This window comes from Pseudomonas fluorescens (assembly GCF_005938625.1).
Taxonomy (GTDB): Bacteria; Pseudomonadota; Gammaproteobacteria; order Pseudomonadales; family Pseudomonadaceae; genus Aquipseudomonas; species Aquipseudomonas fluorescens_BD.
The window spans coordinates 111606-163849 of the sequence record NZ_VCNJ01000005.1 but is presented as its reverse complement, the minus strand read 5'-3'; the positions used below and the strand labels follow the sequence as shown (position 1 = coordinate 163849).

Below are 52244 nucleotides of genomic sequence, written 5' to 3'. Positions count from 1 at the left end.
AGGCGCGGCATCATGTGGCGAATGAGACGGGGGAGATAAGGGAAGAGGCATTCGCCGCGGTGAGCAAGCGGGTGAGGGGCCGGAATGTCTAGCGCTTGTGAGGGCCCCTTCGCGAGCAAGCTCGCTCCCACAGGGGAGTCGGGGTGTTCACAAATGTTGTTTCCACTGAAGATCCAGTGTGGGAGCGAGCTTGCTCGCGAAGGCGGCTTATCGGGCGACGAAGATCACTGCCCGACCGCCAACCCCGCCCGAATCGCCGCCAGCGCCGCTTGGTAATACGCCTTGCCCTCAGCCGATTCGGCAAACGTTGCAAACTCTTCCAGCTCTTCGTCCGACAGGTCGCGATAGACGTAAAGCAACGTGTTGTTGATGTCCGCGCCAATCTGATCCATCAAACGCTGGCGCTGACCGTTGAGCATGCCTTGCGCCTGACCGCCACCGAGCAGCCCCGGAATCATCGAGCTCAAACTGTCCGCCGCGACGCCGGCAATCGCCAAGCTCACTTCGGCGCCGGCTTCACGCGCCGGCAAGGCTTGAGCGAGGTGGCCAATGATCAGCAGACGACTGTCGCTGACCTGCATCTTCGGCAGACCCTTGGCATTTTTTGCCAATTGATCGCGGCGGGTGGCGAGCAATTCAGCCGCGACGATTTTCTTGCCCAGCGGCGATTGAAAGAAGGTCAGCGCCGGTTTCGGGTCGGCAAGCTTCTGCCGCAGTTGCGCTTCGGCGCGTTGATCGACAGCTTGCGGGGCGAAGCGCTGATTGCTGTTGTTCACCAATGCTTGAAACACCGCCGGCGGCAGGCTGTTCTGATAGCGCTGCTGTGCGGCCGTCAGGGCATCGTTGAAATGCGCACGTTGATCTGGCCAGCCGGCGACCTTGTACAACTGATCGTGGCCGTCCGCCCAGGCGGGCAAAACGCAGAACATCAACAGTGAAAAAAGCAAACGGCGCATAGGGACTCCTGTCAGCAGCGGACTATTCTCCGTGCGGTGCCGGTACTTGTCGAGAATTCGTAGCAAGCCGCCGCGTGGCTCTGTCGGATTTCTTGCCGCCGACATACTATGCGCGCCATGCAAATATCCTCTGAACACCCACTGCTGTTACGCATTGTCGATGACCTGGCCGAACACGGCTGGTCGCAGCAGAACATTTTCCTGCCCGCCGGTTTGACCCGCGAGCTGGCGGCCGAGTGCCGCAAACGTGAGGCCGAGGGCGAGTTGGCCCCGGCCGCGGTGGGGCGTGGGCCTTTTTCGGAGATCCGCGAGGGGATTCGTGGCGACCACATCCAGTGGATCGATCCCGGTCAGGCCGAGGCCAGCGACCGCTATCTGAACCTGATGGAGAGCCTGCGCGAGGCACTCAACCGTGGCTTGTTCCTCGGCCTTGAAGACTTCGAATGCCATTTCGCCCTGTACCCGCCGGGCGCGTTCTATCGCAAGCATGTCGACCGTTTTCGCGACGATGACAAGCGCATGGTCTCGGTGGTGGTCTATCTCAACGACGCGTGGTTGCCGGAGGATGGTGGTCAGCTGCGCATGTACCTGAACGATGAGCGTGTGCATGACGTGCAGCCTACTGGCGGTTGTCTGGTGGTGTTTCTCTCCGGCGAAGTGCCGCATGAAGTGCTACCGGCGAACCGCGAGCGCCTGTCGCTGACCGGTTGGTTCCGCCGTCGTGGCAACGAGCCGTTCTGACATGGACAGGATTCTGGTCAGCCGTTGCCTGTTGGGGCATCGCGTGCGCTATGACGGCGGTGCGAGCGGGCCGTTTGATCTGCTTGAGCAGTGGATTGCCGAAGGGCGGGTGGTGCCGTTGTGTCCCGAAGTCGCAGGGGGATTGCCGACGCCACGGGCGGCGGCGGAGATTCCGGGCGGGCAGGGTGGTGAAGTGCTTGATGGTGTCGCGGCGGTGATCACCACCGAGGGCGAGGATGTCAGTGCGCAGTTTCTGGATGGTGCGCGGCAGGCACTGGAGCTGGTGCAAAAGCACGGGATTCGTGTGGCGGTGTTGAAGGCCAACAGTCCTTCTTGCGGGAATTTGCTGACGTATGACGGCACGTTCAGCGGAGTGAAAGTCTCTGGCGAAGGCGTGACGGCCGCGTTGCTCAAGCGCCATGGTGTGCAGGTTTTCAGCGAGCTTGAATTGGCTGAGGCGGCGATGGCCCTGGCGGCTTTGGACTGATCTGGAATCGTTGCCCTCACCCCAGCCCTCCCGAAACGTCGGACCGCCCGTAGGGAGAGGGGGCCGACCGAGGTGTCTGGCGCTGTCCATCGACCTGAAAGACCTTGGCGATTATGGATTCAACACAGTCATGACTGATCGATTATGGATTCGACACAGCCATGACCGATTTCGGATTCGGCACATCCATTTCAGGTCGGCGTACCTCTCAAGCATCCCCCAATCAGTCCCCTCTCCCTCGGGGAGAGGGCTAGGGTGAGGGGCTTTTAAGGCTTCAACCACTTCTCGGTCAGCGCCGCCAGGCGCCCGTCGTCCTTGATCCTCTGCATCGCGCTCGCAAGGCTGGCCTGAAACGCCGGATTACCCTTCTGAAACGGAATCGCCAAATCCACTGGCTCCGCCGCTTTCGGCTTCTCTTCAGTCAATGCCTGCACTAGCACCATCGGCCGTGGCTGCTCATCCTTCTTTGCCAGCAATTGCGAATCGACCTTGCCGTAAGACTCGCTGAAGTCGAAACGATCCTCGAGTTCGGGTGTCAGTGCTATGTGGTTGAGGGCTACGTCGTACTTGCCGCTTTCGACGCCCTGGAGCAGATCGGCCTCATCGGTGACGATGAAGTCGGCGCGCACATCCAGCTCGTTGGCGAGCAGTTGCCCAAGCTCGACCTCGAACCCCGTGAGTGTGTCGCCATCCTTGAAATTGAAGGGCGGTGTATTAGCCTCAAGGGCAATGCGCAGCTCGCCACGGTCGTTGACGTCATCAATCAGTTCGGCGTGAGCCAAAGGGCTCAAAAGGGGTAGCAGGCAGATCAGGCCAGGCAGAAAGCGCATGGTCACTCCTTTGAAATCATTATCGCGACCCTCTGATTCAGGCTCGCTTTGCTATGGTTGTCGAGTGCCTTCGACAACGAATGGTCATGAAGTTGTCATGACCGTGCGGATTTTACGGAAAAACTGGAGAAGAAAATGAAAAGCTTTATGTCACGTGCAGCGTTCGCGGGTGTGCTGATGGGCGTTTCGGTGCTGGCCAGTGCGGCGACACCGGCACCCAAAGGTGCCGAAGTGTTCATCGTTTCTCCCGAAGACGGGGCCACGGTTTCGCAGACCTTCACCGTCAAATTCGGTACCAGGGACGTCGCGCTGGCACCGGCCGGTGACGTCACCAAGAACACCGGTCACCACCATTTGCTGATCGACGTCGACAAAATGCCAGCCGCTGGCGCGCCGATTCCGAATGACGCCAATCACATGCACTTCGGCAAGGCGCAGACCCAGGCCGATATCAAACTCGCTCCGGGCAAGCACACCTTGCAGCTGGAGCTGGGCGACAGCGGCCACATGCCGTTTGACCCGCCGATCGTCTCGAAGAAAATCACCGTCAACGTGGAATAAAAAAAGGAGCCCTTTCGGGGCTCCCTTTTTTTATCAGCGGCGAGTTGCGAGCTACGAGCTTCAAGCAAAAGCTAAGCGAACATCACTTGCCGCTTGTAGCTCGCGGCTTGTAGCTGTTCTTAGAAAAGAACCCGGCTACGGATAGTACCGTTGATGTGCTGCAGCTTCTCTTGCGCCAGATCCGAGTACTCGGCGTCGACGTCGATCACCACGTAGCCAACCTTCTCGTTGGTCTGCAGGAACTGACCGGAGATGTTGATGCCGTTTTCGGCGAAGACCTTGTTGATCTCGCTCATCACACCCGGGATGTTCTCGTGGATGTGCAGCAGGCGGTGCTTGCCAGGGTGAGCCGGCAGGGCTACTTCCGGGAAGTTTACCGACGAAACCGAAGTACCGTTGTCGCTGTACTTGACCAGTTTCTCTGCCACTTCCAGACCGATGTTGGCTTGCGCTTCGGCGGTCGAACCACCGATGTGCGGGGTCAGGATCACGTTGTCGAGGCCACGCAGCGGGCTTTCGAACTCTTCGTCGTTGGAGCGTGGCTCCACCGGGAACACGTCGATGGCCGCGCCGATCAGGTGCTTGTCCTTGATCGCGTCCGCCAGGGCGTCCAGCTCGACCACGGTACCGCGAGCAGCGTTGATCAGGATGCCGCCCTTTTTGATGGCGCGGATTTCCTTCTCGCCGATCATCCACTGGGTCGCAGCGGTTTCCGGAACGTGCAGGGTGACGATGTCGGACATGCCCAGCAGTTCGGTCAGGCTGCCGATCTGAGTAGCGTTGCCCAGTGGCAGCTTGGTCACGGTGTCGTAGAAGAACACCTGCATGCCCAGACCTTCAGCCAGCACCGACAGCTGCGTACCGATCGAGCCGTAGCCGACGATGCCCAGTTTCTTGCCACGGATCTCGAAGGAGTTGGCTGCGGATTTGATCCAGCCGCCACGGTGGCAGGAAGCGTTTTTCTCCGGGATGCCGCGCAACAGCAGGATCGCTTCGGCCAGCACCAGCTCGGCAACGGAGCGGGTGTTGGAGTACGGCGCGTTGAACACGGCAATACCGCGCTCACGGGCAGCACTCAGGTCAACCTGGTTGGTGCCGATGCAGAAACAGCCGACCGCAACCAGCTTCTTCGCGTGATCGAAGATCTCTTCGGTCAGTTGGGTGCGCGAACGAATGCCGATGAAGTGAGCGTCAGCGATCTTTTCCTTGAGCTGGGCTTCCGGCAAGGAACCTGTCAGGTATTCGATGCTGGTGTAGCCCGCCGCCTTGAGGACGTCGACAGCCGATTGGTGGACGCCTTCGAGAAGAAGGAACTTGATCTTGCTCTTATCGAGAGAAGTCTTGCTCATCTGCGTAAACCTGTATCCCGGAGAAAAATGGCAGGAAATGGTCAACAGACGCTGACCCGGACGACAAGAAAGTCGTCTCCGCGGATCTGGCCTTGGGCACTGTCCTGCGGGGTCGATATGCTAGCATAGCCTCCCCGCTAAACACTCATTCCTGCGACGTGAAGCGTTCTCAGGATGACCATGAATTGTTCGAGAGTTCTGTCGATGACCAATCCTGCCCTGATTGATGAACTGAAGACCCTGGTCGAGCCTGGCAAGGTCCTGACCGACGCCGATTCCCTGAATGCGTACGGCAAGGATTGGACCAAGCACTTCGCCCCGGCGCCAAGCGCCATCGTGTTTCCCAAGACCATCGAGCAGGTGCAGGCCGTGGTCCGTTGGGCCAACACGCACAAGGTTGCGCTGGTGCCATCGGGCGGGCGCACCGGGCTTTCCGCCGCCGCCGTGGCCGCCAACGGCGAAGTGGTGGTCTCGTTCGACTACATGAATCAGATTCTCGACGTGAACCTCACCGACCGTACCGCCGTTTGTCAGCCGGGCGTGGTCACTGAGCATTTGCAGAACGTTGCCGAAGAAAAGGGCCTGTACTACCCGGTCGACTTCGCCTCGGCAGGTTCCAGCCAGATTGGCGGCAACATCGGCACCAATGCCGGCGGGATCAAGGTGATTCGCTACGGCATGACCCGCAACTGGGTGGCAGGCATGAAAGTCGTCACTGGCAAGGGCGATATGCTCGAACTGAACAAAGACCTGATCAAGAACGCCACCGGTTACGACCTGCGTCAGCTGTTCATCGGCGCTGAAGGCACACTGGGTTTCGTTGTCGAGGCGACCATGCGTCTCGATCGCGCGCCGAAAAACCTCACCGCGATGGTCCTCGGCACTGCCGATTTCGACTCGATCATGCCGGTGCTGCACGCCTTCCAGGGCAAGCTCGACCTGACCGCCTTCGAATTCTTCTCCGACAAGGCTCTGGCCAAAGTCATGGGGCGTGGCGACGTACCGGCGCCGTTCGAAACCGATTGCCCGTTCTACGCGTTGCTGGAATTCGAAGCGACCACCGAAGAAGTGGCCAACAGCGCGCTGGAAACCTTCGAGCATTGCGTCGAGCAGGGCTGGGTGCTGGACGGCGTGATGAGCCAGAGCGAAACCCAGCTGCAGAACCTGTGGAAACTGCGCGAATACATCTCCGAGACCATCTCGCACTGGACGCCGTACAAGAACGACATCTCGGTCACCGTATCGAAAGTGCCAGCGTTTCTGAAAGAAATCGATGCGATCGTCGGCGAACACTATCCGGATTTTGAAATCGTCTGGTTCGGCCACATCGGCGACGGCAACCTGCACCTGAACATCCTCAAGCCGGATAACCTGAGCAAGGACGAGTTCTTCGCCAAGTGCGCGACCGTCAACAAGTGGGTGTTCGAAACCGTCGAGAAGTACAACGGTTCGATTTCCGCCGAGCACGGTGTGGGCATGACCAAACGCGATTACTTGACCTACAGCCGTTCCCCGGTTGAGATCGAGTATATGAAAGCGGTGAAAGCGGTGTTCGACCCGAACGGCATCATGAACCCGGGCAAGATCTTCGCGGTTTGATCTGTAATCTTTGATGAATCAATGAAGGCAGGAGTCGGTAAATGAGCTATCAGCACCAGTACGTCGACGGCACGCGCATCCACTTCCCGATCGGGAAAGTCGTGTGCATTGGCCGTAATTACGCCGAACACGCCAAAGAACTGGACAACCCGGTACCTACCGAGCCGTTGCTATTCATCAAACCGGGCAGTTGCGTGGTTGAGCTGGAGGGCGGTTTCGCCATTCCGACCGAGCGCGGTTCGGTGCACTACGAAGCGGAAATCGCCGTGTTGATCGGCAAGCCGTTGTCGACCAAACCGAGCCGTGAAGAAGTGCTCGACGCCATTTCCGGTTTCGCCCCAGCGCTTGATCTGACGCTGCGTGACAAGCAGGCCGAGCTGAAAGCCAAGGGCCTGCCGTGGGAAATCGCCAAGTCGTTCGACGGCGCGGCGGTGCTTGCTCCGTTCGTGGTCGGCAGCACCTTTGCTGACCTGACCGACATCGGCATTCGCCTGACCATCAATGGCGAAGTGCGTCAGGACGGTAATAGCAGCGCGATGCTCAACCCGATCGTGCCGATGATCCAGCACATGGCCGGCTGCTTCTCGCTGCAGGCCGGTGACGTGATCCTCACTGGCACGCCAGTCGGCGTTGGCCCTCTGAACGTGGGCGATGACATCGTCCTCGAACTGGTCGGTGCGAGCAGCTTTACCAGCAGCGTGCGCTAACCGCAACACTGCAAATCCCCTGTGGGAGCGAGCTTGCTCGCGAAAGCATTTTGTCAGTCAACAAAGATGTCGACTGACACTGCGCCTTCGCGAGCAAGCTCGCTCCCACATTGTTTTGTGGTGCCCTGGAGATCGCTGACAACACACGACAATCCCGCCATTTGCCGTTTTTTTCACATCCTGTACGGATAATTCCTCTCATTCTGGCGTCTGAGCCGGCCTCTTTGTGCTATTACCCATAGCCTGAATTTTCGGAACGCGTCCCTCGATGTCATCTCAAACTCAGTTCAAACCCACCCGCCGTTCACGTTTCGCCCTGCGTTGGTATGTCTGGCTCTTGCTGGTGATTGCCGCTGCTTATGCCTTGGCATTTGCCATGCATTGGGATGATCGCGGTGTGCTTTGGCTGCAGGAACGCTTTGAAAGCCAGGCCGAGCAGAAAGAAAGCATCTGGCTGCCGGATTATCGAGTGGTGATAGATGCCAAGCCGCTCAAGGGGATGGAGAAGGACGAAGCTTCGGATCTGACGTACAACCCGCAGACCAAAACGCTATTCTCGGTGATGGGCAAGAACCCGTTTCTCGCTGAACTGACTTTGCAGGGTGATGTACTGCGCAAGATGCCGCTGGTGGGCTGGAGCAATCCGGAAGGCCTGACGATGATGGAAAACGGCCTGATGGCCATCGTCGATGAGCGCCAGCACATGCTGTCGATCGTCAAGGTCGACGCCGACACCCGCGAATTGAACATCGCCGATTTTCCGAAATACGATCTCGGTCCGTCGAAAGACCAGAACAAAGCATTCGAGGCGATCACCTGGGATGCGCACAATCAGCAGTTGCTGTTGGGTGAGGAGCGGCCACCGGCGCTGTTCACCTGGAAAAGCGATGGCAGCCAGACCCTCAAGGGCGACAAGCAAAAACTCGCCAGTGATGAACTGGATATTCGCAACCTCTCTGCCTTGGCGATTGACCCGCGCACCCAACACACACTGGTGCTGTCCGCCGACTCACATCTGCTGCTGGAACTGGACGAGAAGGGCGAGCAGGTCAGCTTCATGACCCTGCTTGGCGGCTTCAACGGTCTGAAAAACACCATCCCCCGCGCCGAAGGCGTGACCATGGACGAGGCGGGCACGCTGTACATGGTCAGCGAGCCGAACCTGTTCTACCGCTTCGAAAAACAGAGGTAGTGCGTCTGAGTAGGAGCTGCCGAAGGTTCGGGCCGCGTTCGGACGATCTTTTGACTGTGGGACGCAGAGCGTCCCCGGCTGCATTCCCACGCAGAGCGTGGGAACGATCAGATCGCAGCCTGCGGCAGCTCCTACAGGGGTTGGCTTGTGGTTTGAGGCAAGTGGCCATTAAGCTTCAGTTCAGACGGGCGTGATATTTCATCCGCCTGTTTTGATCCCGAGCTCATCCGAATGCGTCGACTTGCCCGTCCCAAACCTCTGATTATCATCCTGTCGGTAATTGCCCTGATCGCGTTGATCGCGATCGGCCAATACATGCGCCTGTTCGAGCGCGCCTGGTTTAACTTGCACACCCTGTGGCAACCGCAGAGTAGCGAGTCGATCGGGCTGGATCAGTATCGCGTGGAGATTGAAGCGCGGGTGATTGACGGGCTCGACGACGATGTTTCGGCGCTGACCTTCGATCCGGTGCGCAAGAGCCTGTTCACCGTGACCAACAAGAATTCCGAGCTGGTTGAACTGTCGCTCGAAGGCAAGATCCTGCGGCGCATTGCCCTGATTGGTTTTGGCGATCCCGAAGCGGTCGAGTACATCAGCGCCGACACCTACGTGATCACTGATGAGCGTCAGCAGCGGCTGATCAAGATTCACTTGGAGGCAGACACCACTTTCCTTGACGCGGCGGACGCCGAGCAGATGACCCTCGGCGTGCATATGGCCAGCAACAAAGGTTTTGAAGGCCTGGCGTATGACTCGGTAGGCAAGCGCTTGTTTGTTGCGAAGGAACGCAACCCGATGCTGATCTATGAAGTGCACGGCTTTCCGCACTTTAATCCGGAGAAGTCCTATGCAGTGCACGTGATCAATGATCCCAAGCGTGATGCCGGGATGTTCGTGCGCGATCTGTCGAGTTTGCAGTACGACGAGCGCAGCGGGCATTTGCTGGCGCTGTCGGATGAGTCGAGATTGATTCTGGAACTGGATGTCGACGGGCGCCCGTTGAGCACAATGTCCATCAGCGGTGGCCGACAAGGTTTGATAAAAACCGTACCACAGGCGGAAGGCATTGCGATGGATGATGACGGGACGTTGTATCTGGTCAGTGAACCGAATCTGTTCTACGTCTTCAAAAAACCAGCCCCGAACTAACCAACACCACAAAACCATTGTAGGAGTGAGCCTGCTCGCGATAGCGGTGTGTCAGTTGATATTAATGTCGACTGACACACCGCTATCGCGAGCAGGCTCACTCCTACAGGTTTATTCGTCTGCCCACAAATAAGTGGGTGACTGGGCTTACTCAGCCTTGAGGGTTTTCACGCCTTCGCTAGTACCCAGCAATAGCAAGTCCGCCGGACGCGCTGCGAACAAGCCATTGGTGACCACGCCGACAATCGCATTGATCTGCGCTTCCAGTTCCACCGGGTTGGTGATCTGCAGGTTGAACACATCCAGAATGATGTTGCCGTTGTCGGTCAGCACGCCTTCGCGGTACACCGGGTCGCCGCCCAGTTTCACCAGTTGCCGGGCGACATGGCTGCGCGCCATCGGGATCACTTCGACCGGCAGCGGGAACTCGCCCAGCACCGGCACCAGTTTGCTGGCGTCGGCGATGCAGATGAAGGTCTTGGCCACGGCCGCGACGATCTTCTCGCGGGTCAGTGCGGCGCCGCCGCCCTTGATCAGGTTCAGGTGCGCGTCGCTTTCGTCGGCGCCGTCGACGTAGAACTCCAGGTCGCTGACGGTGTTGAGCTCATACACCGGAATCCCGTGGTCCTTCAGGCGCGCGGCGGTCGCTTCGGAACTGGCTACCGCGCCATCGAACGCGCCCTTGTGCTGGGCCAGGGCGTCGATGAAGCAGTTGGCGGTGGAGCCGGTGCCGACCCCGACGATGCTCTTGTCGTCGAGTTTCGGAAGGATGAAGTCGACGGCGGCCTGAGCCACTGCCTGTTTGAGTTGATCCTGGGTCATGCGGGCTCCGGAAGCGGGCAAGGTGAGAACGGAAAGGCCGGCATTATAGCCGCAAGCGCGGCTAAAACCTCTGGATTCGTGTGGTCGTGCGGGCAAAAGCCGGGTTAGACTCCTCGGTCCCGCTCAACCGCTCAGTGATGCTTTCCGATGCTCGAACAGTACGTCAAAAAGATCCTCACCTCGCGCGTTTATGACGTTGCCGTAGAAACCCCGCTGCAGAACGCCCGCCAGCTCTCCGAGCGGCTGGGCAACGACATTTGGCTCAAGCGTGAAGACTTGCAGCCAGTGTTCTCGTTCAAGATTCGCGGCGCCTACAACAAGCTGACGCAACTGAGCGACGAAGAGCGCGCCCGTGGCGTGGTCACCGCCTCGGCGGGCAACCATGCGCAAGGTCTGGCCCTGGCGGCGAAAGTGCTGGGCGTCAAAGCCACCATCGTCATGCCCAAGACCACTCCGGAAATCAAAGTCGAAGGCGTGCGTTCGCGCGGCGGCAAAGTGGTGCTGCACGGTGATTCGTTCCCGGAAGCCCTGGCCTACTCGCTGAAACTGGTCGATGAAAAAGGCTACGTCTACATCCACCCGTACGACGATCCGCACACAATTGCCGGGCAGGGCACCGTGGCGATGGAAATTCTGCGCCAGCACCCGCAGCCACTGGACGCGATTTTCGTCCCTGTGGGTGGTGGCGGTCTGATCGCCGGTATCGCCGCGTACGTGAAATACCTGCGTCCGGACATCAAAGTCATCGGCGTCGAGCCGGACGATTCCAACTGTCTGCAAGCGGCGATGGCCGCCGGCGAACGCGTGGTGCTGCCGACCGTGGGCATCTTCGCCGACGGCGTGGCGGTGGCACAGATCGGTCAGCACACCTTCGACATCTGCAAAGATTACGTCGATGAAGTGATCACTGTCAGTACCGACGAGATCTGCGCCGCTATCAAGGATATCTACGACGATACCCGCTCGATCACCGAGCCTGCGGGCGCGTTGGGCGTGGCCGGGATCAAGAAGTACGTCGAGCAACGCGGCGTGAGCGGCCAGACTTTCGTCGCCATCGACTCCGGCGCCAACGTCAACTTCGACCGCCTGCGCCACGTCGCCGAGCGCGCCGAGTTGGGCGAAGGCCGCGAAGCGATCATCGCCGTGACCATCCCGGAGAAGGCCGGCAGCTTCAAGGTGTTCTGCGAGGCCGTCGGCAAGCGCCAGATCACCGAATTCAACTATCGCTACAACACCGGCAGCGAAGCACACATTTTCGTTGGCGTGCAGACGCACCCGGACAACGACCCGCGTAGCGCGCTGCTGGCGAGCCTGACCGAGCAGGGTTTCCCGGTCGTCGACCTCACTGACAACGAACTGGCCAAGCTGCACATCCGCCACATGGTTGGCGGGCACGCGGCGCACGTGATTGATGAAGTGGTGTTCCGCTTCGAATTTCCAGAGCGTCCGGGTGCGCTGTTCAACTTCCTTAATAAGCTCGGTGGGCGCTGGAATATCTCCATGTTCCATTACCGCAACCACGGCGCCGCCGATGGCCGCGTGGTCGCCGGCCTGCAAGTGCCGCACGACGAGCGCCATCTGGTGCCGGCGGCGCTTGAGGAAATCGGCTACCCGTACTGGGACGAAAGCGAGAACCCGGCCTATCAGCTGTTTCTTGGCTGAGCGGCTACGCTGATGGGCATGGCCCAAGGAAGAGAAATTCATGGAAACCCTGACCACCCTGAAAGTACTTCACGTCGCGGCGACCGTGGTGATCCTCGTCAGCGGGTTGGGGCTTGCCGCTCTGACCTGGCGTAATCGCAGCGAAGGGTCAGCGAGCACGATGCAGCGCCCTTGGCTGTTTATCTGGTGTTTGATGCTGATCGGTATGCTGAGCATGCCTTTCACCGGCTGGTGGTTGGTACACCTGATCGGCTGGCCACTGGGGCAGTTCTGGATTCTGGGTTCCAGCGTGATCTATGCCGTGGCCACGTTGAGTGCCGTGTGGCTGTTGGTGCGGCTTAATCGGCTGTGGACTAGCGGGGTAGGTAACTGGAAATTCAATCTGGCCCTGGCGATTGTCAGCGGCGTTGGGTTTCTCGCCATTGCGGGATTGATGGGGGCCAAGCCTGTTTAAGGCTTGAGACCGAGTCGACCCCATTCGCGAGCAAGCTCGCTCCCACATTGGATCTGTGTCATTCACAAATACCTTGTGGGAGCGAGCTTGCTCGCGAAGGCGTAATCAGCCGCGCAACGAAATCACCGGCCAGCCACGCTTCTCGGCTTCAGCGCGCAGATTCGGATCCGGATCGACCGCGACGGGATTCGCCACCTGCTCCAGCAACGGCAAATCATTCATCGAGTCGCTATAGAAATAGCTGTCGTCCAGCGAATACCCGGTCTCTTCCAGCCAACGATTCAGGCGCGTCACCTTGCCTTCGCGAAAGCACGGAATATCAGTGCTGCGCCCGCTGTAACGCCCATCAACCATTTCACATTCAGTGGCAATCAGGGTTTCAACACCCAGACGCACAGCAATCGGTGCGGTCACGAAGCGGTTGGTCGCGGTGATGATCACCAGTTTGTCGCCGGCGTCGCGGTGCTTTTTCAGCAGCTCCAGCGCCTTGGGCAGCACAATCGGTTCGATACAGTCGCGCATGTAATCGTTGTGCCATTGATCGAGCACGGACATGTCGGTGCGGCCGAGGATCTCCAGGCAGAAGTTCAGGTACGCGGCATTATCCAGTTTGCCGGCCAGGTAATCCTGATAAAACTCGTCGTTGCGTGCTTTGTACGCAATCGGGTCGAGGAAGCCGCGTTCACACAGATAGTCGCCCCAGGCGTGATCGCTGTCGCCGCCCAGAAGGGTGTTGTCCAAATCGAAGAGTGCCAGGCGCATTGCAGTTACCCGCTGATAAGTCTGTAAAAAGGCGACAAGAATACGGTCTTTTCACAAGAGTGCACATAAGGTAGGAAGCTTCGTTGCCGCCTTATCAACCTTTGTGGAACAATGCGGCGACATGCGTTTGCGAGGTTGTGCCCGTGATCGACCCCGATGGTTTCCGCCCCAATGTCGGGATCATTCTGACGAATGACGCCGGCCAGGTGCTATGGGCTCGCCGTATCAATCAAGATGCCTGGCAGTTTCCGCAAGGGGGAATCAACCCTGAAGAGACGCCGGAAGACGCCTTGTACCGCGAGCTGAACGAAGAAGTTGGCCTGGAACGTGAAGATGTTGAAATACTGGCCTGTACTCGGGGCTGGTTGCGCTATCGTTTGCCGCAACGTCTGGTGCGTACGCACAGCCAACCGCTGTGCATCGGCCAGAAACAGAAATGGTTTCTCCTGCGCCTGATCTCCAACGAGCAGCGGGTGCGGATGGATTTGACCGGTAAACCGGAGTTCGATGGCTGGCGCTGGGTCAGCTATTGGTATCCGTTGGGCCAGGTGGTGACATTCAAGCGCGAGGTGTATCGCCGCGCCCTCAAAGAGCTTGCCCCGCGCCTTTTAGCGCGCGACTGACGACGGAGTTCGACCCCGAGCCATGCTCAATACGCTGCGCAAGATCGTCCAGGAAGTTAACTCCGCCAAGGATCTCAAGGCGGCGTTGGGGATTATTGTGTTGCGCGTCAAAGAGGCCATGGGCAGCCAGGTCTGCTCGGTCTACCTGCTTGATCCCGAGACCAACCGTTTCGTCCTGATGGCCACCGAGGGCTTGAACAAGCGCTCGATCGGCAAGGTCAGCATGGCACCCAACGAAGGTCTGGTCGGTCTGGTCGGCACGCGTGAAGAACCCCTGAACCTCGAAAACGCTGCGGATCACCCGCGCTACCGCTACTTCGCCGAAACCGGTGAAGAGCGCTACGCCTCGTTCCTCGGCGCACCGATCATTCACCACCGCCGCGTCGTCGGCGTGTTGGTCATCCAGCAAAAAGAACGCCGCCAGTTTGATGAAGGTGAAGAAGCCTTCCTCGTGACCATGAGCGCGCAGCTCGCCGGGGTTATCGCCCATGCCGAGGCCACCGGTTCGATCCGTGGTCTGGGCCGTCAGGGCAAGGGCATTCAGGAAGCCAAGTTCGTCGGCGTACCGGGTTCGCCGGGTGCGGCGGTTGGTACTGCGGTGGTCATGCTGCCGCCGGCCGATCTCGACGTGGTGCCGGACAAGACCATCACCGACATCAACGCCGAGCTGGCGCTGTTCAAGACCGCCATCGAAGGCGTGCGCGCCGACATGCGCGCGTTGTCCGCCAAGCTTGCGACGCAGCTGCGCCCGGAAGAGCGTGCGTTGTTCGACGTCTACCTGATGATGCTCGACGATGCCTCGCTGGGCAGTGAAATCACCACCGTGATCAAGACCGGCCAGTGGGCCCAGGGCGCGCTGCGTCAGGTGGTCACGGAACACGTCAATCGTTTCGAACTGATGGACGACGCCTACCTGCGTGAGCGTGCCTCGGACGTCAAAGACCTCGGTCGCCGCCTGCTCGCCTATTTGCAGGAAGAGCGCCAGCAGAACCTGGTCTACCCGGAAAAAACCATTCTGGTCAGCGAAGAGCTGACGCCGGCGATGCTCGGCGAGGTGCCGGAAGGCACGCTGGTCGGTCTGGTTTCGGTACTCGGTTCGGGTAACTCGCACGTGGCGATCCTCGCCCGAGCGATGGGCATTCCGACGGTGATGGGTCTGGTCGACCTGCCGTACGCCAAGGTCGACGGCATCGAGATGATCGTCGACGGCACGCGTGGCGAGGTCTACACCAACCCGAGCGAAGTGCTGCGCAAGCAGTTCGCCGAAATCGTCGAAGAAGAGAAACAACTGGCGCTGGGCCTCGACACCCTGCGCGACCTGCCGTGCGTGACCCTCGATGGTCACCGCATGCCACTGTGGGTCAACACCGGTTTGCTCGCCGACGTGGCGCGGGCGCAGAAGCGTGGCGCCGAAGGTGTCGGCCTGTATCGCACCGAAGTGCCGTTCATGATCAACCAGCGCTTCCCGAGCGAGAAGGAACAACTGGCGATCTACCGCGAGCAGCTCGCCGCGTTCCACCCGCAACCGGTGACCATGCGCAGCCTCGACATCGGCGGTGACAAGTCGCTGTCGTACTTCCCGATCAAGGAAGACAACCCGTTCCTCGGCTGGCGCGGCATTCGCGTCACCCTCGACCACCCGGAAATCTTCCTGGTGCAGACCCGCGCGATGCTCAAGGCCAGCGAAGGCCTGAACAACCTGCGGATTCTGCTGCCGATGATCTCCGGCACTCACGAACTCGAAGAAGCTTTGCACCTGATCCACCGCGCCTGGGGCGAAGTGCGCGACGAAGGCACCGACGTGCCGATGCCGCCGATTGGCGTGATGATCGAGATTCCGGCGGCGGTGTATCAGACCAAGGAACTGGCGCGGATGGTCGACTTCCTGTCGGTCGGCTCCAACGACTTGACCCAGTATTTGCTGGCGGTCGATCGCAACAACCCGCGTGTGGCCGATCTTTACGACTACTTGCACCCGGCGGTGCTGCAAGCCCTGCAAACCGTGGTGCGTGATGCCCATGCCGAAGGCAAACCGGTGAGTATCTGCGGCGAAATGGCCGGCGATCCGGCGGCGGCGGTGCTGTTGATGGCGATGGGTTTCGACAGTTTGTCGATGAACGCCACCAACTTGCCGAAGGTGAAGTGGATGTTGCGTCAGGTCAATCTGAGCAAGGCCAAGGAGTTGTTGGCGGAGCTGATGACCATTGATAACCCGCAAGTGATCCACAGTTCGCTGCAATTGGCGCTGAAGAACCTTGGGTTGTCGAAGATGCATCCGCCGGCGGTGGTCAAAGCGCTCTGAAGATCAAAAGCCCCTCACCCTAGCCCTCTCCCGGAGGGAGAGGGGACTGATTGGGGGATGCTGCAGGCTTACGCCGACCTGAAAGTGCTGTGCCGAATCCATAATCGATTCACACCGACTTGAAGGTGCTTTGCTGAATCCATAATCGACTCACACCGACCCGAAAGTGGCTTGCCGAGTCCATAATCGACCCGCACCGACCTGATAGTGCTTTGTTGAATCCATAATTGAATCACAGCGACTGACGGTGCTGTTGAATCCATAATCAACTCGGTCTTTCAGGTCGATGTATGGCTCAAGACACCTCGGTCGGCCCCCTCTCCCTTTGGGAGAGGGCTGGGGTGAGGGTCTGCTGTTAAGCTGTTATCTCCACTTCACCCAAATGCCCGCCATACGGCCCGAAACTCCGCTCAACCATCCGCCGCGACCCATCCGCCTGAACGATCAACGCCGTACTCGCCCGCGTCCCGTAACTCTGGCTGGCAATAAACACGCTCGACAGCAATGTTTCAGTGGCCAGACCCACCCCGGTATCCGGCAATTCCGCTTCTGGCGCGGTCTGGGCATCGCTTAGCAAATCGAGCAAGTGCTGCGGTTGCGGATCATCCAGCACCGCACTCAACCCAGCCTTGGCCTTGAGCAACTTCGGCCACGGCGTATCCAGCCCGGCATTGGATAATCCGTAGATGCCCGATTCCAGCATCACCGGTTCCGACATCCGCGCATTGAAGTGCCAAAGCTCATGACTATTGCCGAGCAGCAGATTGAACCCGGCATATTCCGCCGAACGCCCGACCACATCGCTCAAATAATCATCAATCGACGCATCACCGGTCAGAAACCGCGCCACCAACTCCCCCCGTGACTTGCGTGCCGGCTGCTGCTGCGGATCACGGATATTGGTCAGCGCAGCAAAACGCCCATGGGCGCCAATCCCCAGCCAGGTCCCACCGGCCTCAAGATCACGCCCGGCATGCACATGCGGCGCCTCCGGCCACTGCGCCAGTGGCAGGCTCGGCCGGGCGTAGAACTCGTCACGGTTGGCCGCGACGATCAGCGGCAGGGCATGACCCGGGCGCCAGGCGAAAACAATCAGGCACATAAGGTGGTCCTTGTGTGTTTTTTGTCCACTGTACGCATCCGGCGTCCGTGCATCCATCGCCAGTGGAGCCAAAGGGGGTGCATCCGTTACCATGCCGCTCCGGTTTTGCGGATGCGGTCTGGGGGAGACGGTCATGGAATTTCTGCTCTATCTGGCGCTGGGCGCCTGTGCGGGCGTGCTGGCCGGGCTGTTTGGCGTCGGCGGCGGGATCATTATCGTCCCGGTGCTGGTGTTCAGTTTCACCTTGCAGGGCTTTGATCAGTCGATCCTCACCCATCTGGCGGTCGGCACTTCGCTGGCGACGATCATCTTCACCTCGGTCAACGCCGTGCGTGAGCATCATCGACGAGGCGCGGTGCGTTGGCCGATTTTCATGTGGATGGCTGTCGGCATCCTGCTGGGTGCCGGTTTCGGTGCACTGACTGCGGAGGCGATTTCCGGGCCGCACCTGCAAAAGATCATCGGCGTGTTTGCCTTGATCATCTCGGTGCAACTGGCGCTGGACATCAAACCCAAGGCCAGCCGAACGGTGCCGGGTAAACTCGGTCTGACCGTGGCCGGCAGTGTGATTGGCTGGGCCTCGGCGATATTTGGCGTCGGCGGCGGTTCGTTGACCGTGCCGTTCCTGACCTGGCGCAGCGTGCCGATGCAGCAAGCAGTGGCAACGTCATCGGCTTGCGGTCTGCCAATCGCTTTGGTCAGTGCATTAAGTTTCATGATTCTGGGGTGGCACGATCCGTTGTTGCCGGCCCATAGTCTCGGTTTTGTTTATTTGCCGGCGTTGTTGGGCATCGCCCTGACCAGCATGGTCTTCGCCCGCATCGGCGCGCGTTTGGCGCATCGGTTATCGCCGCGCTTGCTGAAACGGCTGTTCGCCGCTTTGCTGTTCAGCGTAGGTGTGAGCTTCCTGATTTAACCGTCGCAATCCTGGCTTAATCCTGAGGTGGCAGCGTCGCCCGGGAATTCTGGTTTCAACTCTAACGAGGAGTCGCAATGCTGCCTTACCCGCAGATCGACCCGGTGGCCCTGGCCATCGGTCCGCTGAAAATCCACTGGTACGGTCTGATGTACCTGATCGGCATCGGCGGTGCGTGGCTGCTGGCGTCGCGCCGGCTCAACCGTTTCGACCCGACCTGGACCAAGGAGAAACTCTCCGACATGGTCTTCTGGATGTCGATGGGCGTGATCGTCGGCGGACGTCTGGGTTACGTGCTGTTCTACGATCTGAGCGCTTATCTGGCCAACCCGACGCTGATTTTCGAAGTGTGGAAGGGCGGCATGTCGTTCCACGGCGGTTTCATCGGCGTAATGCTGGCCGCGTTGTGGTTCGGCAAGCGCAACGGCAAGTCGTTTTTCCAGTTGATGGACTTCGTCGCGCCAATGGTGCCGATCGGTCTGGGCGCTGGGCGCATCGGTAACTTCATCAACGCCGAATTGTGGGGCAAAGCCACCGACGTGCCATGGGCCATGGTCTTCCCGCCATTCAGCGATCCGGCGCAACTGCCGCGTCACCCGTCGCAGCTGTATCAGTTCGCGCTCGAAGGCGTGGCACTGTTCCTGATCCTGTGGATTTTCTCGCGCAAGCCGCGCCCGACCATGGCCGTTTCCGGCATGTTCGCGCTGTTCTACGGCATCTTCCGTTTCATCGTCGAATTCGTTCGCGTGCCGGATGCGCAACTGGGCTATCTGGCCTGGAACTGGCTGACCATGGGCCAAGTGCTCTGCGTACCGATGATCGTTGGCGGGTTGTTCCTGATCTGGCTGGCCTATCGTCGCGCACCGGCAGCACCGCTCGCGCCGACGGCTTAAACTACGAACCCCGGCGCGCGACGCCGGGGCTCAAAGGACACAGGTAACTCATGAAGCAATATCTCGAACTGGTCTCGCACGTCATTCAGAACGGCACCAAGCAAGCCAACCGCACCGGCATCAACACCATCAGCTTCCCGGGTGCGATGCTGCGTTTCGATCTGCAGGAAGGTTTTCCGGCGATCACCACGCGCAAAATGGCCTTCAAATCGGCCATCGGCGAGATGTGCGGTTTTCTCCGTGGCGTGAACAACGCCGCTGAATTCCGTGCGCTGGGCTGCAAGGTCTGGGATCAGAACGCCAACGAAAACGCGCAGTGGCTGGCCAACCCGTTCCGTCAGGGCGACGACGACCTCGGCGAAATTTACGGCGTGCAATGGCGCAAATGGCCGGCGTACAAGCAGATCCCGCTGAGCAACACCGCTGCCATCGAACAGACTCTGAGCAACGGCTACAAGCAGATCGCTCAGGGCGAAGAAGACGGCCAGGCCTACGTGGTGTTGTACAAAGCCATCGATCAGGTTCGCCAGTGCGTCGACACGATCATCAAGGATCCGGGCAGCCGCCGTATTCTGTTCCACGGCTGGAACGTCGCTCAGCTAGATGAAATGGCCCTCCCGCCATGCCATCTGCTGTACCAGTTCCATCCGAATGTTGAGACCAAAGAGATTTCTCTGACCCTCTACATCCGCTCCAATGATCTGGGTCTGGGCACGCCGTTCAATCTCACCGAAGGCGCCGCGCTGCTGAGCCTGATCGGTCGCCTGACCGGTTACACGCCGCGCTGGTTCACCTATTTCATCGGTGATGCGCACGTCTACGAGAACCACTTGGACATGCTCAACGAACAGCTCAAGCGTGAGCCGTTTGCCATGCCGAAGCTGAAAATCTCCGATCGTGTGCCGGAGTTTGCCAAGACTGGCGTGTACCAGCCGGAATGGCTGGAACTGGTCGAGCCGAGCGATTTCTCGCTGGAAGGCTATGAGCACCACGCGCCAATGACCGCGCCGATGGCGGTCTAGTCAGCAGGATCGTTCCCACGCTCTGCGTGGGAATGAATCCCGTGACGCTCCGCGTCACTTAGGACGCGGAGCGTCCATGGCGGCATTCCCACGCGGAGCATGGGAACGAGCGCCAACGTCAGTGGCCGTGGCTGCGGCCTACATGGGAGTGTTCCACTTCCGTCGCAACAACCCCGCCACTCACTTCCAGCCGCTGCAAAATCCCGCATTGATCGGCCATCGGCCCTTCGCCACAGCGTTGGCGCAGGTCGAGCAACTGTGTCTGCAACGCCAGCAACCCATCAATCCGCGCCTTCACATGCTGGATGTGCTCGTCGATCAGCGTATTCACGCTTTCACACTGATCCTTCGGGCTATCACGCATGGCCAGCAGGCTGCGGATTTCTTCGAGGGTCATGTCGAGGGTGCGGCAGTTGCGGATGAAGGTCAGGCGTTCGGCGTGGGCCTGGGTGTAGACGCGGTAGTTGCCGTCGCTGCGTGCCGGCTCCGGCAGCAGGTTTTCGCGCTCGTAGTAGCGGATGGTTTCCACGGCGCAGTCGGTGAGTCTGGCCAGTTCTCCGATCTTCATGACGACAATCTCCAAAAGGGTGCTTGACCCTATAGTGCCTACAGGGTCTTTACTTGGCAACAGGCACCTTCATGGACGCGACCAATGAGCGATTCCCAGCACACCCACAAGCCCGGCGACGGCCACGATCACAGTCATAAATTGCAGCCTGTGCAAAAGCATTCACATGGTGGCGATTCCTGCTGCGGGTCGAAAGCCGCAGCACCGGCACCGGTTCATGCGCACGAAGATTCCTGCTGCTCGTCGACAGCCGCCGCGCCTGCGTTGGTGCAGTTGAGCGAAAAGACCAGCGCCGATGCGCGGCTGAGCAGTTTCCGTATCGAGGCGATGGACTGCCCGACCGAGCAGACGCTGATCCAGAACAAGCTCGGCAAACTCGCCGGCGTGCAGCAGCTGGAATTCAACCTGATCAACCGCGTACTCGGTGTGACCCACAATCTGCCGGGTACCGAGCCGATCACCGAGGCGATCAAATCCCTCGGCATGCACGCCGAACCGCTGGAGGCGGGCGTCGATTCGCCAGCCCCGGCGCCGGTGAAAAAACACTGGTGGCCGCTGGCGCTGTCCGGCGTCGGTGCACTCGCCGCCGAAGTCATCCACTTCACCAACGCCGCGCCCACCTGGGTGGTAGCGATCATCGCGCTGGTGTCGATCCTCAGCGGTGGCCTGAGCACTTATAAAAAGGGCTGGATCGCCCTGAAGAACCGCAACCTCAACATCAATGCGCTGATGAGCATAGCCGTGACCGGTGCCATCCTCATCGGCCAGTGGCCGGAAGCGGCGATGGTGATGTTCCTGTTCACCGTCGCCGAGCTGATCGAAGCGCGCTCGCTCGATCGTGCGCGCAATGCGATCAGCGGTTTGATGCAGATGACGCCGGAGCAAGCCACGGTGTTGCAGGCTGACGGCAGCTGGATTGAGCAGGACGTGAAAAGCGTCGAACTCGGCGCCCGTGTGCGAGTGAAACCCGGTGAGCGAATTGCTTTGGACGGTGAAGTGGTCAGCGGCAACTCGACCATCGACCAGGCACCGATCACCGGTGAAAGCCTGCCGGTCGAGAAAACCCTCGGTGACAAAGTCTTCGCCGGCACCATCAATCAGGCTGGTTCGCTGGAATACGCGGTCACCGCTGCGGCTAACAACTCGACGCTGGCGCGAATCATCCACGCCGTCGAACAGGCCCAAGGCGCGCGCGCGCCGACCCAGCGCTTCGTTGATCAATTCTCGAAAGTCTACACGCCTGTGGTGTTCGTCTTTGCTTTGGCAGTGGCGATCATTCCGCCGCTGTTCATGGGCGCCGTGTGGTTCGACTGGATCTACCGCGCGCTGGTGTTGCTGGTGGTTGCATGCCCATGTGCACTGGTGATTTCCACCCCGGTGACCATCGTCAGCGGCCTCGCGGCAGCGGCGCGCAAAGGCATTCTGGTCAAGGGCGGCGTGTACCTGGAGGGCGGTTTCAAGCTCGATTATCTGGCACTGGATAAAACCGGCACGATCACCCACGGCAAACCGGTGCAGACCGATTACCTGTCCCTCGACGCGACCGCCGATGCCACGGCACCGGCAATCGCCGCTGCCTTGGCCGGACGTTCCGATCACCCGGTGTCGCTGGCCATCGCCAACGCCGCTGTGGATAAAAACTTCGCCGCGCTGATTGTGGATAACTTCGAAGCGCTGGGTGGGCGTGGCGTCAAAGGCGAAATCAACGGCCAGACCTATCATTTGGGCAACCATCGTCTGGTCGAAGAACTCAGCCTGTGCTCGCCAGCGCTGGAAGAAAAACTCTTCGCGCTGGAGAAACAGGGCAAATCCGTGGTGCTGCTGCTCGACAGTTCCGGCCCGCTGGCGCTGTTCGCCGTGGCCGATACCGTCAAGGAAACCAGCCGCGAAGCGATCCGTCAGTTGCATGAACTCGGGGTGAAAACCCTGATGCTCACTGGCGATAACGTCCACACCGCGCAGGCGATTGCCGCGCAGGTCGGCATCGACGAGGCCCGTGGTGATTTGCTGCCAACCGACAAACTGCAAGCCATTGAAGATCTGTACAAGCAGGGCCATCGTGTGGGTATGGTCGGCGACGGCATCAACGATGCGCCGGCACTGGCCCGCGCCGAGATCGGTTTCGCCATGGCCGCTGCCGGTACCGACACTGCAATCGAAACCGCCGATGTCGCCCTGATGGACGACGATCTGCGCAAGATCCCGGCGTTCATCAGCCTGTCGCGCAACACCGCCAGCATCCTGAAACAGAACATCGCGCTGGCCCTGGTGATCAAAGCGATCTTTCTTGCGGTAACCTTCGCCGGGCTCGCCACCATGTGGATGGCGGTGTTCGCCGACATGGGCGTGAGCCTGTTGGTGGTGTTCAACGGGTTGCGCCTGCTGCGCAAATAGATGAGGAAAGGCTGTGCTGAGTGCCGAGCTGAAAGCGTTTTACATGGTCGCCCGCTTGGGCAGCATCACGCTGGCGGCGAAAAAGCTCGGCCTCAGTCAACCGACCGTGACCACGCAGATCCGCAATCTGGAAAGTCAGTATTCGGTGGAGTTGTTTTACCGTGGTGGACGGCGCCTTAGCGTCAGTGACGAAGGCGCGCGGCTGCTGCCGATGGTCAAGACGCTGTTGCAGCAGGAAGCCGACATCGAGTTCTTCCTGCGCAACAGCGGTCAGGTGCAGGGCACATTGCGCATCGCCGCGACAGCGCCGTATTACATTCTCGATCTGGTGAAGACCTTTCGCGAACGCTTGCCGCAAGTGGAAGTGTCGGTGGAAATCGGCAACTCGCAGCAGGTGCTCGAAGCGCTGGAGGATTACCGGGTGGACATCGCCGCGTCGTCGCAATTGCTCGATGACGCGCGGTTGATTCGTCGGGTGCTCGGGACTGATCCGCTGGTGCTGGCGGTGCATCGCAATCATCCGCTGGCTGTGCAGGAGCATGTGGCGTTGAGTGCGCTGGCCGGGCATACGTTGTTGATGCGTGAGTCGGGTTCGACGACGCGGCGGCTGACGGAAGAGTTGCTGGCGAGTGCCGGCGTGAGTTTCGGGCCGTTGCTGGAGATCGGCAGCCGTGAGTCGATTCGTGAGGCGGTGTTGCGCAATATCGGCATCAGCATCATTGCCCGGCAGGAAGTGCCGCATGATCCGCAGTTGCGTGTGCTGACGATCGAGAATGCGCCGCAGATTCCGGAGTATCTGTATTGCCTGAAGGAGCGCAAGGGCGCGCGGTTGCCGGCGGCGTTCCTTGGCTTGGCCCAAGAGATGTCCCCGGCCTGAATCTTGTGCTGAATGTCTGGGCCTCTTCGCGAGCAAGCTCGCTCCCACATTGGAATGCGTTCCCACTGTGGGAGCGAGCTTGCTCGCGAAGGCGTCGGTTCAAACAACCCAAGACCTGGATCTTCTGAACCAAAATCCCCGAATACCACTATCGGCCGTTTTTGCCTCACTGCCACATGACGGACGCATTACAACTCTAGGATTGGCCCCATCTGCTTGATGAGGTCTGTCCATGAATCCTGCCATCGCAACTGCCCTGACCAACCCCGGTGCGCCGATGAAAGTGCGCGGCGTGCAGAAACGCTTCGGCGCGTTCACTGCGCTGGATAACGTCTCCCTCGACGTCGCCGCCGGTGAACTGGTGTGCCTGCTCGGCCCCTCGGGCTGCGGCAAGACCACGTTGCTGCGCTGCATCGCCGGTCTGGAGAAGCAGGACAGCGGTGAGCTGTACCTCGGCGAGCGCGACGTCTCGCACCTCGCCCCGCAGGCCCGCGACTACGGGATTCTGTTCCAGTCCTACGCGCTATTCCCCAATCTGACCGTCGAAGCGAACATTGCCTACGGCCTCGCCGGCAGCGGTCGCGACGAAGTGCGCCGTCGCGTCGGCCAGATGCTGGAACTGGTCGGCCTCATCGGCAGCGAGAAAAAATACCCCGGTCAATTGTCCGGCGGCCAGCAGCAGCGTGTCGCGCTAGCCCGCGCTTTGGCGCCGGCACCGTCGCTGTTGTTGCTTGATGAGCCGATGTCCGCCCTCGACGCCCGCGTCCGCGAGCATCTGTGCACCGAGTTGCGCCAACTGCAACGCAACCTCGGCATCACCACGCTGATGGTCACGCACAATCAGGACGAAGCCATGCTGATGGCCGACCGCATCGCCGTGATGAACAACGGCCGCGTCGAGCAGTACGCCACCCCGCAGGAAATCTACAACCGCCCGGCCACGCCGTTCGTGGCCGAGTTTGTCGGGCAGGGCAACTGGCTGCCGTTCCAACGCAGCAGTGACACTCACGCGCAGGTCGGCGGGATGAACCTGCGCCTCAGCGACGGCAGCGTTCAGCGTGCTTCGGGCCGTTTGTTCTGCCGCCCGGAAGCGATCAACGTTAATCCACCAGTGCACGAGGAAAACCTGTTCCCGGCCAAAGTCCGTGAAATCACCTTTCTCGGCAACCGCTGCCGCATGAGCTTCGAACTCGATCAACTACCGGGCCACGCGCTGCTCGCCGAACTCGCGCCGGAAGCCATGCCGCGCCTCGGCGCCCAGCAAATCATGGTCGCCTTGCCGCCGCGCAGCCTGCAGGTGTTTGCCTGATGAACAGCAACCTCGCGCTGCCGCTACCGCACAAGCAGGTGCGACAGTCCTCGAAAGCCGAGATCGGCGACCGCATTTTTGTCGTCGGCGGCAAAGTCCTCTTGCTGCTGTTGCTCGGCGTCGCGGTGTTGCTGCCGTTGCTGGCGATCTTCTGGCGTGGCTTTAGTAATGAGGCCGGGCAGGGCGGTGGCTGGATCGCGGCGAAGGAGATGGTCAGCAGCGAGAATTTCCACTGGCTGCTCGGCAACAGTCTGAAAGTTTCCCTCAGCGTTGCGGCCATCGTCGTACCGCTGGCCTACCTGTTTGCCTACGCGCTGCAACGCACGATGATTCCGGCGAAGGGCATCTGGCGCGGGATTTCGTTATTGCCGCTGATGGCGCCGTCGATGTTGCCGGGGATTGCACTGGTTTATCTATTCGGCAACCAGGGCATGTTGCGCGGGCTGCTCTCGGACAACATCTACGGGTTCTGGGGGATTGTGCTGGGCGAGGTGATTTACACCTTCCCCCATGCACTGATGATTCTGCTCTCGGCATTGTCGCTGGCCGATGCGCGGCTGTTCGATGCCGCGTCGAGCATGGGCGCCAGTCCGGCCAAAGCGTTTCGCAGCATCACTTGGCCGGCGACGCGTCAGGCTGTGTTCGCCGCGTTCTGTCTGGTGTTCACCCTGACCATCACCGATTTCGGTGTGCCGGTGGTGGTCGGTGGCGACTATCAGGTGCTGGCGCTGGAAGCCTACAAAGCTGTGGTCGGTCAGCAACAATTCGGTCGCGGCGCGTTGATTGGCATGGTGCTGTTGCTGCCGGCGCTGTTCAGCTTCGGCGTCGACGCCTGGTTGCGTCGCCGTCACGGTGACTCCATGAACGGTCGCGCTCAGGTGTTCAAACCGGCACCGTCGAAGCTGCGCGATGGCTGCTATCTGGCGATTGTTTTGCTGATCAGCGCGGCGTTGATTCTGGTGTTCGGCATGGCGGTGTTCTCCTCCTTGGTGAAGTTCTGGCCGTACAACCTGTCGCTGTCGCTCAACCATTACCAGTTCAACGAAACCGCTGGCGGTGGCTGGCTGGCCTACAGCAACAGTTTGAAAATGGCCTTGGGTACGGCGCTGATCGGCAGCGTGCTGATCTTCACCGGCGCTTATCTGATGGAGAAAACCCGCGATCAACGCGGCCTCAACCTGGCGTTGCGCATGCTCAGTTTTGTGCCGATGGCGGTGCCGGGGCTGGTGCTCGGTCTGGGCTATGTCTTCTTCTTCAACCTCACGGGTAACCCGCTGCACGTGCTGTACGGGACGATGACGCTGCTGATCGTCTGCACCATTGCGCACTACCTGACCACCGCACAAATGACCGCGACCACCGCGCTGCGCCAACTCGACGCCGAGTTCGAAGCCGCTGCGCTGTCGCTAAAGGCGCCGCTGTACCGCCACTACCTGCGCGTCACCGTACCGATCTGCCTGCCGGCGTTGCTCGACATCGTGCGCTACCTGTTCGTCTCGGCGATGACCACGGTGTCGGCGGCGATCTTCCTCTACAGCCCCGACACCATCCTCGCGGCAGTCGCGGTGCTGAACATGGATGACGCCGGCAACGTCGGCGGCGCGGCGGCGATGTCGACCCTGATTCTGTTCACCTCGGCGGGCGTGTCCTTGCTGCTGGCGTGGGCGTCGCGCGGCTTGCTGCGCCGTTCTCAAGCCTGGCGGCAAACCGCGCCCGGTCACTGATTCCAATCCCGTTCAACTCATTACAGGAAAACGATCATGTTCAAGCCTATGGCCCTGGCCGCTGCTGTGCTCGCTACTTTCAGCCTGAATGCCTTCGCGGCAAAAACCGAGTTGACGGTGTACACCGCCCTCGAAGCCGAGCAACTGAAGTCCTACAAAGAAGCGTTCGAAAAAGCCAACCCGGACGTCGAGATCAAATGGGTGCGTGATTCCACCGGGATCATCACCGCCAAACTGCTCGCCGAAAAGGCCCGTCCGCAGGCTGACGCGGTGTGGGGTCTGGCGGCTTCCAGCCTGGCGATCCTCGATCAGCAAGGCATGCTGCAAAGCTACGCGCCGAAGGATCTCGGCAAGATCGGCGCGAACTACCGCGACGCCGCAAACCCGCCAGCGTGGGTCGGCATGGACGTCTGGGCCGCAACGATTTGCTTCAACACTGTAGAAGCCGAGAAGCAGGGTTTGACCAAGCCAGTGAGCTGGCAGGATCTGACCAAGCCTGAGTACAAGGGCAAGATTGTTATGCCGAACCCGGCGTCGTCCGGCACTGGTTTCCTCGACGTCAGCGCGTGGCTGCAAACCTTTGGCGAGAAGCAGGGTTGGGCGTACATGGACGGTCTGCACCAGAACATCGGCCAGTACGTTCACTCCGGTTCCAAGCCTTGCAAGTTAGCGGCGGCGGGCGAGTTCCCGATCGGGATTTCCTTTGAATACCCGGCGGTACAGCTGAAGCGTCAGGGCGCGCCGCTGGACATCATCCTGCCGAAAGAAGGTCTGGGCTGGGAGATCGAAGCGACTGCCGTGATCAAAGGTACGCCGCATGAAGACGCGGCGAAGAAACTCGCTGACTTCTCGGCGAGTGCTCAGGCGATGGATTTGTACAAAGAGAACTTTGCGGTTCTTGCGCAGCCGGGGATTGCCAAGCCGCAGACCGAATTGCCGGCGGATTATGAGCAGCGTTTGATCAAGAACGACTTTGCCTGGGCCTCGAAGAATCGCGACGAGATCCTGACTGAGTGGCGCAAGCGTTATGACGGCAAGTCCGAGAAAGTCGCTGCCAAGTAAATCTTCGTAGTCTGACCGGGCCTCATCGCGAGCAGGCTCACTCCTACAGGGGAACGCATTCCAACTGTAGGAGTGAGCCTGCTCGCGATTACGGTCTTTCATTCAGGACATCATCCAGATGACACAACACAAAGACCTGCTCATCGTCGGCGCCGGCATTCTCGGCTTATCGCACGCCTACGCCGCCGCCAAACGCGGCCTCAAGGTCGCCGTTTTCGAACGCACCGCCACACCCCTCGGCGCCTCGGTGCGCAATTTCGGCCAGGCCCTGGTCACCGGCCAGCCACCGGGCCAAATGCTTGATCTAGCCAAAGCCAGCCGCGACATCTGGGGCGATTGGGCGCAACTCGCCGGCCTGCAAATCAAGCGCAACGGTTCGTATTTGTTCGCCCGCACTGAAGCCGAAGAACATCTGCTCGAAGCCTTCTGCAACGGTCGCGCCGTGGAGCACGGTTACAACATTCAACTGCTGCGCGGCGCCGCCCTGCGCGATCTCTACAACGGCCAGTTCAGTCATCACCGCGCCGCGCTTCATGGCATCGACGATCAACAGCTGTACTCGCGCGAAGCGATCCCGGCGCTGATCGATTACCTGCGCCGCGACCTCGGCGTCGAGTTTCACTTCTCCACACTGGTGCGCGATGTCGAACCCGGTCACCTGCACAGCACCGCCGGCAGTTTTACCGCCAAGCAGATCATCATCTGCTCCGGTCATGATTATCAGACGTTGCTGGCCGAACCAATCGCCGCCCTCGACCCGCAAATCTGCCGCCTGCAAATGCTCCGCGCCAAACCGCAGATCGATCTGAATCTGCAACACGCCTTGCTCACCGGCCTCAGTTGCGTGCACTACGGCGCCTTCGCCGATCTGCCGGAAGCGGCGGCGGTGCAGGCGCAGATCCTGCGTGAACAACCGCACCTGCATGACAACGGCATTCACCTGCTGATCAGTCCGACGCCGTACGGCGAACTGATCATCGGCGACTCGCACCATTACGGCAGCGATCCTTCACCGTTCAACGCCGAGCAAGTGGACAACTGGATGATTGAGTTGGCCGAGCAGACCCTGGGCTGCAAGGTGCAAGTGGTCGAGCGCTGGCAGGGCGTCTATGGTGCTCGGGGGCCGGGGCCGTTTTCGTTGCTGCGCCCGGCAGCGGGGTTGAGTGTGGCGCTGATGCACACCGGCGTCGGCATGAGCGTCGGCCCGGCGCTGGCCGAGCGCAACATTGCGCAGTTGCTGGAGGAGATTTGATGACAGGTCACGAGCAAACCGTCGCCTGGGTATTCGCGCTGTATGAGCGTTTTGGCACCAGCGATTACATCGGCGAACCGGTGTCGCAGATCGAACACATGTCCCAGGCCGCCGAACTGGCGATCGCCGAGGGCTTTGATGATGAAGTGGTGCTGGCGGCGTTCTTCCATGACATCGGCCATTTGTGTGGCGAAGGCGCGGAAAACATGGGCGGCTATGGCGTGGTCAGCCATGAAAGGCTCGGCGCGGATTATTTGCGTGAGGCCGGTTTCAGCGAGCGTATGGCGCGGCTGGTGGAATATCACGTACAGGCCAAGCGGTATCTGACGCTGCGTGAGCCGGGGTATTTCGAGCGCTTGAGTGAGGCGAGTCGGCGGACGCTGGAGTATCAGGGCGGGGTGATGACCGAGGCGGAGGCGGATGAGTTTGAGCGCGATCCGTTGTGTGCCGTCAGCCTGCGGATGAGGCAGTGGGATGAGTTGGCCAAGGAGAGCGCGGTGCCGGTGATTGATCTGGCCTTATTGAAGGAGAAAGCGGCGCGATTGTTGGCTGCGTAAGTCGCTGGAGCGAGGTGCTGCCATCGCGAGCAGGCTCACTCCTACAAGGTGAACGCGATCCACTGTAGGAGTGAGCCTGCTCGCGATAGCGCCAGATCAGCCGCTACAAATCTTTGGCCAGAGACTCAACCTGCTCCTGCCTTTCCGCCTGATTCAACTTCGCCTGCGGATTCAACGACGACCACTGCGGATGCGCCCGCGCCTTGTTCAGCGCCTCCGGCAACTTGCCCTCGCGCCAGGTTTTATCCTGCGGCGTCGCCACCTGAACCGCGTCCATCGCCGCATGCCCGCGCTGATCCAGCGCCAACACCAACTGCCGCTGACGCAGCGCCAACAGCCGCAACACCCCGTCATCCACCGTCAACTCACGCTGCCCTTTGATCTTGCCGAGCAAGCGACTGCCATAACTGCGCGCCGTCTGCAGCGCACCACCAGCAATCGCCCCTGCCAACGCCGCTGCGCCAAGGGTAATCCCGCCAACCAGCAAATCCACACCAGCCCCTGCCGCCGCACCGGCAGCAATTCCGCCGCCCACCCGCACACCAAGTTGCTTCAAGGTTTCCGGGTTGAACAGATCGTCGCCCCAGCGCCCATCGAGCAACGGCAAATCACTCGCCGCCGCATCCTGCGGACGAAACGCATACAGCTTGAGCAGCGCTTCAACACACTTCTGCTCGCGCTGGCGCACAGCCTTGCGCAGTTCGCTGATGGCTTGCTGTTCCTGCGCCGCTTCACTGACCACACTGCGCCGACAAGCCGCACAGTCGATCAACAATTCAGCAATCAAACGCGCCGCACTTTGCTGACGCGCGAGGCGCTGAGCCTGTTGATCAGCAATCAAGCGCTCCAGTTGCGGACGAGCATTTTCCAGCAGCAGCGCAAGGCTTTCATAGAGCCGCCGCTCGCCATCTTCAGGCGGCGCCACGCTGTCGAAACGCACCAACGCATGAAGCCCCAGCCGCGCCAGCGCCTCGCGCCAATCCGGCTCGCGATGGTTGGCGCTGCTGACAAAATTCAGCACCGGCAGCAGCGGTTTGCCACAACTGGCGAGCACTTCCAGTTCATCGCGGTACTTGGCCAGCACCGGCTCGCGGGCGTCGATCACATACAAACCGGCGTCGGAGGCGAGCAGTTGCCGCAGCACTTTCGCCTCCTGCTCGAAACGCTGGCGCGCCTCGCTGCCGTCGAGAAACCGCGCCAGTCGCGCCGGGCCGTCGAGGCGTTCGCCGGGGCGTTCCAGGCGCTCGAGAAAATCCAGCAGGGCGATGGCGTCTTCCAGCCCCGGCGTGTCGTAGAGGTCGAGCAATGGCTCGCCGTCCACCGACAACCGCGCGCCTTCGACATGCCGCGTGGTGCTCGGGCGATGGGAGACTTCGCCAAAACCGACGTCGCGGGTCAGCGTGCGCAACAGTGAGGTCTTGCCGACGTTGGTGTGGCCGACCACGGCGAGTTTCAGCGGCGCTTTCCAGGCATCAGTCATGACCCGTCTCCAGCCAGTTCAACGGCGCGCAATCGGCGAACGGCAACTCCAGTTGTTGCAGCGCCATGTGCCAGTCGCCGAGGCGTTCACCATCCAGCGCTTCACCGGGCGGCGCTTGCAGCAGCCACACGCGGGTTTCGCCAGCGCTGCGCGCCAGCTCGGCGATTAGCGCGAGGCTGCCACGATCCGGCGAGCGCCGTGGATCGCAGGCAATCGCCAGGCGTGCTGGCGGAAAGCGGCTCAATTGTTCGAGGAGTTTGTGCCGTGACTCGCGGCTGTCGAGGATGCCGGCGTTGCTGACATTTTTCGGCAATGCCGGCGGCCATGGACGTTGTTCATCGAGTTCGATGGCGACCAGCAGCGCGCCTTCGCTGGCGAATTCGCCAACGCTGCTTTCGACACGATGCATTTGCGCAGGCTCCGGATCGTTGACGCCGAGGCGTTCGCTAGTCGGCATCAGGCGTTCACGCAATTGCGCGTAGCCGGGCAGGTTCAATTCCAGACGCAGCGCGGCTTTGCCGCTGTTCCAGCGCCAGAAACACAACAGCGTCAGCAGCAGACGCGGCAGCACGCCGTACACCACCAAAACGCCAACCAGCCAGGTCGCCCAGGCCTGACGAGCGCTTTCGATGTCGAGCGCGCCGTCGCCGCTGGCGCGGATCATGTCCACCGTCGGCACGTTGAAACCGAGCAGCGACGGCAGATAACCGAATGCGTGAGTGACATGGATAAAGGTGTCGGCGCTGAGAATCGTGGTTTCCCAGACGAAGCCGTAGCGCCGGGTCGCCATCAGCGTCAGCAGCAGAATCAGCGCGCTGAGCATCGCCAGCAACCACAAACCGTTGACCAGCGTCCCGAGCGCCCAGCGATTGAGTTTCTTGCGTTGCAGCATTAGTAACAGTGCCGGCGCCAGTTGCGCGGCTTTGGCGTCACGGGCCATTTTTTCGCTGAGCCACAGCCACAATCGTCCGAGCGTGGCGCCGTGTTCGCCGGCAAAGATCAAGCCCAGCAACCAGCTCAGCAGCAGAATCAGGTTCAGCCCGAGCAGGCTGCCCAAGGCCCAGAACACATTGACCGGCGTCTGGCCGAGTGCGGCGAAGGCCAGACCGGCGCCGCTCAGTACCGCGAAGATCATCAGCAACACCAGCGCCAGACGCGCGCCTTGCAGCCAGTGTTTGAGGGCAGCCGTCAGCCCGTCACGTTCGGCCAGCCATAACGCGCGGCGTTGAATGCGGCTCGGCAGATCGCCGCCGGCGGTGCGGGCCAGTCGATTGGCTTCCAGATCATCCAGGGTGCCAGCGTGTTCTTCGCGCAGGCGCACGGTCTCGGTGAGCCAGAGGTTTTGCAGTGGAGTCAGTTCAGTCACGCGGCATCCCGTCGCTTAATCCAGCGCTGAGCATAACCGCTGTGGCGCTTATCGGGGTAAGCGCGGCTCTGGTATCCTCGCCGGCATGACTAAATCACTCCCCCTCAGCCTGATCGCAGCCCTCGGTGAAAACCGCGTGATCGGCGTCGACAACAGCATGCCCTGGCACCTGCCGGGGGACTTCAAATACTTCAAGGCCACCACCTTGGGCAAGCCGATCATCATGGGTCGCAAGACCTGGGATTCGCTCGGCCGACCGCTGCCGGGGCGCTTGAACATCGTAGTCAGCCGTCAGGCCGATCTGGTGTTGGAAGGTGCCGAGGTGTATCCGTCGCTGGAAGCCGCGGTGGTTCGCGCCGGAGAATGGGCGAAGGAACAGGGCGTTGATGAGCTGATGCTGATTGGTGGCGCGCAGTTGTACGCGCAAGGGCTGGCGCAGGCGGATCGTCTGTATCTGACGCGCGTGGCGTTGAGCCCGGAAGGGGATGCGTGGTTTCCGGAGTTTGATTTGAACCAGTGGAAACTGGTGTCGAACGTGCCGAATCCAGCTGAGGGCGATAAACCCGCGTACAGCTTTGAGGTTTGGGAGAAAGCCTAAATTGTGGCGAGGGGATTTATCCCCGTTGGGTTGCGCAGCAGCCCCAAAATAATGGGGTCGCTACGCAACCCAACGGGGATAAATCCCCTCGCCACAAGTATGTGTTGCAGTTAAGCCTGAGCCAGCTCCGCATGCTCATCGGCATCCAGCAATTCTTTATCAGTCTGCTGCATCACCTGACTGGTAATCGCGCCAGCGGTGATCGAACCACTCACGTTCAACGCCGTGCGCCCCATATCAATCAGCGGCTCAACCGAAATCAGCAACGCCACCAGTGATACCGGCAAACCCATCGCCGGCAGCACGATCAGCGCCGCGAACGTCGCGCCGCCACCGACACCGGCCACACCGGCCGAACTCAACGTCACAATCGCCACCAGCGTCGCGATCCACAGCGGATCCAGCGGGTTGATGCCCACGGTTGGCGCAACCATTACCGCCAACATCGCCGGGTACAGACCGGCGCAACCGTTCTGGCCGATGGTCGCACCGAACGATGCCGCAAAACTGGCCACCGATTGCGGAATCCCCAATCGACGGGTCTGCGCCTCAATACTCAGCGGAATGCTCGCCGCGCTGGAACGGCTGGTGAACGCGAACGTCAGCACCGGCCAGATCTTGCGGAAGAATCGCAGCGGATTGATCCCGGCCGCCGACACCAGCAAACCGTGTACGACAAACATCAGGCCCAGACCCAGATACGACACCACGACAAAACTGCCGAGTTTGATGATGTCCTGCAGGTTGGACCCAGCGACCACTTTGGTCATCAGCGCCAGCACACCGTACGGAGTCAGCTTCATCACCAGACGCACTAGACGCATCACCCAGGCTTGCAGGGTGTCGATGGCGTTGATCACTTTCTGACCTTTCTCGACGTCATCCTTGAGCAGTTGCAGCGCGGCAACCCCGAGGAATGCGGCGAAAATCACCACGCTGATGATCGAGGTCGGCTTGGCCCGGGCCAGGTCGGCGAACGGGTTTTGCGGGATGAACGACAGCAGCAGTTGCGGCACATTCAGGTCGGCGACCTTGCCGGCGTAGTCGGTCTGAATGGTTTGCAGACGGGCCATTTCCTGGGTGCCGGCGACCAGACCTTCAGCGGTGAGGCCGAACAGGTTGGTCAGACCGATGCCGATCAGCGCCGCAATCGCGGTGGTGAACAGCAGGGTGCCGATGGTCAGGAAGCTGATTTTGCCCAACGACGACGCGTTGTGCAGACGCGCCACGGCGCTGAGGATCGAGGCGAACACCAGCGGGATAACGATCATTTGCAGCAACTGCACGTAGCCGTTGCCGACCAGATCGAACCAGCCGATCGAAGCTTTCAGCACCGGGTTGCCGGCACCGTAAACGGTGTGCAACGCCACGCCGAAGGCCACGCCCAGCGCGAGTGCGAGCAGGACTTTTTTCGCCAGGCTCCACGTGGTGTGGCGGGTTTGCGCCAGACCGAACAGCAGGGCGAGGAACACCAGCAGGTTGAGAATCAACGGTAGGTTCATGAGAACTCCAGAAAGACTTTGCCAACAGCCTTCCGGGGCTGCTGCGAACCGGTAAGCCTAACAGCTTGATTTGCAATGATTTAATACCGAAATCTTAGGGTGTCCGTCGTTTTTGGAATAAGCGCGTGTCGCTCTCGGCAATGCATCTGGCGCAAATAGCGGCGTGGGCGGTCGCTGACAGACGAGGACTGTCATACACATTTGTTAGCGTCGATGCTTTTACATCAGGGAGAAAGCGTCGATGAAGTTCGCACCGAAATTTCTGGCTGTCGCACTGGCTGTGGGCATGGGCCTGGCTTCTCAGGCTTTCGCCACCGACCTGAAACACTGGCCCGCCGATCAGGCCAAAGCGCTGGACGCGATGATCGCGGCCAACGCCAACAAAGGTAACTACGCGGTGTTCGACATGGACAACACCAGTTACCGCTACGACCTCGAAGAGTCGTTACTGCCGTTCATGGAAAACAAGGGCCTGATCACCCGCGACAAACTCGACCCCTCCTTGAAACTGATGCCGTTCAAGGACACCGCCGACCACAAGGAAAGCCTGTTCAGTTACTACTATCGCCTCTGCGAAGTCGACGACATGGTCTGCTACCCGTGGGTGGCGCAGGTGTTCTCCGGTTTCACCCTCAAGGAACTCAAAGGCTACGTCGATGAGCTGATGGCTTCGGGCAAACCGGTGCCGGCGACTTATTACGAAGGCGATGTGGTCAAAACCCTTGATGTGCAGCCGCCGAAAATCTTCACCGGTCAGGTTGAGCTGTACAACAAGCTGATGGAGAACGGCATCGAGGTTTACGTGATGACCGCTGCTTCCGAGGAGCTGGTGCGCATGGTCGCGGCTGATCCGAAGTACGGCTACAACGTCAAACCGCAGAACGTCATTGGTGTGACCACGCTGCTGAAAAACCGTGAAACCAACGAACTGACCACCGCGCGCAAGCAGATCACTGCCGGCAAATATGACGAGAAGGCCAACCTGGGCCTGGAGTTGACGCCGTATCTGTGGACCCCGGCGACGTGGATGGCCGGCAAGCACGCGGCGATTCTTACTTACATTGATGAGTGGAAAAAACCGGTATTGGTCGGTGGCGATACGCCGACCAGCGACGGTTACATGCTGTTCCACGATGTCGACGTGGCCAAGGGCGGGATTCACTTGTGGATCAACCGCAAGGACAAGTACATGACGCAGTTGAACGGCATGATGGCCAAGCACGCGGCGGCGCAGGCGAAAGAAGGGTTACCGGTGACGGCAGACAAGAATTGGGTGATCGTCAAGCCTGAAGAAATCCAGTAACCCCCAGAAGGGATCGGGTTGATCGTTCCCACGCTCTGCGTGGGAATGCAGCCCGTGACGCTCCGCGTCACTGGACGCGGAGCGTCCCTTGAGACATTCCCACGCAGAGCGTGGGAACGATCAGCCCCGCACTCAGGCGGGGCATTTTCTATTCGTCGCTTAAGGCTTACAGGCCGTCGAGCATCGCTTTGTTACGCACAGCACCTTTGTCGGCGCTGGTCGCCAGCAGGGCGTAAGCCTTGAGGGCGGTGGTCACTTTGCGTGGACGAATCTCGACCGGTTTCCAGCCTTTCTTGTCCTGCTCGGCGCGGCGTGCCGCCAGTTCTTCGTCGCTGACCAACAGGTTGATCGAACGGTTCGGAATGTCGATCAGCACTTTGTCGCCATCCTGCACCAGGCCGATCGCGCCGCCGGCAGCAGCCTCAGGCGAAGCGTGACCGATGGACAGGCCCGAGGTGCCGCCGGAAAAACGCCCGTCGGTGAGCAAGGCGCAGGCTTTGCCCAGGCCTTTGGATTTCAGGTACGACGTCGGGTAGAGCATTTCCTGCATGCCCGGGCCGCCTTTCGGGCCTTCGTAGCGAATGATGACGATGTCGCCAGCCTTCACTTCGTCCGCGAGGATGCCGCGCACCGCGCTGTCCTGGCTTTCGAAGATCTTCGCGTTGCCTTCAAAGACGTGGATCGATTCGTCGACACCGGCGGTTTTCACCACGCAGCCGTCGAGGGCGATGTTGCCGTACAACACGGCCAACCCACCTTCTTGCGAATAGGCGTGTTCGAAGCTGCGGATGCAGCCGTTTTCACGGTCATCATCCAGTGTTTCCCAACGGGTCGACTGGCTGAACGCTGTCTGGGTCGGGATACCGGCAGGGCCCGCCTTGAAGAAGTGATGCACCGCTTCATCGGTGGTCTGGGTGATGTCCCACTTGGCGATGGCTTCTTCCATGCTGCGGCTGTGCACGGTCGGCAGGTCGGTGTGCAGCAGACCGCCACGGGCCAGCGAGCCGAGGATGCTGAAGATGCCGCCGGCGCGGTGTACGTCTTCCATGTGGTATTTCTGGATGTTCGGCGCGACTTTGCACAGCTGCGGAACGGTGCGCGAGAGACGATCGATGTCGCGCAGGTCGAAATCGATTTCCGCCTCTTGGGCAGCAGCGAGCAAGTGCAGGATGGTGTTGGTCGAACCGCCCATGGCGATGTCGAGCATCATCGCGTTCTCGAACGCCTTGAAGTTGGCGATATTGCGCGGCAATACCGATTCGTCGTTTTCGCCGTAGTAGCGTTTGCACAGTTCGACGATGGTACGGCCGGCCTGCAGGAACAGTTGTTCGCGGTCGCTGTGGGTGGCGAGGGTCGAACCGTTGCCCGGCAATGCAAGGCCCAATGCTTCGGTCAGGCAGTTCATCGAGTTGGCGGTGAACATGCCTGAGCACGAACCGCAAGTCGGGCAGGCGCTGCGCTCGTACTCAGCGACTTTCTCGTCAGAAGCGCTTTCGTCGGCGGCGATCACCATGGCATCGACGAGGTCGAGGCCGTGGGACGCGAGTTTGGTCTTGCCGGCTTCCATCGGGCCGCCGGAAACGAAGATCACCGGAATGTTCAGGCGCAGGGCAGCCATCAACATGCCCGGGGTGATCTTGTCGCAGTTGGAGATGCAGACAATGGCGTCAGCGCAGTGAGCGTTGACCATGTATTCGACAGAGTCGGCGATGATCTCGCGGCTCGGCAGCGAATACAGCATGCCGTCGTGGCCCATGGCGATGCCGTCATCCACAGCGATGGTGTTGAATTCTTTCGCCACACCGCCGGCGCGTTCGATTTCACGGGCGACCAGTTGGCCCAGATCCTTGAGGTGCACGTGGCCCGGTACGAACTGGGTAAACGAGTTGGCAATGGCGATGATCGGCTTTTTGAAGTCGTCATCTTTCATCCCGGTGGCGCGCCACAGTGCGCGGGCGCCGGCCATGTTGCGGCCGTGGGTGGATGTTTTCGAGCGGTAATCTGGCATGGAGCACTCCGGGCGGCTAATCACTTACTAATCAGGTGCAAAAGGGGAGTGAGCTTCTATTGACGTCTGGAACACTCAGAAATGACCGTGTGTCCGTGAAGTTGCCGATGACGTTGCGGGATCGCCGCTGGTCTCAGCCTGAGCTCATAAACCCGCCGGGGGATGAATGGCGATGAATCAGCCGATTCTACACCGCTGGCGTCTGGAGGGAATGGCGCAAAGCGTTGTTCCAGTGCAGACGGCGTGTGTGGGATGACGACCGGCGGGTTTAATCACCGCCGGTCTGTGCAACGACATCGGCTTCAAGTTTTTTCGCACGCCGGCCGAGTCGGTTGTTGAGCAGCAGTGCTATCGCGCTCAGCAGCACAAAGCTGTAACCCAGCGTCGACTGCAGATTGGCCGGGCTGAGGCTGACAAGCGCGCTGATAAGCCCGCCACAAATAAAGATGATCGTACTGCCCGCCGAGGCCGAGGTGCCGGCGTTCTCAGGAAACAGGCCCATGGCCCGAGAGGTGGCGGCGGGGCGGGCAATGGTGGTGCCCGCGGTGCAGATCAGCATCGGGATCAATACCGTGGCCGGCGCCAACGCATGATTCGCCGCCAGGTACAGCATCGCCAGTCCCGACAGCAGTATCAGGGTCAGCCCGGTAAAGATTTGCTGAACCGGCGTGATCCGTCGATTCAGTACGGCGGCCAGAATGCCACCAACCACATAAGCGGCACCGTAGACCAGCAGAATCAGTGAAAAGTCATAAGGCGCGAGTTGCAGTTGATCCATGAAAATCAGCGGCGAAATCACGATGAACGAGAAGTGGCAGGCGAAGGCGAACGCTGATATCAGCCAGTAGCCGACAAACTCGAAATCCCCCAGCACGCGTCGGTAGGACTGAATGAAACCGAGCCGTGTGCCGCTGTAGGCCGGACGGCTGTTTGGTAAAAACAACCAGGCCTTGACCAGCACCGTGGCGGACAGCGCGGTAAAAACCCAGAAGCTGCCGCGCCAGCCGAGTGTGGCCTGCAGAAAGGTGCCAGCCAGCGGCGATACCGAGATGAATATCCCGGTGGCCGTGACCATCAGGATCCGCAAACGGTCGCGCTCCTCACCTTCGAACAGATCCTGCACCAGCGCCTGGGACAGCACGAAACATCCACATCCCAGGGCCTGCATCACCCGAAATATAAGGAACAGCGAGTAATCGGAGGTCATCACGCAACCGAGCGCGCCAAGCATCGATACGCTCATGCCGACGAGTAACAAGCCCTTGCGCCCGATCACGTCCGAGAGGGGGCCGATCAGGACCTGAGCAAACGCGATCCCCACGGCGAACAGACTGATTGACAGTGCGATGTCTGCCGGTGAATGGCGAAAGTGGGTCGCCAGTGCCGGAAAGGAAGGAAGCAGCACATCCAGTGGAAACACGCCCAACAGCACCATGGCCAGTAACAGGCTGACAGCGGCGCGGCGCTGTCGTGTGGTTGCCACGGATTTTCCTTTATCCATCGATCAGTCCTGCCTTCGCAAAAAGTTTCTGGTTATGGGGTAGGGCAAAAAAACCGGCCTTGCGCAACGCATCCAGCGTAGCGATGGAACCTGATCGTGCACGCGCACGATTGGCGTGCACCGTTGCCATGCTGCCGACAATTTCCAACACGTCGCTGTCAGCAATGCCGGCTCCACGCAAGCTCTGTTGCAGCCAGCGTTCGTCCGCTTCGAAAAACATCCCGATGATTTCCAGCAATGTTCTGCTCGCAAACGTGCGCTGGCGGCTGTTCATCGACAGCCAGAAGTAGTGGAACGCTTCGGCGAAGTAGCGACTGTGGCGGGCTTCGTCCGCCAGATGGTCACGCAGCATGTCGTTGACGCTGGACACCAGGCTGTCGCGGCAGACGTCCAGCAGTTCCCGGGCAATGATGGTTTCCGAGACGAAACCCAGCAGAAACCATGCCAGTGCCCGGTTCTTTTCCGGGGTGCGATCAATCAGAGCGTTCATGCGGGAGATGCGCTTTGGAATCACCGGGCGCCCGGTGAACCCGTAGAACGCGGCGATCTGTTCGGCGAGGCGATTGGAGAACAGCGCGTGATAACCCTCGTCGGTGTAGAGCTGCAGGGCCGCATGTTTCATCGGCAGAGGCACGTAAATGGGCAGTTCCCGGTGCACGATGACTTCCACGGCACGATTGACGATACGGTGTTCGAGCAGAGTGGTGTAATCGAGAAAGTGCACCAGGTGGTTGGCTGACAGCCGGTGCAACACATCGCGCCCCGCCGCCTGGATGGCCGGATGAGCCAGATAAGGCAGAAACGCCGGTGGAAACCAGTGGCGGGTTTGCAGTTGCAGCGGCACATCGTCGGGCAACAGATAGTCATGGGTACTGCTGCGCACGGAGGCGCGGCTCTTCCAGTCTCCCAGGGTGAATTTGAGCGCCCAGGACACCGGGGCTTCATCCGGCTCTGCAATTGAGAGGGTCATGCTTGCCCCTCACGCAACAGCTCGCGCATTTCGTGGCACATCACTTGCCCGTCGCTTTCTCCACAGCCAACAAAAAACAGCGGTTGTTCAGCGCTGCCCTCGATATTGAGGAGTGCTTCGACCTGCTGGTCGGCAAACGCGCCGGTCAGCCAGGTATTGAGGCCCAGTGCCGTGGCGACCAGTTGGAAGGTTTGCGACAGATGACCGGCTTCGACGAAGGCCATGCGATAGGCCCGCGAGTGTTCGTATTTCCACCAGAGCCGGTCAAACCGGGCGGTGATGAACAACCCCAGCGGCAGGTTGTTGATGAAATGCTGACCGCCGAGCAAGTGGCCCAGCGCTGGTTCAGGTAATGGATTGACCCGGCTCAAGGTATGTTCGGCCGGATGATAGACATAGATGCCCGGGTCCAGTCCATCGACGTTCTGCACCAGCAGGAAGCCTTCGCAAGCGTTCAGGCCACCCGCGGAAGGACTGCTGCGACGTGCGCTGAGTCCGACGGCGATACTGTCGTCGCGATCATTGTCACGTTCGTGGAGATAACCGAGGGAAAGGTAAAGCAGGGTGCCGACATCATTCAGCGTTATTGCTGCGCCTGTGTAGCTGCGGCAGGTTTTGCGCTGGAGCAGAACATTTCCCAGGCCGTCGTCATTCAATGCGCACGGCGCGGGCAGGGTTATCCGCTGCTCGGTTTCAAACGTTGGGCGATCTGTTACGGGCGTCGGCGTGGCCAATACTTCATTGCAGTGCGCCAGATATTGTCTGGACCACTCGTAAATATTTTGCGGGGTATGTTCACAGGGAATATTTTGTGTGCCGATGTGATAAATCTTCGACAGCTCATCCCAGCCCCATTGCGGGTTGTCTATTTTTGAAACGGTTAGAATGTCCGCGCTCAATAGTTGTGTGTCTATTATGTTTTGAGTGTCGAACAGTTCCGGGTTGTTGATGAGTTGTGCAAGGCGAATTGCATGGTTAAGGTCAAGTTCGTGTTGTGTGTGGTTTTTATAGTTCCACACAACTTGTCCGGGCGGGCGCGGCAATATAAACAAGTAAGGATTGATGTGCATGTCGGTCGATTCACTCTGGGAGCAGTCAAAAGGACGCCGGGTTGCCGGCACTCCCCAGCGTCCTGACTTACTTAGCGGGCTTTAGGGGCAACCAGAAAAGCCAGGTTTGCGATTTTTTTACTTTCCAGAGAAATGTTTTTCATGATGTGAACTCCTTGTTCATTGATAGTTGAAGTCACCTCGTGGTGACAACTTCATAATAGTTTGTAATGGATTATTGGCAAGGGGATATTAAGTAGGAAATTTCCAGTAATTTTGTCGGAGCAGTCTTTAGCTGGAAGTGAACTTGTAGGGCAAGTTTCAGTAATTAAAAGACGTAAGGAAATATCCTGCACGTTAGCGGGAAAATAATTGTAGGAAGTATTGAGGAATAACGAAGGGAAGGTGTTGCGCAAAGCAAACGGGGAGCCTGTTGGCTCCCCGTCATCCGCATGGATCAGCTGTTGGGCAGCAGGCGGCAGGTGATGCTCTTGATGTAGCGCGTCTCGGCGATGGCCGGGTGCACCGGGTGATCCGGGCCCTGACCGCCACGCTCGAGCAACTGGATGTTGCGATCCAGATGACGCGCGCTGGTCAGCAGGATGTTTTGCAGATCATCTTCCGGCAAGTGCATCGAGCACGATGCGCTGACCAGGATGCCGTCCTTGTTGAGCAGGCGCATGGCTTGCTCGTTCAGGCGACGGTAGGCGCCTTCGCCGTTTTTCATGTCTTTCTTGCGCTTGATGAACGCTGGCGGGTCGGCAACGATCACGTCGAAGCGTTCTTCGCTGGCTTTCAGCTCTTTCAGGGCTTCGAAAACGTCGCCTTCGATGCAGGTCATCTTGTCGGCGAAACCGTTCAGCGCGGCGTTACGCTCGACACCGTCGAGGGCGAAGGCCGAAGCATCGACGCAGAACACTTCGCTGGCGCCGAACGCGGCAGCCTGCACGCCCCAGCCACCGATGTAGCTATAGAGGTCGAGGACGCGTTTGCCTTTGGCGTAAGGGGCCAGGCGGGCGCGGTTCATGCGGTGGTCGTAGAACCAGCCGGTTTTCTGACCCTGAATGACCGGGGCTTCGAACTTCACGCCGTTCTCTTCCAGCGCCACCCACTCCGGCACCAGGCCGAACACGGTTTCGACATAGCGGTTGAGGCCTTCAGCATCACGCGCAGCAGAGTCGTTCTTGAACAGGATGCCGCTTGGCTTGAGCACTTGGGTCAATGCCGCGATCACGTCATCTTTGTGTGCTTCCATGGTTGCTGAAGCGATCTGTACCACGAGGATGTCGCCGAAACGGTCAACGACCAGGCCAGGCAACAGGTCGGAATCACCATAGACCAGACGATAGAACGGCTTGTCGAACAGGCGCTCGCGCAGCGACAGGGCCACGTTCAAACGGTGCACCAGTAGCGATTTGTCCAGCGCAACTTTAATGTCGCGCGACAGCAGGCGGGCGCAGATCAGGTTGTTCGGGCTCATCGCAACGATGCCCAGCGGCTTGCCGCCGGCGGCTTCGAGGATGGCTTGATCGCCGGCCTGGAAGCCGTGCAGCGGGGTGGCGGCAACATCGATTTCGTTGCTGTAGACCCACAAGTGGCCGTTGCGCAGGCGACGGTCGGCGTTGGCTTTGAGGCGCAGGCTAGGCAGGGACATGACGTCGCTCCGGAAAAAAGAGCGGGAGTATAGCGTGTTGGGGCTGGTGCCGGGATTGGAGAGCGATGAAACGCTGACGACGCCTTCGCGAGCAAGCTCGCTCCCACAGGGGATTTGTGGCGGACACAAGACCAGTGTGGGAGCGAGCTTGCTCGCGAAGCGGTTTTGACTTCTACGCCAACAGTGCGTCGATCAGCTCCTTGTTGAACGCCGGAATATCATCTGGCTGACGGCTACTGATCAGGTGACCGTCCTTGACCACTTCTTTATCGACCCAATTGGCCCCGGCATTTATCAGGTCGTCCTTGAGCGTCTTGTAACTGGTCATGGTCTTGCCGTTGACCAGCCCCGCCGAGATCAGCAACCAGCCGCCATGGCAGATCACCGCAATCGGTTTGCCGGCAGAGGCGCCGGTCTTGACCAGATGCTGGGCGTCCTGATCGATGCGGATGGTGTCGGAGTTCTGCACGCCGCCCGGCAGGACGATTGCGTCGTACTGCTCGCTGCTGGCGCCCTGAAACGTCTGGTCGACCTTGAAATCGTCCGCCGGTTTGTCGTGATTCCAGCCTTTGACCTTGCCAGCCTCGGTGGAAAGGATGTCGACCTGGGCGCCGGCTTGCTCCAGCGCCTGCTTGGGACCGGTCAATTCGACCTGCTCGAAACCGTCTGTTACCAAAAAGGCGACGCGTTTGCCGTTGAGGGAAGTGGCCATCGATAAGCTCCTGAGTCTGTGGGAGTTTGCCGCCGCAAGGGGTCGGAGTGATCCATTGGGCATTACAGATTCCGAAGCCGTGGCCTGAATGAAAGTTCCTGACAATTGCCCACTGGTGTGTCGTCTCGCGGTTTTTAGAGGTTAGAATCGCCGCCTGTCCCAGAGTGTGTACTTATGTCCCAAGAGCTGACCACCGAACAGATTCAACAATCGCTGCAAGGCATCAGTGTGCCTGCGCAACCGCAGATCATGGTGGATCTGCAAATGGAGCAGTACATGCCCGACCCGGACCTGGAGGTGATCGCCAAGCTGATCGCCCAGGATCCCGGCTTGTCCGGTTCGCTGCTGAAAATCGTCAATTCGCCGTATTACGGCTTGAGCAACAAGATCACCTCGATTCAGCGCGCGGTGAACCTGTTGGGCAGCCGCTCGATCATCAACCTGATCAACGCGCAGTCGATCAAAGGCGAGATGAACGACGACACCATCGTCACCCTCAACCGTTTCTGGGACACCGCCCAGGACGTGGCGATGACCTGCCTGACGCTGGCCAAGCGTGTTGGCACTCAGGCGGGTGACGAGGCTTACGCCTTGGGCCTGTTCCACGATTGCGGCGTGCCTTTGATGTTGCAGCGGTTTCCCAATTACATGACGGTGCTGGAAAAGGCTTACGCCAATGCCAGCGCCGAATGTCGAGTAGTGGACACCGAGAACAGCGAGTTCAACACCAACCACGCGGTGGTCGGCTATTACACCGCCAAGTCCTGGCGCCTGCCGGAGCATGTCAGCGCGGCCATCGCCAATCACCACAATGCCTTGGCGATTTTCAGCGATGAATCGTCGCGCAACAGCCAGCTGAAAAACCTGCTGGCGATCCTGAAAATGGCCGAACATATTTGCGCTTCGTACCGAGTGCTGGGCAACCAGACCGAAGATTTCGAATGGAACGCCGTCGGGCCGCTGGTACTCGACTATGTAGGACTGTCGGATTACGACTTCGAAACTCTCAAACAGACGATCCGCGACCTCGGCGCGCATTGATTCGAGAACGCCATGCCTGAACTGCCGGAAGTCGAAACCACCCGTCGCGGGATTGCTCCGCATCTGGAAGGCCAGCGTGTCAGTCGGGTGATCGTGCGTGATCGGCGATTGCGCTGGCCGATTCCCGAGGATCTCGATGTGCGCCTGTCGGGGCAGCGCATCGTGCTGGTCGAGCGTCGTGCCAAGTACCTGTTGATCAACGCCGAAGTCGGCACGCTGATCAGTCATTTGGGCATGTCGGGCAATTTGCGTCTGGTCGAAGTCGGTTTGCCGGCGCTCAAGCATGAACACGTCGATATCGAACTGGAGTCGGGGCTGGCGCTGCGTTACACCGATCCGCGACGGTTCGGCGCGATGTTGTGGAGCAATGATCCACTCAATCATGAACTGCTGATTCGCCTTGGTCCGGAGCCGCTGACTGATCTGTTCGATGGCGAGCGCTTGTTTCAGCTGTCGCGCGGGCGTTCGATGGCGGTAAAACCGTTCATCATGGACAACGCTGTGGTTGTGGGCGTCGGCAATATCTATGCGACCGAAGCGCTGTTTGCTGCCGGGATCGACCCGCGCCGCGAGGCCGGTGGGATTTCCCGGGGGCGATACCTGAAACTGGCGATCGAGATCAAACGCATTCTTGCCGCTGCCATTGAGCGTGGCGGTACGACGTTGCGTGATTTCATTGGCGGTGACGGGCAGCCGGGGTATTTCCAGCAGGAGCTGTTTGTCTATGGCCGCGGTGGTGAACACTGCAAGGTCTGTGGCACCGGGCTACGAGAAGTGAAGCTGGGTCAGCGTGCCAGTGTGTTCTGCCCGCGTTGTCAGAGCTGAGGCAAAAAGCTGAAAAAGTCCTACGGTCTATAGTGAGTTGTCTCACTGTTCAGCCCGAAGGATCGTGCCATGAAATCCTTGCAAGTCCTCTTTGTTGCGCTGCTGCTGTGTTCCAGTCTGGCTGTTCAGGCCACGGAAAACGGCAGCGGTGATCCGCGCTACACCATCCAGAATCCACCGGCCTACGCCATGCTTGGCGATTTGCTGATTGCCCGACCTTTGCTGGTGGTGGCGACGGTCATCGGTGCGGGGGCGTTTGTCGTGTCGTTGCCGTTTACCGCGCTGGGTGGCGGGATTGGCGATGCGGGACAGGCGTTGGTGGTGGATCCGGCGAAAGCGGCGTTTGTGCGGTGTCTGGGGTGTACGGGGGAGGGGTTTGAGCAGCGTGAGTGAGCTGATCAGGGTTTTGCGCTGCGACTGATGGCCCTTTCGCGAGCAAGCTCGCTCCCACATTGGAGCGCATTTCAAATGTGGGGGCGAGCTTGCTCGCGAAGAGGCCCGAAAGAGCGCTACAAATCCGGCGGATCAGGCCTTGCCGGTGATGATGCGGTACTTTTCCATCAACTGTTCTTCAGTCTCCGGATGCGCTTCGTCCAGCGGAATGCAATCCACCGGGCAAACCTGTTGGCACTGCGGTTCGTCGTAGTGGCCGACGCACTGGGTGCACAGGTTCGGGTCGATCACGTAGATCTCTTCGCCTTGGGAGATGGCGGCGTTCGGGCACTCGGGTTCGCAGACGTCGCAGTTGATGCAATCGTCGGTGATGATCAGGGACATGCTAACTCCAGCCGGGGCGGCAGGCCCGGGCGCTATAAATCAATGCGCGCAATTGTGCCGCATTGGCGCGCGCAGTGCACGCTGCTGCGATCAAGGGCTGTAATCAACAGCCAGGATCGCAGCCCGAGCTTTCGGCAGCGCCTACTTTTTGAAGCGCAGGGTCAGCGCATCGGCCACAGCGGGGTGGACGAACTTGCTGATATCGCCGCCCAGCGCAGCAATTTCCCGCACCAGCGTCGAGGAAATGAACGAATAACGCTCGGATGGGGTGAGAAACAGGCTCTCCACATCCGGGGCCAACTGGCGGTTCATGTTGGCCAGTTGAAATTCGTATTCGAAATCCGACACCGCACGCAAACCACGCAGAAACACGTTGGCGTTCTGCTCTTTGGCGAAATGCGCCAGCAGCGTCGAGAAACCGACCACTTCCACGTTCGGCAGGTGTTTGGTGACCTCGCGAGCCAGTTCGACCCGTTGTTCCAGCGGGAACAGCGGGTTTTTCTTCGGGCTGGCAGCGACTGCAATAATCACGTGGTCGAACAGGCGCGAGGCGCGTTCGACCAGATCGCCATGGCCCTTGGTAATAGGGTCGAAGGTACCTGGGTACAACACTCGGTTCATCGCGTCGTCCTGGCGGGAGTCCGTTGGGGAGTCGGATGGTATCGCAGCCGTCCCGGTCGGCCAAGTCGCCTGTTGGGTAAGAAAGCACTATAGACGATGGCAATAATCGGTTTTTTCACGGGTTTCTCAGCCGATCGGCGAGGGACGTCGCCAGTTGCGCGGTCAGGCCATACACCGACAGCTGCGGGTTGGCGCCGATGCTGGTGGGGAAAAGTGAGCCGTCATGGATCGACAGATTGGCCAGTTGATGATGCCGGCCGAGACTGTCGGTGACGGCGCTTTTCGGGTCTTCACCCATCGCGCAGCCGCCCATGACATGCGCACTGCCGAGCCGGGTGCGGTACAGCTCAAGGCTCAAACCATCGATCAACGTGCGTGCTTCGGCCAGGGTTTTTACGTAACGTGCGTCGGCGTGCATCGGCATCACCGCTTTGGCGCCGCCGGCGAACTGGATTTCGGCCATGACCTGAAAGGCCCGGCGCAGGCCTTCCCATGCATATGGCGAAACCTGATAGTCGAGTACTGGCGAACCATCGCCCCGCAACTCGACTGCACCGCCCGTGCTGTCCGGGTGAAAACCGTCACGCAGCAAGGCCAGCATGGCGTGGGTGTGCGGTAGGTCAGCCATGTGTTGCGCACTTTCCTCTCCAAAGCCGCCGAGCAGGGTGGCCGCCAGCGCCGGATGCAGAGGCGGCACTTCGAGTTTGAAGGCCATCGGTCCGGTGGTGCCGTCCTTCCACTGGAAATGGTCGGAATAGATCGACTGCGGCGCCCCGTAGAACGGGTTGATGACTGCGTCGAAGCGCGCGGCTGACATGTTCACCGGGTGCAGGAAGGTGCGTTTTCCGAGGTTTTCATGCGGATCCGGGGCGTCCGAGCGCAGCAATAACGCCGGGCTGTTGATGCCTCCGCCGGCCAATACGTAATGCCGCGCTTTGACGGTGATTGTGCGCCCGGTCGGTGCAACGCAGCGCTCATCCATCGCCACGCATTGCAGGCCGGTGACCTTGTCGCCGCTGATCAGCAGCTTCTGCGCGCGAGCGAGATAGAGCAACTCTCCGCCCTTTTCCAGCGTCGCCGGAATGGTCGTGACCATCATCGATTGTTTGGCGTTGGTCGGGCAGCCCATGCCGCAGTAACCGAGATTCCAGCAGCCGCGCACATTGCGTGGGATCACGTGCCAGCTATAGCCGAGTTGTTCGCAGCCTTTGCGGATCACATCGTTGTTGGCGTTGGGCGGGACCATCCATGGCGCGACGCCGAGGCGCTGTTCCATTTTTTCGAACCACGGCGCCATCTCGGCGGCACTGTGGCCTTTGACGTTGTGCTCCCTGGCCCAGTGTTCGAGGGTCGGTTCGGGCGTGCGAAAGCTCGATGTCCAGTTGATCAGCGTCGTGCCGCCGACCGCGCGCCCCTGGAGGATGGTGATCGCGCCGTCCTTGCTCATGCGGCCGATGCCTTCCTGATAGAGGCTGCTGTAGGCCTTGTCTTCAAGCATTTTGAAGTCGGAACTGGTTTTCAGTGGGCCTTCTTCGATCAGCAGGACTTTGTAGCCGGCAGCGCTGAGGATTTCCGCCGTGGTGCCGCCGCCCGCGCCGCTGCCGATGATGGCCACGTCGGCTTCCAGGGTCAGGTCGTCGGTCAGTTGTGCGCCGTTGTAGGTTTTCCAGCCTCGGGCGAGGCCTTCGCGGAACGGGTCGGGTACGGGCATCGGTCAGGTTCTCTTTATTATTTTGGATGCAAGGTGTGGCGACTGGCCTCTTCGCGAGCAAGCTCGCTCCCACATTGGAATGCGAACTCCTGTGGGAGCGAGCCTGCTCGCGAAGGCCGCGCCGCCGATCTCAAACGGTAGGCGGGCCGGGATAACCGCAATGCGCCCACGATTCGGCGCGGGTGTACCAGGCCATCATCACCATCTGTTGCAGCGAGCTATGCCCCATACGCAACAAACTCAATGAACTGTTTTCCCAGCGCTCAAGAAAATGCCGCATCGTCTCCGGGCTGGCATTTTCCCAACTGCCCCAGATCCCGGTGAGTGGCCCGCGCGTCACGGCCATGCCGAGGACGTCGAACAACTGCCGGGTGAGCTTGAGCATTTCCGGCGACAGGTGATCGAGGCTGTAGTCCAGCGACTTGAGCGTGCCATCGACGGCGGCCGGCATTTTTTCCGCCGTCACGGCGCCTTCGAGCATCACCGGAATCAGTGCGCGCAGAAACAGCAAATCGCCGTCACGCAACGAGACAAAACCGTTGGCCGCGACGCTCGATGAGCAGCCGCTGAGGCTGGCGCCGAGTCCGGCGGTGGCGAGAAACGCGGTGGCGCCGAGGCTGAATTTCAGCAGGCCACGGCGCGACAGTGCAGGTGTTTCGGTCAGGCTTGGGTGCATTGTTTTTATTACCCGGCGGTGACGAAGGTTTAGCGAATGAACAGCTTCTGGATCAGTTTCTGAATCGATGTGCCGTAGGGCGGGTAAATCAGTCGGGCTGCGTTGAAGCGCTGTTTAATCAGCACGCCCTTGGCTTTGCTGAAGGTCAGAAAGCCTTCGTGACCGTGGTAGTGACCCATGCCCGAAGCGCCGATACCGCCAAACGGCATATCGTCCTGAGCCACATGCAGCAGCGTGTCGTTCAGGCACACGCCGCCGGAATGGGTTTCGTGCAGCACACGGTTCTGTTCGCGTTTGTCGTAGCCGAAGTAGTAAAGAGCCAGAGGACGTGGCCGCTGATTGATGTAAGCAAATGCCTGGTCGAGATCCTGATACGGCACGATCGGCAGCAGCGGACCGAAGATTTCGTCCTGCATCACCGTCATCTCGTCGCTGACATTCAGCAGCACGCTGTGCGGCATTCGTCGGCCCTGGCCCTGCTCGAACAGCGGAATCAACAGCGCGCCCTTGCTGGTGGCATCGCTGACGTAGCCGTTGAGTCGCGCCAATTGGCGTTCGTTGATGATCGCCGTGTAGTCCGGATTGTCGGTGAGCGTTGGATAAAAACCCTGCACCGCCTGGCGATAGGCTTCGACGAAAGCGCCGACCCGATCTTCCGGCACCAGCACGTAATCCGGGGCCACGCAGGTCTGGCCGGCGTTGAGGGTTTTACCGAAGGCGATGCGCTCGGCGGCATCCTTGAGCGGCACATCGCGGGAGACGATAGCTGGCGACTTGCCGCCCAGTTCCAGTGTCACCGGGGTGAGGTTTTCGGCGGCGGCGCGCATCACGTGTTTGCCGATGCTGGTGGCCCCGGTGAACAGCAAGTGATCGAAGCGCAAACGCGAGAACGCCACGCCAATGTCTGCTTCACCGAGCACCACGCAGACCAGGTCTTCGGGGAAAATTCGCGCCAGCAACTCTTTCATCAACAAACCGGTGGCCGGGGTCGATTCGCTCAGTTTGAGCATCACCCGGTTGCCCGCCGCCAAGGCGCCGACCAGTGGGCCGACGGCCAGATACAACGGGTAATTCCACGGCACGATGACGCCAACCACGCCGAGGGGCTGATAGACCACTTTCGCCGACGCCGGCTGAAACGCCATGCCGACCTTGCGCCGCGAGGCTTTCATCCAGCCCTTGAGATGGCGGCTGGCGTAGTGAATGCCGTGCAGGCTTGGCATCAGCTCGGCGAGCAGGGTTTCATCGGCGCTGCGATGGCTGAAATCGGAGCTGATCGCCGCGATCAATGCCTGGCGTTCATTGCTCAGCAAATCGCTCAACGCTTTGAGCCATTGCTGGCGCTGGGCGGCGGGCGGCATCGGATTGGCGGCATACGCGGCCCGCTGCGCCTCGAACAACCGGTCCAGCTCGGCCAGCGGTTGTTGCAGCGTTTGCAGGTAGGCAATGTCGGCAGTCATGGTCTGCTCCGGATTTATTGTAGTGATGAACTTTTTAGAGTCTATGCTCTAGAAAGTCAAATGACTTCCTTGCACAGCAGTGTTTTATCCATTTCCGGTTAGGTCGTAAGATGCCCCCCAACGCACTCTGAATTAAAGCTCAAGCCATGGCCCCACGAATAAAAACCAGCGAGCGTATCGTGCTGAACAGCCTTGAGCTGTTCAATCAACAGGGCGAGCGCAGCATCAGCACCAATCACATTGCCGCCCATATGGAGATTTCTCCGGGCAACCTGTACTACCACTTCCCCAACAAGCAGGCGATCATCGCCGTGTTGTTCAGTGAGTACGAAAGCCTTGTGGACAGCTTTCTGCGCCCGCCGCAGGGGCGCGCGGCAACGGTCGAGGACAAGCGTTTCTATCTCAAGGAATTGCTCTCGGCGATGTGGCGCTACCGTTTTCTGCACCGCGATCTGGAGCATCTGCTCGACAGTGATCCGGAACTGGCCGCCCGCTATCGACGCTTTTCCCAACGCTGCGTGATTCAGGGCGCGGCGATCTACGAAGGTTTTGTCGCCGCCGGGATTCTCGACATGGATCGCGTGCAGATCGAATCCCTGACCCTCAATGCCTGGATCATCCTGACGTCGTGGGTGCGCTTCCTGTGCACCACCCGCGAAAACTCCAACCACCTCAGTGAGCAAGCCATTAAACGTGGCGTGTATCAGGTGCTGGTGCTGGAAGCCGGGTTTGTCACTGAGCAGGCGCGTGACGAGGTCAATGCGTTGTTCGAGGAGTTCTACGTGCCGCTGGCCCAGGCCCTTGAAGACGTGAAATAAACCGTTCTTTTGAAATCCCCCAGGAGCCTGTTATGCCGATTGCGCAACTGATCAGCCCCGAAGCACTGGATGCCCGCAAGGCGCAGCCGGGGCTGGTGATTCTCGATTGTCGTTTTGCCCTCGAAGACCCGGACTACGGTCAGCGCAGCTATGCCGAAGGGCACATTGCCGGGGCGAGCTTCGCCGACCTTGAGCGTGACCTCAGCGGCACCGTGGTCAAAGGCGTGACCGGTCGTCATCCGTTGCCCGAGCCGGCAGAGCTGATCGAGCGTCTGCAGGCGTGGGGCATCAACAACGACA

The 52244-nt window shown here is 60.0% G+C and carries 49 protein-coding genes (1 of these 49 only partly in view); 28 read left to right on the top strand and 21 right to left on the bottom strand.

Translation table 11 applies throughout. The features are described 5' to 3' along the window. Positions 1 to 224 precede the first annotated feature (224 nt). Positions 225 to 956: a DUF2059 domain-containing protein gene (locus FGA82_RS05445; RefSeq protein ID WP_141126298.1), complete on the bottom strand. Its 732-nt coding sequence runs from the start codon at positions 954 to 956 to the stop codon at positions 225 to 227. Between the two features lie 108 nt (positions 957 to 1064). Between FGA82_RS05445 and FGA82_RS05440 the strand changes: the two genes are divergently transcribed. Together FGA82_RS05440 and FGA82_RS05435 are read left to right on the top strand one after the other, a co-directional pair. Further along, entirely contained in the window at positions 1065 to 1697 is a 633-nt protein-coding gene (locus tag FGA82_RS05440; protein ID WP_077574950.1) for a 2OG-Fe(II) oxygenase, read from the top strand. Between the two features lies 1 nt (position 1698). Next, positions 1699 to 2184 (top strand): DUF523 domain-containing protein, encoded by a 486-nt coding sequence (locus FGA82_RS05435; protein ID WP_141126297.1) that lies wholly within the window; start codon positions 1699 to 1701, stop codon positions 2182 to 2184. A 266-nt stretch (positions 2185 to 2450) separates the two neighbouring features. On the opposite strand, the gene FGA82_RS05430 is transcribed toward FGA82_RS05435, so the two are convergent. Further along, positions 2451 to 3014, bottom strand: coding sequence for a transporter substrate-binding domain-containing protein (locus tag FGA82_RS05430; protein WP_141126296.1), 564 nt, complete (start codon positions 3012 to 3014; stop codon positions 2451 to 2453). A gap of 135 nt (positions 3015 to 3149) precedes the next feature. On the opposite strand from FGA82_RS05430, the gene FGA82_RS05425 reads away from it, so the two are divergent. Beyond that, on the top strand, positions 3150 to 3575 hold the full coding sequence (locus FGA82_RS05425) for a DUF4399 domain-containing protein (protein ID WP_141126295.1): 426 nt from the start codon (positions 3150 to 3152) through the stop codon (positions 3573 to 3575). A gap of 119 nt (positions 3576 to 3694) precedes the next feature. On the opposite strand, the gene serA is transcribed toward FGA82_RS05425, so the two are convergent. After that, positions 3695 to 4924 (bottom strand): phosphoglycerate dehydrogenase, encoded by a 1230-nt coding sequence (serA, locus tag FGA82_RS05420; protein ID WP_141126294.1) that lies wholly within the window; start codon positions 4922 to 4924, stop codon positions 3695 to 3697. Between the two features lie 204 nt (positions 4925 to 5128). Here serA and FGA82_RS05410 point away from each other — a divergent pair, with 204 nt between their 5' ends. The 4 genes from FGA82_RS05410 to FGA82_RS05395 all read left to right on the top strand — a co-directional run bounded on the left by FGA82_RS05410 (position 5129) and on the right by FGA82_RS05395 (position 9571). Then, positions 5129 to 6523 (top strand): FAD-binding oxidoreductase, encoded by a 1395-nt coding sequence (locus FGA82_RS05410; protein ID WP_141126293.1) that lies wholly within the window; start codon positions 5129 to 5131, stop codon positions 6521 to 6523. Between the two features lie 41 nt (positions 6524 to 6564). After that, positions 6565 to 7230, top strand: coding sequence for a fumarylacetoacetate hydrolase family protein (locus FGA82_RS05405; protein WP_007913879.1), 666 nt, complete (start codon positions 6565 to 6567; stop codon positions 7228 to 7230). 268 nt (positions 7231 to 7498) lie between these two features. Then, complete coding sequence (locus FGA82_RS05400) at positions 7499 to 8422, top strand: SdiA-regulated domain-containing protein (RefSeq protein ID WP_141126292.1); 924 nt, start codon at positions 7499 to 7501, stop codon at positions 8420 to 8422. Positions 8423 to 8653: 231 nt separating this feature from the next. Then, a complete protein-coding gene (locus FGA82_RS05395) occupies positions 8654 to 9571 on the top strand; it encodes an SdiA-regulated domain-containing protein (RefSeq protein ID WP_141126291.1) in 918 nt (305 codons plus the stop codon). A 147-nt stretch (positions 9572 to 9718) separates the two neighbouring features. Here FGA82_RS05395 and rpiA read toward each other — a convergent pair whose 3' ends face one another. Then, positions 9719 to 10393, bottom strand: coding sequence for a ribose-5-phosphate isomerase RpiA (gene rpiA / locus FGA82_RS05385; protein WP_122612338.1), 675 nt, complete (start codon positions 10391 to 10393; stop codon positions 9719 to 9721). A 147-nt stretch (positions 10394 to 10540) separates the two neighbouring features. Between rpiA and ilvA the strand changes: the two genes are divergently transcribed. Beyond that, on the top strand, positions 10541 to 12055 hold the full coding sequence (gene ilvA, locus FGA82_RS05380; protein WP_141126290.1) for a threonine ammonia-lyase, biosynthetic: 1515 nt from the start codon (positions 10541 to 10543) through the stop codon (positions 12053 to 12055). A gap of 40 nt (positions 12056 to 12095) precedes the next feature. Then, positions 12096 to 12509: a DUF2269 family protein gene (locus FGA82_RS05375; RefSeq protein WP_141126289.1), complete on the top strand. Its 414-nt coding sequence runs from the start codon at positions 12096 to 12098 to the stop codon at positions 12507 to 12509. A 105-nt stretch (positions 12510 to 12614) separates the two neighbouring features. Here FGA82_RS05375 and FGA82_RS05370 read toward each other — a convergent pair whose 3' ends face one another. Next, positions 12615 to 13271: an HAD family hydrolase gene (locus FGA82_RS05370; RefSeq protein WP_141126288.1), complete on the bottom strand. Its 657-nt coding sequence runs from the start codon at positions 13269 to 13271 to the stop codon at positions 12615 to 12617. Positions 13272 to 13414: 143 nt separating this feature from the next. Here FGA82_RS05370 and FGA82_RS05365 point away from each other — a divergent pair, with 143 nt between their 5' ends. Further along, on the top strand, positions 13415 to 13894 hold the full coding sequence (locus FGA82_RS05365) for an RNA pyrophosphohydrolase (RefSeq protein WP_003229203.1): 480 nt from the start codon (positions 13415 to 13417) through the stop codon (positions 13892 to 13894). 22 nt (positions 13895 to 13916) lie between these two features. Continuing rightward, on the top strand, positions 13917 to 16196 hold the full coding sequence (ptsP, locus tag FGA82_RS05360) for a phosphoenolpyruvate--protein phosphotransferase (protein ID WP_141126287.1): 2280 nt from the start codon (positions 13917 to 13919) through the stop codon (positions 16194 to 16196). Positions 16197 to 16551: 355 nt separating this feature from the next. Here the strand turns inward: ptsP and FGA82_RS05355 are convergent, their stop codons facing one another. Next, entirely contained in the window at positions 16552 to 17298 is a 747-nt protein-coding gene (locus FGA82_RS05355; RefSeq protein ID WP_141126286.1) for an NRDE family protein, read from the bottom strand. A gap of 133 nt (positions 17299 to 17431) precedes the next feature. Between FGA82_RS05355 and FGA82_RS05350 the strand changes: the two genes are divergently transcribed. The 3 genes from FGA82_RS05350 to FGA82_RS05340 all read left to right on the top strand — a co-directional run bounded on the left by FGA82_RS05350 (position 17432) and on the right by FGA82_RS05340 (position 20129). Next, positions 17432 to 18214, top strand: coding sequence for a sulfite exporter TauE/SafE family protein (locus tag FGA82_RS05350; protein ID WP_141126285.1), 783 nt, complete (start codon positions 17432 to 17434; stop codon positions 18212 to 18214). A 77-nt stretch (positions 18215 to 18291) separates the two neighbouring features. Then, positions 18292 to 19107, top strand: coding sequence for a prolipoprotein diacylglyceryl transferase (lgt, locus tag FGA82_RS05345; protein ID WP_007913003.1), 816 nt, complete (start codon positions 18292 to 18294; stop codon positions 19105 to 19107). Between the two features lie 50 nt (positions 19108 to 19157). After that, a complete protein-coding gene (locus tag FGA82_RS05340) occupies positions 19158 to 20129 on the top strand; it encodes a thymidylate synthase (protein ID WP_008088441.1) in 972 nt (323 codons plus the stop codon). A gap of 118 nt (positions 20130 to 20247) precedes the next feature. Here the strand turns inward: FGA82_RS05340 and cadR are convergent, their stop codons facing one another. After that, on the bottom strand, positions 20248 to 20697 hold the full coding sequence (gene cadR / locus FGA82_RS05335) for a Cd(II)/Pb(II)-responsive transcriptional regulator (protein WP_141126284.1): 450 nt from the start codon (positions 20695 to 20697) through the stop codon (positions 20248 to 20250). A gap of 84 nt (positions 20698 to 20781) precedes the next feature. On the opposite strand from cadR, the gene FGA82_RS05330 reads away from it, so the two are divergent. The 7 genes from FGA82_RS05330 (at position 20782) to FGA82_RS05300 (ending at position 29872) form a co-directional block, all read left to right on the top strand. After that, the gene (locus FGA82_RS05330; RefSeq protein ID WP_141126283.1) at positions 20782 to 23091 is read left to right on the top strand and encodes a heavy metal translocating P-type ATPase; all 2310 of its coding nucleotides are present in this window, start codon (positions 20782 to 20784) and stop codon (positions 23089 to 23091) included. 13 nt (positions 23092 to 23104) lie between these two features. Next, positions 23105 to 23968 (top strand): LysR family transcriptional regulator, encoded by an 864-nt coding sequence (locus tag FGA82_RS05325; RefSeq protein ID WP_053124875.1) that lies wholly within the window; start codon positions 23105 to 23107, stop codon positions 23966 to 23968. A gap of 232 nt (positions 23969 to 24200) precedes the next feature. After that, positions 24201 to 25277 (top strand): putative 2-aminoethylphosphonate ABC transporter ATP-binding protein, encoded by a 1077-nt coding sequence (locus FGA82_RS05320; protein ID WP_141126282.1) that lies wholly within the window; start codon positions 24201 to 24203, stop codon positions 25275 to 25277. Continuing rightward, positions 25277 to 27001 (top strand): putative 2-aminoethylphosphonate ABC transporter permease subunit, encoded by a 1725-nt coding sequence (locus tag FGA82_RS05315; RefSeq protein WP_141126281.1) that lies wholly within the window; start codon positions 25277 to 25279, stop codon positions 26999 to 27001. The genes FGA82_RS05320 and FGA82_RS05315 overlap by 1 nt, the downstream gene beginning before the upstream one ends. Before the next feature lie 36 nt (positions 27002 to 27037). Further along, a complete protein-coding gene (locus FGA82_RS05310) occupies positions 27038 to 28063 on the top strand; it encodes a putative 2-aminoethylphosphonate ABC transporter substrate-binding protein (protein ID WP_141126280.1) in 1026 nt (341 codons plus the stop codon). Between the two features lie 118 nt (positions 28064 to 28181). Continuing rightward, positions 28182 to 29315, top strand: coding sequence for a TIGR03364 family FAD-dependent oxidoreductase (locus FGA82_RS05305; RefSeq protein WP_008088433.1), 1134 nt, complete (start codon positions 28182 to 28184; stop codon positions 29313 to 29315). Further along, positions 29315 to 29872, top strand: coding sequence for a phosphonate degradation HD-domain oxygenase (locus tag FGA82_RS05300; RefSeq protein ID WP_141126279.1), 558 nt, complete (start codon positions 29315 to 29317; stop codon positions 29870 to 29872). The genes FGA82_RS05305 and FGA82_RS05300 overlap by 1 nt, the downstream gene beginning before the upstream one ends. A 103-nt stretch (positions 29873 to 29975) precedes the next feature. On the opposite strand, the gene FGA82_RS05295 is transcribed toward FGA82_RS05300, so the two are convergent. Further along, on the bottom strand, positions 29976 to 31352 hold the full coding sequence (locus FGA82_RS05295) for a GTPase/DUF3482 domain-containing protein (RefSeq protein ID WP_141126278.1): 1377 nt from the start codon (positions 31350 to 31352) through the stop codon (positions 29976 to 29978). After that, positions 31345 to 32718 (bottom strand): DUF2868 domain-containing protein, encoded by a 1374-nt coding sequence (locus FGA82_RS05290; RefSeq protein ID WP_141126277.1) that lies wholly within the window; start codon positions 32716 to 32718, stop codon positions 31345 to 31347. Before FGA82_RS05290 ends, FGA82_RS05295 begins: the two co-directional genes overlap by 8 nt. An 85-nt stretch (positions 32719 to 32803) precedes the next feature. Here FGA82_RS05290 and FGA82_RS05285 point away from each other — a divergent pair, with 85 nt between their 5' ends. Beyond that, positions 32804 to 33316 (top strand): dihydrofolate reductase, encoded by a 513-nt coding sequence (locus FGA82_RS05285; RefSeq protein WP_141126276.1) that lies wholly within the window; start codon positions 32804 to 32806, stop codon positions 33314 to 33316. 110 nt (positions 33317 to 33426) lie between these two features. On the opposite strand, the gene FGA82_RS05280 is transcribed toward FGA82_RS05285, so the two are convergent. Continuing rightward, positions 33427 to 34818 carry an L-cystine transporter gene (locus FGA82_RS05280; protein WP_105704593.1) on the bottom strand — a complete coding sequence of 464 codons (1392 nt, stop codon included), beginning with the start codon at positions 34816 to 34818 and terminating at the stop codon, positions 33427 to 33429. 241 nt (positions 34819 to 35059) lie between these two features. Here FGA82_RS05280 and FGA82_RS05275 point away from each other — a divergent pair, with 241 nt between their 5' ends. Next, entirely contained in the window at positions 35060 to 36121 is a 1062-nt protein-coding gene (locus FGA82_RS05275; RefSeq protein WP_141126275.1) for a haloacid dehalogenase-like hydrolase, read from the top strand. 166 nt (positions 36122 to 36287) lie between these two features. Here the strand turns inward: FGA82_RS05275 and ilvD are convergent, their stop codons facing one another. The 6 genes from ilvD to FGA82_RS05245 all read right to left on the bottom strand — a co-directional run bounded on the left by ilvD (position 36288) and on the right by FGA82_RS05245 (position 44015). Beyond that, on the bottom strand, positions 36288 to 38129 hold the full coding sequence (gene ilvD, locus FGA82_RS05270) for a dihydroxy-acid dehydratase (protein ID WP_008088424.1): 1842 nt from the start codon (positions 38127 to 38129) through the stop codon (positions 36288 to 36290). A 268-nt stretch (positions 38130 to 38397) separates the two neighbouring features. Beyond that, positions 38398 to 39630 carry a multidrug effflux MFS transporter gene (locus FGA82_RS05265; RefSeq protein WP_141126274.1) on the bottom strand — a complete coding sequence of 411 codons (1233 nt, stop codon included), beginning with the start codon at positions 39628 to 39630 and terminating at the stop codon, positions 38398 to 38400. Beyond that, positions 39623 to 40600, bottom strand: a complete 978-nt coding sequence (locus FGA82_RS05260; protein ID WP_141126273.1) for a diiron oxygenase — start codon at positions 40598 to 40600, stop codon at positions 39623 to 39625. Before FGA82_RS05260 ends, FGA82_RS05265 begins: the two co-directional genes overlap by 8 nt. Beyond that, positions 40597 to 41670: a SagB family peptide dehydrogenase gene (locus FGA82_RS05255; protein ID WP_141126272.1), complete on the bottom strand. Its 1074-nt coding sequence runs from the start codon at positions 41668 to 41670 to the stop codon at positions 40597 to 40599. Before FGA82_RS05255 ends, FGA82_RS05260 begins: the two co-directional genes overlap by 4 nt. Before the next feature lie 436 nt (positions 41671 to 42106). Then, the gene (locus FGA82_RS05250) at positions 42107 to 43303 is read right to left on the bottom strand and encodes a class I SAM-dependent rRNA methyltransferase (RefSeq protein WP_141126271.1); all 1197 of its coding nucleotides are present in this window, start codon (positions 43301 to 43303) and stop codon (positions 42107 to 42109) included. A gap of 172 nt (positions 43304 to 43475) precedes the next feature. Next, positions 43476 to 44015, bottom strand: coding sequence for a type 1 glutamine amidotransferase domain-containing protein (locus FGA82_RS05245; protein ID WP_141126270.1), 540 nt, complete (start codon positions 44013 to 44015; stop codon positions 43476 to 43478). Positions 44016 to 44243: 228 nt separating this feature from the next. On the opposite strand from FGA82_RS05245, the gene FGA82_RS05240 reads away from it, so the two are divergent. The 3 genes from FGA82_RS05240 to FGA82_RS05230 all read left to right on the top strand — a co-directional run bounded on the left by FGA82_RS05240 (position 44244) and on the right by FGA82_RS05230 (position 46274). Next, positions 44244 to 45056: an HDOD domain-containing protein gene (locus tag FGA82_RS05240; RefSeq protein WP_171057243.1), complete on the top strand. Its 813-nt coding sequence runs from the start codon at positions 44244 to 44246 to the stop codon at positions 45054 to 45056. Between the two features lie 12 nt (positions 45057 to 45068). Continuing rightward, positions 45069 to 45881, top strand: a complete 813-nt coding sequence (gene mutM, locus FGA82_RS05235; RefSeq protein WP_007913582.1) for a bifunctional DNA-formamidopyrimidine glycosylase/DNA-(apurinic or apyrimidinic site) lyase — start codon at positions 45069 to 45071, stop codon at positions 45879 to 45881. 69 nt (positions 45882 to 45950) lie between these two features. Further along, positions 45951 to 46274 (top strand): multidrug transporter, encoded by a 324-nt coding sequence (locus tag FGA82_RS05230; protein ID WP_141126268.1) that lies wholly within the window; start codon positions 45951 to 45953, stop codon positions 46272 to 46274. Positions 46275 to 46406: 132 nt separating this feature from the next. Here the strand turns inward: FGA82_RS05230 and FGA82_RS05225 are convergent, their stop codons facing one another. From FGA82_RS05225 to FGA82_RS05205, 5 genes are all read right to left on the bottom strand, one after another. Then, a complete protein-coding gene (locus FGA82_RS05225) occupies positions 46407 to 46658 on the bottom strand; it encodes a YfhL family 4Fe-4S dicluster ferredoxin (protein WP_038358877.1) in 252 nt (83 codons plus the stop codon). A 141-nt stretch (positions 46659 to 46799) separates the two neighbouring features. After that, positions 46800 to 47279, bottom strand: coding sequence for a pantetheine-phosphate adenylyltransferase (coaD, locus tag FGA82_RS05220; RefSeq protein WP_003229157.1), 480 nt, complete (start codon positions 47277 to 47279; stop codon positions 46800 to 46802). A 115-nt stretch (positions 47280 to 47394) separates the two neighbouring features. Next, on the bottom strand, positions 47395 to 48990 hold the full coding sequence (locus FGA82_RS05215; protein WP_141126267.1) for a GMC family oxidoreductase: 1596 nt from the start codon (positions 48988 to 48990) through the stop codon (positions 47395 to 47397). A 130-nt stretch (positions 48991 to 49120) separates the two neighbouring features. Then, the gene (locus FGA82_RS05210) at positions 49121 to 49666 is read right to left on the bottom strand and encodes a twin-arginine translocation pathway signal protein (RefSeq protein ID WP_141126266.1); all 546 of its coding nucleotides are present in this window, start codon (positions 49664 to 49666) and stop codon (positions 49121 to 49123) included. A 29-nt stretch (positions 49667 to 49695) separates the two neighbouring features. Beyond that, on the bottom strand, positions 49696 to 51144 hold the full coding sequence (locus FGA82_RS05205) for a coniferyl aldehyde dehydrogenase (RefSeq protein WP_283242304.1): 1449 nt from the start codon (positions 51142 to 51144) through the stop codon (positions 49696 to 49698). 128 nt (positions 51145 to 51272) lie between these two features. On the opposite strand from FGA82_RS05205, the gene FGA82_RS05200 reads away from it, so the two are divergent. Both FGA82_RS05200 and FGA82_RS05195 read left to right on the top strand, forming a co-directional pair. After that, positions 51273 to 51944: a TetR/AcrR family transcriptional regulator gene (locus FGA82_RS05200; protein WP_007913599.1), complete on the top strand. Its 672-nt coding sequence runs from the start codon at positions 51273 to 51275 to the stop codon at positions 51942 to 51944. A 32-nt stretch (positions 51945 to 51976) separates the two neighbouring features. Then, positions 51977 to 52244 carry the 5' portion of a sulfurtransferase gene (locus FGA82_RS05195; protein ID WP_141126264.1) on the top strand. It continues 587 nt past the right edge of the window, so 268 of the gene's 855 nt are visible here — the first part of the coding sequence; its start codon is at positions 51977 to 51979; the stop codon falls past the right edge of the window.

Excerpts from the sequence above, each read along its gene's own strand:
- FGA82_RS05445 (WP_141126298.1), bottom strand. The coding sequence starts at position 956 with ATGCGCCGTTTGCTTTTTTCACTGTTGATGTTCTGCGTTTTGCCCGCC.
- FGA82_RS05440 (WP_077574950.1), top strand. The coding sequence starts at position 1,065 with ATGCGCGCCATGCAAATATCCTCTGAACACCCACTGCTGTTACGCATT.
- FGA82_RS05435 (WP_141126297.1), top strand. The coding sequence starts at position 1,699 with ATGGACAGGATTCTGGTCAGCCGTTGCCTGTTGGGGCATCGCGTGCGC.
- FGA82_RS05430 (WP_141126296.1), bottom strand. The coding sequence starts at position 3,014 with ATGCGCTTTCTGCCTGGCCTGATCTGCCTGCTACCCCTTTTGAGCCCT.
- FGA82_RS05425 (WP_141126295.1), top strand. The coding sequence starts at position 3,150 with ATGAAAAGCTTTATGTCACGTGCAGCGTTCGCGGGTGTGCTGATGGGC.
- serA (WP_141126294.1), bottom strand. The coding sequence starts at position 4,924 with ATGAGCAAGACTTCTCTCGATAAGAGCAAGATCAAGTTCCTTCTTCTC.
- FGA82_RS05410 (WP_141126293.1), top strand. The coding sequence starts at position 5,129 with ATGACCAATCCTGCCCTGATTGATGAACTGAAGACCCTGGTCGAGCCT.
- FGA82_RS05405 (WP_007913879.1), top strand. The coding sequence starts at position 6,565 with ATGAGCTATCAGCACCAGTACGTCGACGGCACGCGCATCCACTTCCCG.
- FGA82_RS05400 (WP_141126292.1), top strand. The coding sequence starts at position 7,499 with ATGTCATCTCAAACTCAGTTCAAACCCACCCGCCGTTCACGTTTCGCC.
- FGA82_RS05395 (WP_141126291.1), top strand. The coding sequence starts at position 8,654 with ATGCGTCGACTTGCCCGTCCCAAACCTCTGATTATCATCCTGTCGGTA.
- rpiA (WP_122612338.1), bottom strand. The coding sequence starts at position 10,393 with ATGACCCAGGATCAACTCAAACAGGCAGTGGCTCAGGCCGCCGTCGAC.
- ilvA (WP_141126290.1), top strand. The coding sequence starts at position 10,541 with ATGCTCGAACAGTACGTCAAAAAGATCCTCACCTCGCGCGTTTATGAC.
- FGA82_RS05375 (WP_141126289.1), top strand. The coding sequence starts at position 12,096 with ATGGAAACCCTGACCACCCTGAAAGTACTTCACGTCGCGGCGACCGTG.
- FGA82_RS05370 (WP_141126288.1), bottom strand. The coding sequence starts at position 13,271 with ATGCGCCTGGCACTCTTCGATTTGGACAACACCCTTCTGGGCGGCGAC.
- ptsP (WP_141126287.1), top strand. The coding sequence starts at position 13,917 with ATGCTCAATACGCTGCGCAAGATCGTCCAGGAAGTTAACTCCGCCAAG.
- FGA82_RS05355 (WP_141126286.1), bottom strand. The coding sequence starts at position 17,298 with ATGTGCCTGATTGTTTTCGCCTGGCGCCCGGGTCATGCCCTGCCGCTG.
- FGA82_RS05350 (WP_141126285.1), top strand. The coding sequence starts at position 17,432 with ATGGAATTTCTGCTCTATCTGGCGCTGGGCGCCTGTGCGGGCGTGCTG.
- lgt (WP_007913003.1), top strand. The coding sequence starts at position 18,292 with ATGCTGCCTTACCCGCAGATCGACCCGGTGGCCCTGGCCATCGGTCCG.
- FGA82_RS05340 (WP_008088441.1), top strand. The coding sequence starts at position 19,158 with ATGAAGCAATATCTCGAACTGGTCTCGCACGTCATTCAGAACGGCACC.
- cadR (WP_141126284.1), bottom strand. The coding sequence starts at position 20,697 with ATGAAGATCGGAGAACTGGCCAGACTCACCGACTGCGCCGTGGAAACC.
- FGA82_RS05330 (WP_141126283.1), top strand. The coding sequence starts at position 20,782 with ATGAGCGATTCCCAGCACACCCACAAGCCCGGCGACGGCCACGATCAC.
- FGA82_RS05320 (WP_141126282.1), top strand. The coding sequence starts at position 24,201 with ATGAATCCTGCCATCGCAACTGCCCTGACCAACCCCGGTGCGCCGATG.
- FGA82_RS05315 (WP_141126281.1), top strand. The coding sequence starts at position 25,277 with ATGAACAGCAACCTCGCGCTGCCGCTACCGCACAAGCAGGTGCGACAG.
- FGA82_RS05310 (WP_141126280.1), top strand. The coding sequence starts at position 27,038 with ATGTTCAAGCCTATGGCCCTGGCCGCTGCTGTGCTCGCTACTTTCAGC.
- FGA82_RS05305 (WP_008088433.1), top strand. The coding sequence starts at position 28,182 with ATGACACAACACAAAGACCTGCTCATCGTCGGCGCCGGCATTCTCGGC.
- FGA82_RS05300 (WP_141126279.1), top strand. The coding sequence starts at position 29,315 with ATGACAGGTCACGAGCAAACCGTCGCCTGGGTATTCGCGCTGTATGAG.
- FGA82_RS05295 (WP_141126278.1), bottom strand. The coding sequence starts at position 31,352 with ATGACTGATGCCTGGAAAGCGCCGCTGAAACTCGCCGTGGTCGGCCAC.
- FGA82_RS05285 (WP_141126276.1), top strand. The coding sequence starts at position 32,804 with ATGACTAAATCACTCCCCCTCAGCCTGATCGCAGCCCTCGGTGAAAAC.
- FGA82_RS05280 (WP_105704593.1), bottom strand. The coding sequence starts at position 34,818 with ATGAACCTACCGTTGATTCTCAACCTGCTGGTGTTCCTCGCCCTGCTG.
- FGA82_RS05275 (WP_141126275.1), top strand. The coding sequence starts at position 35,060 with ATGAAGTTCGCACCGAAATTTCTGGCTGTCGCACTGGCTGTGGGCATG.
- ilvD (WP_008088424.1), bottom strand. The coding sequence starts at position 38,129 with ATGCCAGATTACCGCTCGAAAACATCCACCCACGGCCGCAACATGGCC.
- FGA82_RS05265 (WP_141126274.1), bottom strand. The coding sequence starts at position 39,630 with ATGGATAAAGGAAAATCCGTGGCAACCACACGACAGCGCCGCGCCGCT.
- FGA82_RS05260 (WP_141126273.1), bottom strand. The coding sequence starts at position 40,600 with ATGACCCTCTCAATTGCAGAGCCGGATGAAGCCCCGGTGTCCTGGGCG.
- FGA82_RS05255 (WP_141126272.1), bottom strand. The coding sequence starts at position 41,670 with ATGCACATCAATCCTTACTTGTTTATATTGCCGCGCCCGCCCGGACAA.
- FGA82_RS05250 (WP_141126271.1), bottom strand. The coding sequence starts at position 43,303 with ATGTCCCTGCCTAGCCTGCGCCTCAAAGCCAACGCCGACCGTCGCCTG.
- FGA82_RS05245 (WP_141126270.1), bottom strand. The coding sequence starts at position 44,015 with ATGGCCACTTCCCTCAACGGCAAACGCGTCGCCTTTTTGGTAACAGAC.
- mutM (WP_007913582.1), top strand. The coding sequence starts at position 45,069 with ATGCCTGAACTGCCGGAAGTCGAAACCACCCGTCGCGGGATTGCTCCG.
- FGA82_RS05230 (WP_141126268.1), top strand. The coding sequence starts at position 45,951 with ATGAAATCCTTGCAAGTCCTCTTTGTTGCGCTGCTGCTGTGTTCCAGT.
- FGA82_RS05225 (WP_038358877.1), bottom strand. The coding sequence starts at position 46,658 with ATGTCCCTGATCATCACCGACGATTGCATCAACTGCGACGTCTGCGAA.
- coaD (WP_003229157.1), bottom strand. The coding sequence starts at position 47,279 with ATGAACCGAGTGTTGTACCCAGGTACCTTCGACCCTATTACCAAGGGC.
- FGA82_RS05215 (WP_141126267.1), bottom strand. The coding sequence starts at position 48,990 with ATGCCCGTACCCGACCCGTTCCGCGAAGGCCTCGCCCGAGGCTGGAAA.
- FGA82_RS05210 (WP_141126266.1), bottom strand. The coding sequence starts at position 49,666 with ATGCACCCAAGCCTGACCGAAACACCTGCACTGTCGCGCCGTGGCCTG.
- FGA82_RS05200 (WP_007913599.1), top strand. The coding sequence starts at position 51,273 with ATGGCCCCACGAATAAAAACCAGCGAGCGTATCGTGCTGAACAGCCTT.